The sequence below is a fragment of the Hyunsoonleella ulvae genome, assembly GCF_016827605.1.
Classification (GTDB): Bacteria; Bacteroidota; Bacteroidia; order Flavobacteriales; family Flavobacteriaceae; genus Jejuia; species Jejuia ulvae.
Window position 1 is genome coordinate 519042 of the sequence record NZ_JAEPJQ010000002.1, and the last position, 57671, is coordinate 576712.

General features: G+C 34.3%; 37 protein-coding genes (1 of these 37 only partly in view). 7 read left to right on the forward strand and 30 right to left on the reverse strand.

Annotated features, from left to right (window positions below; genetic code table 11):
- Positions 1–75 precede the first annotated feature (75 nt).
- The 12 genes from JS605_RS07825 to JS605_RS07880 form a co-directional block, all read right to left on the reverse strand.
- Positions 76–672: an RNA polymerase sigma factor gene (locus tag JS605_RS07825; RefSeq protein ID WP_203257139.1), complete on the reverse strand. Its 597-nt coding sequence runs from the start codon at positions 670–672 to the stop codon at positions 76–78.
- Between the two features lie 320 nt (positions 673–992).
- Positions 993–2927, reverse strand: a complete 1935-nt coding sequence (locus JS605_RS07830) for a M1 family metallopeptidase (RefSeq protein ID WP_203257140.1) — start codon at positions 2925–2927, stop codon at positions 993–995.
- Between the two features lie 35 nt (positions 2928–2962).
- Entirely contained in the window at positions 2963–3868 is a 906-nt protein-coding gene (locus JS605_RS07835; RefSeq protein WP_203257141.1) for a M43 family zinc metalloprotease, read from the reverse strand.
- A 97-nt stretch (positions 3869–3965) separates the two neighbouring features.
- Positions 3966–4709 carry a zinc metalloprotease gene (locus JS605_RS07840; RefSeq protein WP_203257142.1) on the reverse strand — a complete coding sequence of 248 codons (744 nt, stop codon included), beginning with the start codon at positions 4707–4709 and terminating at the stop codon, positions 3966–3968.
- Between the two features lie 30 nt (positions 4710–4739).
- Positions 4740–5564 (reverse strand): hypothetical protein, encoded by an 825-nt coding sequence (locus JS605_RS07845; protein WP_203257143.1) that lies wholly within the window; start codon positions 5562–5564, stop codon positions 4740–4742.
- 27 nt (positions 5565–5591) lie between these two features.
- Positions 5592–6386: a hypothetical protein gene (locus JS605_RS07850; protein ID WP_203257144.1), complete on the reverse strand. Its 795-nt coding sequence runs from the start codon at positions 6384–6386 to the stop codon at positions 5592–5594.
- Positions 6387–6421: 35 nt separating this feature from the next.
- On the reverse strand, positions 6422–8122 hold the full coding sequence (locus tag JS605_RS07855; protein ID WP_203257145.1) for a hypothetical protein: 1701 nt from the start codon (positions 8120–8122) through the stop codon (positions 6422–6424).
- Between the two features lie 37 nt (positions 8123–8159).
- On the reverse strand, positions 8160–9353 hold the full coding sequence (locus JS605_RS07860; RefSeq protein WP_203257146.1) for a hypothetical protein: 1194 nt from the start codon (positions 9351–9353) through the stop codon (positions 8160–8162).
- A 19-nt stretch (positions 9354–9372) separates the two neighbouring features.
- Positions 9373–10782 carry a RagB/SusD family nutrient uptake outer membrane protein gene (locus JS605_RS07865; RefSeq protein WP_203257147.1) on the reverse strand — a complete coding sequence of 470 codons (1410 nt, stop codon included), beginning with the start codon at positions 10780–10782 and terminating at the stop codon, positions 9373–9375.
- 15 nt (positions 10783–10797) lie between these two features.
- A complete protein-coding gene (locus JS605_RS07870; protein ID WP_203257148.1) occupies positions 10798–14076 on the reverse strand; it encodes a SusC/RagA family TonB-linked outer membrane protein in 3279 nt (1092 codons plus the stop codon).
- Between the two features lie 328 nt (positions 14077–14404).
- Complete coding sequence (locus JS605_RS07875) at positions 14405–14833, reverse strand: RidA family protein (protein WP_203257149.1); 429 nt, start codon at positions 14831–14833, stop codon at positions 14405–14407.
- Entirely contained in the window at positions 14830–16044 is a 1215-nt protein-coding gene (locus tag JS605_RS07880) for a pyridoxal phosphate-dependent aminotransferase (RefSeq protein ID WP_203257150.1), read from the reverse strand. Before JS605_RS07880 ends, JS605_RS07875 begins: the two co-directional genes overlap by 4 nt.
- A gap of 252 nt (positions 16045–16296) precedes the next feature.
- Between JS605_RS07880 and JS605_RS07885 the strand changes: the two genes are divergently transcribed.
- The gene (locus JS605_RS07885) at positions 16297–16713 is read left to right on the forward strand and encodes an Lrp/AsnC family transcriptional regulator (RefSeq protein WP_203257151.1); all 417 of its coding nucleotides are present in this window, start codon (positions 16297–16299) and stop codon (positions 16711–16713) included.
- Positions 16714–16850: 137 nt separating this feature from the next.
- On the opposite strand, the gene JS605_RS07890 is transcribed toward JS605_RS07885, so the two are convergent.
- The 3 genes from JS605_RS07890 to JS605_RS07900 all read right to left on the reverse strand — a co-directional run bounded on the left by JS605_RS07890 (position 16851) and on the right by JS605_RS07900 (position 20828).
- A complete protein-coding gene (locus JS605_RS07890) occupies positions 16851–18242 on the reverse strand; it encodes a cellulase family glycosylhydrolase (RefSeq protein ID WP_203257152.1) in 1392 nt (463 codons plus the stop codon).
- 44 nt (positions 18243–18286) lie between these two features.
- Complete coding sequence (locus JS605_RS07895) at positions 18287–19972, reverse strand: GH39 family glycosyl hydrolase (protein WP_239000299.1); 1686 nt, start codon at positions 19970–19972, stop codon at positions 18287–18289.
- A 91-nt stretch (positions 19973–20063) separates the two neighbouring features.
- Positions 20064–20828, reverse strand: coding sequence for a 3-keto-disaccharide hydrolase (locus JS605_RS07900; RefSeq protein ID WP_203257153.1), 765 nt, complete (start codon positions 20826–20828; stop codon positions 20064–20066).
- A gap of 405 nt (positions 20829–21233) precedes the next feature.
- Here JS605_RS07900 and JS605_RS07905 point away from each other — a divergent pair, with 405 nt between their 5' ends.
- The 4 genes from JS605_RS07905 to JS605_RS07920 all read left to right on the forward strand — a co-directional run bounded on the left by JS605_RS07905 (position 21234) and on the right by JS605_RS07920 (position 28196).
- Complete coding sequence (locus tag JS605_RS07905) at positions 21234–21803, forward strand: RNA polymerase sigma factor (RefSeq protein WP_203257154.1); 570 nt, start codon at positions 21234–21236, stop codon at positions 21801–21803.
- Between the two features lie 185 nt (positions 21804–21988).
- Entirely contained in the window at positions 21989–23125 is a 1137-nt protein-coding gene (locus JS605_RS07910; protein ID WP_203257155.1) for a FecR family protein, read from the forward strand.
- Between the two features lie 161 nt (positions 23126–23286).
- Complete coding sequence (locus tag JS605_RS07915; protein ID WP_203257156.1) at positions 23287–26664, forward strand: SusC/RagA family TonB-linked outer membrane protein; 3378 nt, start codon at positions 23287–23289, stop codon at positions 26662–26664.
- A gap of 11 nt (positions 26665–26675) precedes the next feature.
- Positions 26676–28196, forward strand: coding sequence for a RagB/SusD family nutrient uptake outer membrane protein (locus JS605_RS07920; protein WP_203257157.1), 1521 nt, complete (start codon positions 26676–26678; stop codon positions 28194–28196).
- A gap of 98 nt (positions 28197–28294) precedes the next feature.
- Here JS605_RS07920 and JS605_RS07925 read toward each other — a convergent pair whose 3' ends face one another.
- From JS605_RS07925 to JS605_RS07935, 3 genes are read right to left on the reverse strand one after another with little or no spacing between them, the layout of a single operon-like run.
- Entirely contained in the window at positions 28295–29887 is a 1593-nt protein-coding gene (locus tag JS605_RS07925) for a sulfatase (protein ID WP_203257158.1), read from the reverse strand.
- Positions 29888–29910: 23 nt separating this feature from the next.
- Positions 29911–31695, reverse strand: coding sequence for a glycoside hydrolase family 43 protein (locus tag JS605_RS07930; RefSeq protein WP_203257159.1), 1785 nt, complete (start codon positions 31693–31695; stop codon positions 29911–29913).
- A gap of 34 nt (positions 31696–31729) precedes the next feature.
- Positions 31730–34585: an alpha-L-rhamnosidase gene (locus tag JS605_RS07935; protein ID WP_203257160.1), complete on the reverse strand. Its 2856-nt coding sequence runs from the start codon at positions 34583–34585 to the stop codon at positions 31730–31732.
- A 360-nt stretch (positions 34586–34945) separates the two neighbouring features.
- Between JS605_RS07935 and JS605_RS07940 the strand changes: the two genes are divergently transcribed.
- Both JS605_RS07940 and JS605_RS07945 read left to right on the forward strand, forming a co-directional pair.
- On the forward strand, positions 34946–35830 hold the full coding sequence (locus JS605_RS07940) for a hypothetical protein (RefSeq protein ID WP_203257161.1): 885 nt from the start codon (positions 34946–34948) through the stop codon (positions 35828–35830).
- A gap of 347 nt (positions 35831–36177) precedes the next feature.
- The gene (locus JS605_RS07945; RefSeq protein WP_203257162.1) at positions 36178–37158 is read left to right on the forward strand and encodes a hypothetical protein; all 981 of its coding nucleotides are present in this window, start codon (positions 36178–36180) and stop codon (positions 37156–37158) included.
- Between the two features lie 129 nt (positions 37159–37287).
- Here JS605_RS07945 and JS605_RS07950 read toward each other — a convergent pair whose 3' ends face one another.
- The 12 genes from JS605_RS07950 to JS605_RS08005 form a co-directional block, all read right to left on the reverse strand.
- Positions 37288–38511: a mandelate racemase/muconate lactonizing enzyme family protein gene (locus JS605_RS07950; RefSeq protein ID WP_203257163.1), complete on the reverse strand. Its 1224-nt coding sequence runs from the start codon at positions 38509–38511 to the stop codon at positions 37288–37290.
- Positions 38512–38526: 15 nt separating this feature from the next.
- The gene (locus JS605_RS07955; protein ID WP_203257164.1) at positions 38527–39987 is read right to left on the reverse strand and encodes a sulfatase family protein; all 1461 of its coding nucleotides are present in this window, start codon (positions 39985–39987) and stop codon (positions 38527–38529) included.
- Positions 39988–40090: 103 nt separating this feature from the next.
- A complete protein-coding gene (gene rhaT, locus JS605_RS07960; protein WP_203257165.1) occupies positions 40091–41143 on the reverse strand; it encodes an L-rhamnose/proton symporter RhaT in 1053 nt (350 codons plus the stop codon).
- Positions 41144–41154: 11 nt separating this feature from the next.
- Complete coding sequence (locus JS605_RS07965) at positions 41155–42570, reverse strand: sulfatase (RefSeq protein WP_203257166.1); 1416 nt, start codon at positions 42568–42570, stop codon at positions 41155–41157.
- 19 nt (positions 42571–42589) lie between these two features.
- The gene (locus tag JS605_RS07970) at positions 42590–44038 is read right to left on the reverse strand and encodes an arylsulfatase (protein ID WP_203257167.1); all 1449 of its coding nucleotides are present in this window, start codon (positions 44036–44038) and stop codon (positions 42590–42592) included.
- A gap of 25 nt (positions 44039–44063) precedes the next feature.
- Entirely contained in the window at positions 44064–47297 is a 3234-nt protein-coding gene (locus tag JS605_RS07975; RefSeq protein ID WP_203257168.1) for a glycosyl hydrolase, read from the reverse strand.
- A gap of 15 nt (positions 47298–47312) precedes the next feature.
- A complete protein-coding gene (locus tag JS605_RS07980; RefSeq protein ID WP_203257169.1) occupies positions 47313–49685 on the reverse strand; it encodes an alpha-L-rhamnosidase-related protein in 2373 nt (790 codons plus the stop codon).
- A gap of 37 nt (positions 49686–49722) precedes the next feature.
- Positions 49723–50805, reverse strand: a complete 1083-nt coding sequence (locus JS605_RS07985) for a PKD domain-containing protein (protein ID WP_203257170.1) — start codon at positions 50803–50805, stop codon at positions 49723–49725.
- A gap of 142 nt (positions 50806–50947) precedes the next feature.
- Entirely contained in the window at positions 50948–52360 is a 1413-nt protein-coding gene (locus JS605_RS07990) for an L-fucose/L-arabinose isomerase family protein (RefSeq protein WP_203257171.1), read from the reverse strand.
- Between the two features lie 313 nt (positions 52361–52673).
- Complete coding sequence (locus tag JS605_RS07995) at positions 52674–53525, reverse strand: hypothetical protein (RefSeq protein WP_203257172.1); 852 nt, start codon at positions 53523–53525, stop codon at positions 52674–52676.
- Positions 53526–53544: 19 nt separating this feature from the next.
- Complete coding sequence (locus tag JS605_RS08000) at positions 53545–54813, reverse strand: hypothetical protein (protein WP_203257173.1); 1269 nt, start codon at positions 54811–54813, stop codon at positions 53545–53547.
- Between the two features lie 122 nt (positions 54814–54935).
- On the reverse strand, positions 54936–57671 hold the 3' portion of the coding sequence (locus JS605_RS08005; RefSeq protein WP_203257174.1) for a family 78 glycoside hydrolase catalytic domain. 504 nt of this gene lie beyond the right edge of the window; 2736 of the gene's 3240 nt are visible here — the last part of the coding sequence; the start codon falls outside the window, past its right edge; its stop codon occupies positions 54936–54938.

Consider the following 57671-nt stretch of genomic DNA (forward strand, 5'->3'; position numbering starts at 1 on the left):
CTTAGGCCTATTCCTAGGAATATTTAGTTACGGGAAATGATACATATTGAAGTAAAATAGAGGAACAGGTTATATTTATATCCAACCAGAAATCAATAGAAGTAATCCTAATGTGATATCTTTATCACTTAAAATAAAACTACGAAGGGTTTCCAAAGCACGACTCATTTGGTTTCTTACTGTATTTGGAGAGATACCGAGTTCTTGGCTAATGTCTTCATAGCTTTTGCCATCGTTTCTAGACATCTCGAAAATTAATCGTCTTTTAGGCGGTAATTGCCCTAAAGCGTTTTGTTTTAAAACTTCCAAATCGGCTTCTCTCATATACCTATCTGTGGAATTTAAGAACTTTTGCCCTCTGTAGAAGACCTCTTCCCTTAGTTTGAGGTTATTTGCCGCTTTTTTTAGAAACTTAATGTTTTTGTTTCTTGTTATGGTAAAAATATAAGCTTTAAAAGAAAGTTCAGGATTTAGTGTATAACGTTTTGTCCACACTTTTAAGAATACATCTTGAACAATATCTTTGGCATAAACTTCAGAACACACCATACTAAGACTATACTTGTACAAATCATCCCTATACGCATCAAAGAGCTTTCGGAACGCTTCTTCGTTACCTTGAACAAGCTCCTGTATAAGTACTTTTTCATTATGTTTTTCCTTTCCTGTCATTTTAATAACAGCTAACAAGCTAACTATCCGTATACATAAAACATAGGTAATTTCAGGTTTTTGGGGAAATTAGTGCTGAGCTTAGAATGTGTACAAAACCCATGTTATTCTTAAAGAATACTCTTAATACAACATACGCTATACAAACAAACTTAACCAAACAGATTTAAATGTCAAAATTATTAAGATGAGAGTAGATATTTTAGTGGCCAGCATTGCCGTCTCATATAACGCAGTACGCATTTTTGGCATCAATTTTTATATTTATCTTAAATACCTCCAAAGACAGTATACTGTATCCTGATAATACCTAGCTCTACTTATTTTTTCATAATTAACACGTTATTTTTAATATCAGTATCAGGAAAACTATCGGATACCAATTCTATAGAGATAAGTTCTTCAGTTTTCACATCTACAAGAGTTAAATTAGGGTTACTTTGCCATATTTCTGGAGTCTTTTCTATACCCAATGTTTTACCATTAGCATATACAAGTTTTAATGTAACAGGCACAGGCAAACCTCCAATATTTTGTATGGTAACACCTGACTTATCTACACGTTTTAGCTCTAAGTCTGCATAACCATATTCAAACACCCATTTTTTCCAAAACCAATTTAAGTTTTTTTCACTTATATCGTTAAACGTAAACATAAAATCATAAGGTGTAGGATGCTTTCCTTTCCACCTGTTTATATACTCTTTTAAACATGTTTTAAATTGTTGTTCTCCTAATAAACTTTCTAAAGCTAACAACATAAAGGCTGGCTTGCGATAAGATAGTTGAAAATGTCCTTTTCTAATTGTTAAATGATTTGTTGGCGCAATTAGAGGAGATTCCCATTGCTTTCCAGCATTTACTATATAGCTACCCATTGTTCTTGTTAGCTGTCTATTTTCATCAGCTGTGTCTTTATAAAGCTTTTGTATAAATTTAATCGTAAAAAAAGTAGCCCACCCCTCTTCCATCCATGAATACTTAATTTCATTAACGCCTACATAATGTGGCAAATATGTATGCGAAGCTTCATGAAATGTCATATAATCATTGCTCTTGGGGTTTTTACTTAAACCGTTATTTGCTAACATTGGAAATTCCATACCGTCAAATTCTGGGACACCCATATAAGTAGTAAAAGTGTCATAAGGAAAGGGTATCCCAGGGTAATCATTTACCAAAAAATTTAAGCTCTTATTTTGAACCTCTAGTATACCTTCTGCATATTTTTCGTCTTTAATATCATAAATCAGGTTTGATACTATCGAGTTATCATCAATTACTACGTTTTGTGCAACCCACTTAAAATTATTGCTTAAGCCAAAGGCAAAATCTCTAACATTAGTCGCTTTATATTTCCAGACAGTCTTTTGTTCTTGGCTACCCTCTTTATTTGATATATTACCTTTAATTATTGTAACTGGATTTGGAGTAGCTTTAACAATCTGGTAACTCTTAAATTCATCTGCAGTAAAAACCTCTTTAGGATTTAACAAATTACCTGTTGCAGAAACCTTATAATCTGAAGGCACTTTTATATTCACTTCATAATTAGAATAATCTAAATAATACTCTTGTGCACCAGTATATTCGCTACTATCCCAACCATCAATATCATCATAAACTGCTATTTGCGGATACCAATAGCCTACAAATGCACTTTTACCATCATAAGCACCCATTCTGTTAACATAAACCAAAGGCATACTTGTTTCCCAAGTCATGGTAAAAATAGCTTTTGAGTGAGGAGCTAACGGTTTTTTTAAATTCAGCCTAATATAAGATGAACGTTCGGTTACAGTAATTCCATTGATAGTTTTTGCAGTATCTATATTCTCAGGAGCGAGATTTGTAGATTTATGTTTCTGTTTTAATTGAACCTCGATACCATTTACCGTTAAACCACTTATTTGCATGCCATTAGTTAAATTCTCTACTGGAATTTCGTTTGCCCGTAATGCTCCTCTCTTATAATGATTAGGATGCATTTTTATATATACTTTATATAGACTATCTGGACTATTATTTTTGTAGGTTACTATTTGGCTACCGATAACATTCCATGTACCTGGGATTACTTCAACATCAATTGAGTATGTACATTGGTTTTGCCAGTAATTTTTTCCTGGAGTCCCATTGTATGCTCTGGTCTCATTATTATAAGCCTTTTGAAATTCCACAGGCATATAGAGTTCGTTTTGCCCTTGTAACTCAAAAAAGGCACATAATATAACAAGTATGAGTGGTGTTCTCATAATTTTACTGACAAAATGAAAATTGATTTGCACTATTATTTTCTAGTTATTAAATAAGAACGATCTCCTTCTAATACTGATACCATTTTATCTATCTGTCCTTGACTAAAACGTCTTCGACATAAACCATCAGCATCACTTCTGGTTCTCCCTGATGAAGTCATAATATTGAACGTATCAGGGTTATATTGCATCCCATTAGCATCTTTCTCTGTGCCAATATAAGCGCAGTTCCTCATATTTCCATCATTGAGAACTGGTGATGCTGGTGTATCGCAAATTTTATCTCCTGCTTGTTCACAATTAGACCCATCTACCAATTCGGTATTTCCATTCGGACCTCTAAAATCATCATCGGTGTGATACAATCCTAAATAATGCCCCAGTTCGTGAGAAGCTGTACCGGTATTTTCCATTGTTACAGATGAGCTTGTTAACTTGATGTTATTCCCTTCATCAGGAAATAAAGCTGTTGCGCCTATGTTACGAAGGTTACCGCCACTGTTACTCTGTAAAACCCTAAAATAAAATATATTTGCTGCCTTATCATCTTCAAAAGATTTTAACAATCTAAGATCTCTAAAATCGTCCTGTTTTAAGAAGGATGTGTTCCACCCTGTATTATCCAAAAACTTTATTTCTTTTGTATAAAATTGAATTTTGCCCGGTTTAAAGTTTTTGTTTATATCTCCCATTATTTTTTTTATTCTTGCTTCATCAACGGGAGCATTCGTTCCGTCATCTCGTCTAGATATATGATGTACCACTGGTATTCTTAACGTATCTCCTGATGTTGTTACATCTGGGGTGTCTGGTACTTCATTATCAATAGGATCTTCTTTTTCTTCGGAATTACTACTATTATTACAATTAAACAAAAACAAAGTGCTTACTATGCTTAGCATAGTTAACACTACTAAAAATCTATTTTTATTTTTCATGATTTTTCAAATTTTGCTATTATTCAGAATTCTTAAAAATGTTAATCCATAAATTATATTTTCCTGCAATAGGTAATACCTCATTACACTACTACCACTAATTATAAAATAAGCTTCTTATATTATTTGGGTTTAAGGTCTGGCGAAGCAGGTGTATCAAAAAAGCCCCACCTGCTTCAGCACAATTAGACCCATCGACTAACTCAAGTCTTCCTTGACTATCTCTAAAATCATCATCAGTGTGATACAATCCTAGATAATGTCCTATTTCATGAGTTGCTGTTGCCGTATTTTGAATCCTTACCGATGAAGCACTCAATTTCAAATTATTTCCCTCATCAGGAAATAAGGCAGTTGCCCCCAGTTCTCCTGTAATTTGACCACCTCTTCTATTAAGCAATGTGATGAAGTAAAATATATTTAATGCGTCTGGATCCTCAAAAGAGGAAAGTACCTTATTACTAATAAAATCATCTTGTTTTGTAAATTGTATATTCCATTGTGTATTATCTACAAATTTGATGTCCTTTGTTACAAATTGAATTTTGGCAGATTTAAAACTTGAATTAATATCTCCCATTATTTTAGCAATACGCCCTCCTGTAACTGCAGGATTTGTTGCATTGTCTCGCCTAGAAATATGATGTACTACTGGAACCCTTAGCGTATCTCCAGATATAATCCCATTTGGATTATCATCGGGAATTTCTTCTTCCATTAGGTCTTGACGTATAACAGGATCGTTGCCATTATTACAATTTAACACGAATAATATCAGAAGCGTATTTAACATAATAAAAACGATTTGTTTTTTATTTTTCTCTTTTTCATTTTTTTTCATAGAAGTAAGAGTAACAAATACATTTATATTTTAATCTTTAAAAAATGGTTCTAAAAACTCGTATCGATTAGGTATATTATTCCTTACCCAATCTTCAATACTTTGAGATAATCTACCTGGATATTTTACCATGGTATATACAAATATGGCAGTTTCAGGTATATCTTCTTTATCAGGTATACGCTGCGCATATTCTGTCATATAAACACCGTCTTTTTGTCTTGCATTTAACCATTCTGTACTCGCTCCGTATCTTTTTTCAAAATAAACATGAGCTGTTTCATGAAATACAGTGGCTTCTAATTGATTACCTGCAATTCTTTCATCAATCCGTTCAGAGAATATAAAGAAAAATTTACCATCAGGTTCTGCGCTAACCCCACCTGCACCATCAATCACAGCAACATGGTTTAAATCATCTCTCATAAAAACAGGTAACTTACCAAGTTTATCCGTCAATTTATTGGCATACTCCGTAGCCCGTTCTACGCTTCCAAAATTACTACGACACCAAATACCTATTTTTTTATCTCCAGTAAAAGTAGCTTCAAAAACATAAGCGTTTGGATCATTTAACTCAAATTGTCCTTTTGAGGGGATTTCTCTATTAAATTGTCCCAAGTATTCGATACTAATAAATGTATCCGGATCTGTAGCTTTTATAAAATCTATACCTGTACCATCAATCGAAAACTCAAATAAAGGTTCATTATCATTATTTGTATTTACATCATCATTATCATCTTCTTGATCTATAAGATCTTCTCTAATAACAACATCTTTATCTGTAGTACAATTAGTCAAAACCAATAGCATTGACAGATATAAAATATTAAACACACTCTTTAATTTCATAGCTTATTTTTTTAATTTATTTGCTCTCTAAAAGAACTTTTCTAAAAATTCATACCGCTTAGGAATGTTTATTTTTATCCATTGTTCTATTTCGGGCGACAGTCTGTTTGGGTATGTTTTCATGATATACACAAATAGTGCTGTTTCAGAAATATCTTCTTGGTGTGGTTTGCTTTCAGCATATTCTGTGATAAACGTTTTATCAGCAGCTTGAATTTCCTTCCAAACCTTGCTTTTAGCATATTTTAAATCAAAAGTTACATGTGCTGTTTCATGAAAAACAGTTTCCTCTAAATCATTATTACTAATTCTCGTGTCCATATTATCAGAATATAATACAAAAAACCTACCAGCATCTTCTGCAAAAGCCGTATGATCACCTGTATGAATTACAACATGATTTAATGTTTTCCGCATAAAAGATGGTAATTTACCTAACCTAGCGGTTAATTTATCTGCATACACTTTAGCTTTTGTCTTATTGCCAAAACTACTGTGCAACCAAATTTCAATAGTTTTATCATCTGAAAAATTAGCTTTAAATACGTAGGCACCATCATCCATTAACTCATTACTATTAAGTGATCCTGGCATTTCCTTGGTCTCATTTCCTATAAATTCAAGACTTATAAAAGCATCCTCATCGTTTTCTTTAATAAAATCTATTTCCGTGGAGGTTATAGAGGTTTTAAACAAAGGTTTTTTATTTTGGTAAACTTCTTTATTTAGAACTACTTCGCCATCAATGGCTATTTCTGCTTGTTTATTTTTGCAAGCGGAATTTAAAAAGATTATTACTAGAACAATAAGATATTTCATCATGTTTAAATATTTAAAACTAAATTTTAGATATCTAACTATAAAGGTTCAAAAAATATAGTTCCATTGGTTTGTATACCATCAGGATCAGTTAAAGTAAACTCACTTAATTCTATAAATCCTTCTGCGTTTGAATACCCTCCAAAGCCTCTGAATGTATACTCTGCTGAATCTCCAGATATTTCACAAGTGAAAGTTGCTTCACTTATAATCACTTCAGATCCTCCTTCTTCTTCTCCAAAGAAAACGCCAAGCTGAACTAGATCATTATTACATCCTAGTCCAAGAAAATCACCAGATAATATATATTCATTACAGTTATCTGGATTTTGACTAAATATGCCTATACCAAAACTCTCATTCCCATCAATATTTACTATACTATTATATTCGCCTTCAAAACTGCATCTATCTCGATCATCTCCGCCTCCAGTATCTCCAGATTGTTCAATAAACAAGTTTCCTGTTATCGTTTCTCCACCTCCAATGAGCTCATAACCAAAAAACTCCATAAATCCGTCATTACCACTAAAGAAACCTGAAGCATTAAATGTATAGTCTATTGTTTCTCCTCCTTCATTTGTACAACTAAATGTGGCGTTTTCTACAATAGCGTTACCTTCATTTCCACCCTCAACAAAAGGCTCTAGGAACATTAAGAACTCAATATCATTGTTGGTGCAACCTAAATTTAAAAAGTCGCCACTAATCGATATCTCATTACAACTTTCTAATAACGACGATATAATAATATTTTCGCCATTATTAGAATCTCTGGCTAAAAGTTCTCCTTCAAAATTTGAAAAATCGAAATCTAGGTTACAATCTCCACCATTATCGTCTCCAGGATCGTCTAAACGTCTAATGTTTAAAGTTCCTGTTTCGGTTCCATCAGGAGTAATCATGGTATAGTTTAATTCCGCCCTTGTAAGTTCTCCTTGGTATATACCTGTTCCTTCAACGGTAAATTCTCTTGTTTCACTACCATCCTCAGATAAACAAGAATATGTAGTAGAGGGTACTGTAATAGTCCCTTCAGAAGATTCAGGACTATTTGGTGTGAAAACAAATAGAATTTCAACATCGTCATTAAAACATCCCTGATTAAAAATACCTCCACCTGTAAAAATATATTCTCCACACTCAACACCTAATCTACCTATCGTTACGCCTTCGCCATTATTAGAATCTACTGTTCTTAGCTCTCTTACATAATTGGATAAATCGAAATTTAAGTTACATGCTTTATAAGGATCAGTTCCGTTAATAAACTCATCTATGTTTGCTATAAGATCTCCATCACAATCGGCGGTTCCCCAAATAGTATTATCAGAATTAAAACCAATATATCCTTCTTCTTGTGCAGGTACACAGGGGTTTTCTGGCTCTTCGTCTATAAAATCTGCAACACCATCTCCATCTGTATCAATTGTATTTTCATCTAAGTATGGATTTCTAGATTGATCTTCAAACTCGTCTGCATTTGATACTCCATCTCCATCACAATCTGCATTTTGCCAAGTTTCATTAAACACATCAAAACCTATGTAAGCCATTTGCTGTGCTGGTAAACACGGATCGTCTGGTGATTCATCTAAACTATTTATAATACCATCTCCGTCTGAATCAGTTGCAGCACTAACAAAAGCCTCAACATTTTCTTCACAAGATATTGTTATTAAAGACAACATTATAACTGCTATTACATGAAACCATTTTATATTTAATGTGTATTTCATAATCTTTGTTTTATAGTTTTTTAAAGCTTTTTATTATTTAAGACAATGGTCTTATAATTAGTGTTCCTGTTGTCACTCTTTCTTCATCTGGTATATCATCTCCCAGTTGCGTTATAGTATATGTAAATTCTACCGTACTTGATGCCCCTGCATAAGTACCAAAACCTTCTACTGTAAACTCTCTAGTTGAGGTTCTATCTTCTGATAAACAAGAATACTCTGTTAGCTCTACTACTATGCTACCGTTTGACGATGAGGAATCATTTGGGGTAAAAAAGAATGGTATACTTAAATCGTCATTAAAACATCCTTGATTAAACAAACTACCTCCTGTGAAGAAAAATGTACCGCATTCTTCTCCTAGAACTCCTATTGTTACACCTTCTCCGTTATTGGAATCTACAGTTCTTAATTCTCTTTCATAATTACCTAAATCAAAATTCAATATTTCATTACAGGGTAAATCTGGAAGTGGATATGGCGAATCTCCATTTGCTAATTCATCTGCATTTGTAATACCGTCGTCATCACAATCTCCCATAGCCCACACTTCATTATCAGGATTAAAATCCTGATAACCTGCAAATTGCTCAGGCAAACATGGATTGTTAGGTTCTGGATCAACATCATCACGCACACCATCTCCATCTGCATCTCCTATTGTAGACTCGTCTATATAAGGGTTTCTCCCATTGTTTACTTCGTCTGCATTAGACATGCCATCTTCATCACAGTCTGCAGCACCCCAAATACTATTAAATGGGTTGAAACCTGTATAGGTTAGGTCTTGTAATGGCAAACATGGATTATTAGGATCAGAATCTCTACTGTTTTCAATGCCATCTCCATCTGGATCATTTAAATTTCTCAGTATGGTTATGTTGGATATTTTAGAAACATCCTTTTTTCTTACTTGTACTTGCAAAGTGATTTCGTTTACATTGCCAGAATTAAAAATCTCTGGAGTGGCTGCTATAATTTCCCCAAAACGCACCCCTAAAACAACACTGTTTTCTGGGTTTTGAGATAGTAATGTAAATGTTACCTCTCCACTATTAGATGTGCCCCTTGAAAAGCCTAGAGTATCTAATTGCTGTACCACTACTGGTGCTGTAATTGTAAAATCTTCTGTATTAACGGTAACTCCAGAAACACTATCATCAGATTCGTTACATGACACATACATTACTATAACTAGTAAGCTTGCTAAATATTTATATACTATTTTCATAATCGATTCTATTTACTATTTACTGTCTTGGATTTTGTTCTATTTCAGGATTTGCAACAATGTAATTATTAGCAATTGGGAAAGCCCAGTTTAAACTATTAGGTTCGATAGATACAGTTTCTCCATCAAATGTGTGCGTTACTGTTATTTTTTGTTCATCAAAACGGTTATAGCGTTTAATATCAAAGGTTCTTAATACACTTGGTGCCTTCTCTCTTCGTATTTCATCTTTTACAAATGCTAAAAGGTCTGCTTCGTCAGTGATATTAACTGGATTATATGTTCCTGTTGCATATCTATTACTTCGTAAGAGGTTTAAATCACTATTAGCCATAGACACATTACCCAATCTGGCATTACACTCCATTCGTATCATATATAAATCTGCAGTGGTTATAGATACATTAGGGTTATTATTTGCCCTGTGAGCTACAAATACAGGATTATCAATAGGTGCAAAGAAATACGTATTGGCATCAGCAAACCATCGTTTTCTGAGATCATCATCGGCATACAACCCATAAAATTCTGGTGTTGATACTATAGTAAAACCTCCTGAATCTTTAAACCAAATTAATTGTGGATCTTCAAGAGCCAATGGAAAAGATATCACATTGGCATCTCTCGGATCGGTGGGATCGCTATTAATATTTCTAAGGGTGTTTTTTAGTCTTAAACCACTATTTGCAGCATCAAGTGCCTCTTGATATTTACCTTGAAATAACAACACACGTGCTAAAAACGCATAAGCTCCTGCTTTAGATGGTCTGAATGTTAAATTTGCTGGTTGTACATCTGGTAGTGCATTAATATTATCATTGATATCTGAAAGTATTAAATCGTAAATTTCTTGGACAGATGCTCGTGTAAAGTCTGCACCTTCTAGATCAATACCTTCTCTTATCGGCACACCTAAATCGGTACTAGCTGTTTCTGGATTATAATGTACACTATAAATATTTACTAAATTAAAATAAGCAAATGCACGTTGCAATGAGGCATCGGCTCTTAATTCTGCTATTTGTTCAGGAGTTCCATTTTCAGCAGTTTTTAAACCTTCTAAAACCACATTGGCCACATATATTTGGTTGTAATATAATATCCATGTGTTGTCATCCCCATTATCAGTTGAAATTTGATCTCTAAACAAATACATATTGATTTGTTCTGGACTTATCCCAAAATTTGCTCGTACTTGTTCTGATAGAAAATAATTATCACTGGCCAAAATCGTAAAGTCGTGATGTGAGCCAAAACCTTGTGTGAAATTAATATTTGGATCTGGTTCTACTTGATCTAACAACGCTCTAAACTCTTCTACCTTTGTTGGTATTACTTGTCCTTTAGGCTCAAAGTCTAAAAAATTATCTCTGGTGCAACCTGTTAAAAGGAATGCTGAAACTAAAATTATATATATTGAATATTTCATAAATTTCTATATGAATTAGAAGTTTGCTGTAACGTTTAAAGTAAATGTTGGTGGAATAGGAATTGTTCTACTTATAGGATCTACATCCCATTTATTAAAATTCCATACCTTAAGGTTATCGCCTTGGATACTCACGGATAAATTGCGCATTGCTAGCTTATTTGCCAAGTAATCTGGGAAGCGATAAGAAAGATTTACCTGTGCTAACCTAATTGTTGTAGCATCATCTGTATTTCTATCAGATTCATCTAAATATAAATACAATGGTGTACCCGTTTCATTGGGAGATGTTAATCTAGGCACATCTGTTAATAGCTCGTCCCCTGGTTGTTGCCATCTACTTGTCCAATCGCTCCACACATTAGTCCTAAAAAACCTTGGATCGTAATTTCTTTCAAATCTAAATCTATTACCTCCAGAGTAAGTGGTTAGTACGCGTAAGGATAAATTTTTATAACTAATAGTGTTTACTACTGACCCTGTTTTATTTGGCGATCTAGAGCCTTCACTTTTTAAGGCTTCAATAGCTCCAATATCTCCACCTACTTCAATAATTTCGTTGTTCTCATTAAAAAATGATGGATTACCATTACTATCTAAGCCTGCATATCTAAAACTAAAGAAAGCATCTACTGGTTCTCCTATAACAAAAGCATTGGCATCATATTGTGTCCATAAGAAAATCTCTCCAGGGTTACTTTCATCAATACTCGTTACCTTATTTTCATTAGCACTGAATAAAATACGCATGTCATAATTAAAATCTTTTGATTGAATAATGCGCAAACCTAAATCAATATCAAAACCTCTATTATAAAGTTCTGCTACATTTAAGAATGAAGAAGATAATCCATAAGTAGGGCTTAGATTTCTTCTTGCCAATAAATCTTCACTTCGTCTGTCATAAAACTCTATGCTTCCGTAAATTCTATTATTAGCCATAGAATAGTCTAAACCTAAATTTAAAATTTTGGTTTTTTCTAAACGTAATGTTGGGTTTGGTGGGTTAGAAATAGTTAAGTAATTATTTAAAAAGCTACCTGCATCCCTACCTTGTCTTGCTACAAGAAATGGAGATGTGTTCCTGTCTACATTTCCACCAGCTCCATAAGTTCCTCTTAAGTTAAGGTTATCAAAAAACTTTGATTTGAAAAAGGATTCGTTAGTAATATTCCATTTAAAACCAGCCGAGAAAAGTGGTGTGTTTCTAAACTCTTCTGAGGCACCAAAGAGATTGGTGTCATCTAAACGCACACTTGCAGAAATAGTATATCGGTTATCGTAGTTATACGCTGCATTGGCATAATAGGATAAAAATCTATTTTCATTGTAAACAACGATTTCCCCATCATTTATAAGGCGTTGCCCCCCAAAAATAGCATCTTCATATAATGTATTTAAATTAGGTTGTGTAAAGATTAGGGATTGATCATCATAACCATATTTTCTATCTCTATTAAATTCTGATATTTGTTTGCGCACTTCATATCCAGCAATAGCATCTATATTGTGTAGGCGATCTTTAAAATCTATAGAATAATTAATTTGTGCTCTAAACGTGTTATCTGTAGAGCTTCTGGTTGACGTGTTTAATATAGACCCTACTGGTACAGGCAAATCCACTACTTGTCCGTTTTCATCTAATTGAGCAAATCTGTTTACCGTATTTCTTGTAAAAAACCTGTTTTCGTTAAACAAATCCCTTCCAAAAAAAGCATTGTATAAATATTGATAACTTAAGTCTACCGTAAGCCCTTTAGTTATTTCATAGTTTATACCTGTTTGCAAACGTAAATCAGTAGATGTAGATGTGTCGTCAACGTTATCAGACTCTTGTTTTAAATTGAGGGTCCAAGGATACGGATATCCGTTTTGCTGTGCTAATTCTGAACTTTCAATGTTAACACCATTAAACATTGGGAGGTAATTACCATTATCATCTACAATTCTTTCAAATAATGGGTAGTTATTTAAATAACCTACAGCTCCCGTACCGAGACCATCTTCATTTTTTGTTTGCGTTATATTACTTATAAAGCGTAATTTTAATTTATCGGTTAAATTATAACTTGCATTAAGATTTAGAATAAATTGATCTGTACGATCGTTAACTATAGGTCCCTTATTCAAGTTATAGACTAGAGACGAATTAAAATTATATTTCTCTCCACCACTTGAAATCCCTAAATTATACTGATTCCATAGCTGTTGCCTTAAAAATAATCTTGAAAATTCTTCTCTTCCATCATTATTTCTAAGCGCATTAATTCTTGCATCTGCAGTTGCAATATCTATATCTCCTCTATTAAGACGTAATAGTGTTTCTCTAACAGAATTTGTTTGAAATAACGAAAACTCATTAAGAGAACCACTAAATAAATCTCTTTGCTGAGAGAATTGCTCAAATTTGAATAATTCAATTTGATAGTCTACTTGGGTACTGGGATCCGCAAAGGGAGAGTCAAAAATATCCTGTTTTAAGGTAACTGCAGTATTCACCGAAACACTTACATCTAACTTTTTATTTCTAGAACCACTCTTTGTAGTGATAACAATAACGCCATTGGCTGCTCTAATACCCCAAATTGATGAGGCTGCAGCATCCTTTAGAATAGATATCGTCTCTACATCATTAGGGTTTATCGTACTAAAGCCTCCTGGTATAGCAAAACCATCCACAACTACCAAAGGCTCTGTTGTGGCATTGATAGAACTTCTTCCTCTAATAACAAGACCAATACTATTTTTTTCTTGGATAAAAGGATCAAATTGTACCCCAGGCGCTTCCCCTGCTATTTTAGAGATTATATTTTGCTCTATTTTACGGTCTAAGACCTTACTATCTATAACTGCAAAAGATCCTGTTGCACGTTCTTTACTAATTTTTTGATATCCTGTAGACACAATTTCCACACCCTCCAATTGTTCTACAGAAGGTGTCATAGTGATGGTATAATTAGTTTCAGCGCCTAACAGAAGTTCTTTACTTGCAAACCCTAAATACGAGAACACTAATATATCTCCCTGTGAGGCATTTATTTTAAAATTACCATCAAAATCAGTAGATACGCCTTTCTGGGTACCTTTTATGATAATAGTTACTCCTATTAAAGGGTTTCCTTTATCGTCATAAACAGTTCCTTCGATTTGTTGTTGTGGGGAATCAGTTTTGTAACTTTCATTAATATGGTTTGATACCGCTAAGTCATCATAACCATAAATTTGTAATGATGTAAGACACAAACCAAACATGATTACAAATTTTAGTAAAACTTGATTGAGTTTATTTTTCATAAATGTTAGTTTTTTGATAAAAAATAGATGACAATAATATCACTATTGATAATAGTTTAAAGATTTTAGTTTTTTTGTAATTTTTTCTCACACATATCGATATAATAATTGTAATTATTTACTATAAAATTAGTTTTATTGAGAATATTCTAAAAGTTGATTTTTTGGTAAAACTCCTTTTTTTTAGTGGAAACAAGTTTTTTAATGTGTTTTAAAGAAGATTCGATGGTTGTGTTAAAACACAGTTAATTGAAGTAGTAAGCGATGTTGTAATGAGTTGAATTATAGGTTTTAACACATTATATTTTTTACCTCTTTACAAATACCATTAACCAACTTTACAAACTAAAGTAATTTCTACTGGTGCATTTGATGGTAAAGACGCTACTCCAATAGCAGCTCTTGTACCTATACTTTTTATCCCTAAAAAGTCAATGAGGATTTCTGATGCAAAGTCGGCAACTTTAGCATGTAGCGAAAAATTTTCTTCTGTATTTAAAAACACACTCATTTGCAATATCACAGAAATTTTTTCTCCAACTTCTAAACAATTTTGTGCTGCACCTAAGGCATTTAAGGCAGCTAATTCTACTGCATCTCTATGGGATTCTAATGCACTATCTGTTTTTATTTTTCCAGAATACAGCAGCTTACCAGATTTACGTGGTGTCATCCCCGAAGTATATATAATATTTTCATGCCTTACTGCTGCCAAATATTTTCCTTGAGGAATTGGCTTTTTATCTAAACCTTTCATTGTTTATATATATCAACCATTTTTACTATTCGTTTTGCAGCTGCAATAGCGTTATCATAATCTTGTGAAAAATTTAACCTGATACTACTATTTAATTGTGGTGCAAACTCTGATGCTGGAGTTACTATTACATTTGCTTGGTGTCTTAACAATTTTACAAACGTGTTTAAATCAACACTTAAAGCTGGTAGTTGCGGAAATAGATAACTACCTGCTTGAGGTGTAGCAACTTTAAAACCTGCAGTTCTAAAAATTTCCAATAATCCATCCCTAATCTTTTGATGTGCTTTTATTCGAGATTCCATCCACCCTTCTGGTTCGTTAAACCAAGTATTAAACACGTATTGATTGTAACCTGCTGCCCTTAGCGAAACAATAGCTTGTAGCCGTTCCATTCTATCTATTAAAGCTGGTGTACCAAAGGCAACCCCAAGCCTAAACCCACTTAAAGATTCGGTTTTTGATGGCCCCATTATTGTTATCATATGTTCTGGAGCATTATCACATGCTCTGGTATGTGTATACGTCTCACCTTCAAACAGCATTCTAGAATACAATTGATCTACAATCAAAGTAACTCCATATTTATTTGATAAAGCTGCTATTTTATCGATTGCTTTTTTTGAATATACCAGTCCAGTAGGGTTATTGGGTGTAGAAAAAACAAATACGTTAACACCATTTTTAAAGGCCTTTTCTAAAACCTCTATGTCTGGACCATTGCTGTTAGAATCCTGCAAGTAATGTAAAGGTATTGGTACTAACTCTCCATTAAAAAAGTTTACCAATTTTCTATTCGCAAAATAATCAGGTTCTACAACAGCAACCTTAGTACCTATACTCACAGTTGCGCCTAAGGCTAAAAATAATGCACCTTGGGTACCTGGAGTTAATATTAATTCGGTGTCAGGATGTATTGGCTTTCCAGTAAACTCTCCTAAGCGTTTGGCTAAACCTTTACGAATATCCAAATCGCCTCTATACTCTGTATAAGCTTGCTTACCTCCTTTTTCAAAACCTTGCATCCAAACCGTTTCGGATTCTGGAACTGGAGCAAAGGCATCTATATCGCCATGAGAAAAATCTACTAGTAATCCTTCTAAGGTTTTGCCTTTAATTAAATTTAGAAAGTTTTCTGCACTTTGCCTTACCTCTTGCCCCGGAGCATTATCTGCTTCAAGAGCTTTAAACTTTTCATCTAATGTTAGCATATATTAGTCCTTTTACTAAAGTCAAAATTTTGTTTTAACATGAATGGTAATTTATATATTGAAAACCCCATAGTTTTTACGAAAAATATAATTCACAACCTTTATCACATAACTTTGAATTATTTTCACAATAGAGGTTAAAGTTTTGAATAAAGTTAAGTTTAAAATAAATTCTACATAAATTGATTAATTGTTTTTTTACACATTTTTACCGTTATTTGCGCTTCAATTAACAAAAAAAATGCTGATTCAATGGTTGATGATACAGATTTAAAATTATTAAGTATTTTAAAAGAAAATTCAAGATTATCATTTGCAGATTTGGGTCGTCAAATAAACCTATCTCCTTCATCTGTTAGAGAACGTGTTCAAAAAATGGAAGAAGAAGGTGTTATCAAGAAGTATAGCATACAGATTGACAACAAAAAGATAGGCTATGATTTAGAAGCTTTTATTCTAGTAAAAGTATTTCCAGGAAAGCTTCAATATGTTATTAAAAAGGTAAAAGAATTCTCTGGGGTTATTACTGCCCATAGAATTACAGGAAACCAAAATATTCACTTAAAAGTTGTGATACAAAACCAAGAATCCCTTCAGAAATTGCTAGACAAACTAATGCAATTTGGAGATACTAATACCTTTTTAATCTTATCTGAAATAGAAAGTTAGAGTAGAAAACATCAAATTAAATTCTTGAATTCCCTTCTACTTGCTGTACTTATCAAAGTACTCATAGCATATGTATACATGCAGGGTTTTAGAACTAGTCGGCATTAAAATCTTTTAATCAAAAAAATTTGAGGTATTTAAAAATTTCGAATACCTGGAACTATTCTTAAATTAATGCTTTTTTGAGTTTCAGACCATTTCAAAACAATGAGTTTTTGTGTTTTCTCATCCCATATGTAGTTTGATATATCAAATCGATCTGGAGCTTTATAAACTTCAAGGCCTACACTTTTTATAGGGTTGTAATACAATACCGTTTCGTTTCCTATTAAAACAGAAAATCCATCTGGATAATGCCTGTTTGCTCCAATGAATATTTTTGAAGCACCCTGTTGATTATTTGGTTTAAAGTTGACATTTAAAGTTCTAGTAGCATGATTGAAAAAGAAGGACTGAATATCTCCTGCAATGGTTTGCGGAAATGGCCTTGAGATAACATCAGTTATATATTTACGCTCCACCGTTCCCGCATCTGTACTATCACTAAATATGGCCCAAGTTGAAGGACCTCCATGTAAAAAGTTCTGCATACTTCGGTTACCTAAAAACCATGCTTTTATTGAACCAACACCCATTCTATCAAAAACTTCGGCTGTTTTTATATAAAGTTCACGGTATTTTAGTTGCCCTAGCCCTCCACTGATTAAGGTATCTGTTCTAGCAAAGGTAGGAAAACCCCATTCACCGATGAGTATTGGAGCGTTTAACAAATCTGATTCTCTATCAAAACGATCCATGACAGGTTTTACAAGATCCATGTTGTCCTGATAAATGTGCGGTGCAAATACCACATTTTTTCGTTTTATTGGAACTATAATTTCAGCATATTGATTGTTATCAATAGCTTCCCCCTTATTCATAAATATAGATTGAATCAGAATCTTTTTATCGGCATTGATTTTTTGACTTTCATCAATTATTCTTTGATATAAAGGAATTAAATACTTTTTAGTTAATTCATTGTATGTAATATCCATGTAGAGTTTCCTTGGTTCATTAACCACATCATATCCCACAACAGCATTATTATTGGCATAACGCTCCCAAATTACTTTCCAAGCATCAATATAAGTTTTGTATTCGTTGTTTTGATTTAACCAGAAGTCTTCCCACTTAAACCTATCTACACCATATACCGTCATTTTAAAAACAGTTTTAATATAATGGTTTTTACCTAGCATGACAAGGGTGTCCAGCTTTTTTAAATATTGAGGCTCTAATTGTCCACCAGGAAAATTACTCAGTTTTCCTAGTTCTAAACGAATTACTTGAAAATTAGCCCCCATGCGCACCATACGTGCATAATCGTCGCTATCAAAAAACACTTCGCCTTTGTGGTCGTTGGTATTCATTACAAATCCTCTGGGAATCACATGCCTACCTAAATCATCACGAAGTCCGTGTTTAATTTGAGAAAATAGACTTAACGTAAATACACAAAAAACAAGGAGTAGTTTAAACTTTTTCAACTGAATTATTATTTTGAAATTTCTAATCTAACACTATAAGATATTTACTCTGGAACAAGTTCATAGAGTTTAACACTATGCGGTTCTAGATCAACTTTAAGGATAAGGCTTTCATCTCCTCTAATCACTAAAGAATCTGATACCGTTTTTGGAAGTTCAGCCAAACCTTGATACTTAGTTAAGTTTGCATTTAGTACATCTCTCCATCCATCGCCAAATCTATCTGAAGGTCTATTTCCATAAATACGCCCGTTTGTATCTTCAGAAACACCTGCTGCTCTTAAATCTTTGTATAGCTCGTGCATCATAATACCATTATTTTTATCAACAGTCCATTCGTTCATTTTCCATTTATTTCCGCTAGAAATAAGACCTCCTTCAAGCTTAGGGTAAATGGTTCGACTTGAAGTACTTGTTCTTGATGGATTATGGTTGTAAACTAATAAATATATAACATCTCCTTTAACTACAGGAATTACACCAGCATAACCGCTAAAATTATCTATGGCTTCTAACCTATTGCCATCTTCCATCTTTTGGAACATGCGCATCACATTTTTTCGTCCTTGAGGCAAATCACTACCTTCTATTTCTTGTCCCCAGTCATAAATCTCATTAATTCCATATTCATGAACCATATCGCCAACTGTGGCATACCAACTCGCGCCAAGTTCTGTAGCATCTGTTAAACTTAACCCGCGTTTACGGTTTTCATCTCGAAGTATTCCAAATTCTTGAATATCTAAAGGGACATTACTAAACTGAGCATAACTATTTAACTTGTTTCTGTAACGCTCAATTTTTTCAGGTAAGGCGACTGTATTTTGATCTATTTTTTCATAATATGAAATACTAAAGAAATCCATTTTAGTGCCTGTTGCTCCCGTTGCATAATTAGTTCCATTAGCGCAATGATCAATCAACTCTGTTGTATATGTGGCAACACTATTTTCAGTTAACATATTTCCTGGACCAATAATGGCATCAGGAATAACTTTAAGTACTTCATCTACAGTTATATCGTAATGCTTGAAATACTCTTCCATAGTCCCATTCCAATGGTTAGGCGTATAATTAGGCTCTGTACTTACTCTAAATCGCCAAGTTTTAACCTGCTGCATACCAAATTCATTAACAAGTGTGGTTAAAAATGCATTTACATATTGCCTCCAATGGTTATAATTATCTGGTGGACTTGTGTTTCCGTAGGTATTAACCACCTTATCAGCAACCATTTCCCAAGGTACTTTACTTAAAACTAGTCTTGGTTTAAAACCAGTACTTAAAAAGTTTCGCATGGTAGAAACTAAATCACTAAAATCAGTGATTATATTACCTGAAGCATCAACACCTTTATAATACATATTAAGGTTATCCGTTCTACCTCCCATTGATCTTACCAAGTTATAACTTTTAACATAGTCTTTTATGGGCTGTAACGAGTTTCTAAAACCACTACCATTAAATCTGCTTTGATTTACCATTGGACGTGTGGACCAAAAGTTATAAAATTGCCCTATCACTGCACCAGTATTTATAGTAACTATTTTATTAGCATCTATATCCGCTTCGTTTATGGGCTGAGGTTCTTCGGTCTCCTCGGGTTCTTCAGGTTCTGGAATTTCTATAACTTCCTCTATTTCTTCAACTTTAGAACATGTGTAAAATAATGTAAGTGATATTATGGGGATCATTAACACAAACAATCTTAGGGTTTTTATTTTTTTCATGATCTCTTTTTATTTAGCAATTACAACAAAAATAACGCCTTATTAACTAAAAACAGACCTGTAGTGTCATGACAAAAAATGAATCTAATTGCTATAAATGCTTGATAAATATATTTTTATACTCTATTTTCATTGGGGGGCCAACATGCACTTGTACACCAATGTAACCTTTCATGGTTCTGTTTATTGTATCTAAATCGGTAACTTCACTCATCAAAACACCATTTACATAATGTTGCATTGTATTTCCGTTTACTTTTATGTAAACTTTATTCCAGGCATTTGCCTTAATGTTTGATTTTAATTGAGATTTAGAACCTAAAGTATCCACCACTGTTCTTGTTTGCCAACAATTCTTTTTTACATGTTTACGGAGATTATTTTTTGGAATGCTATCTGGCATTTTGGCAATGTTTACTTTTTCTCCCATGTATGCCAATGTGGTACGCTTTTTTTCTTCGTAGTTCTGCCCCGTATATCTGTTTCTACCATCTATATCGCACTGATAGCCTCTTAGTGCAAATGGTATGCCTTCTATCATTTCACTTCTATAATTAACACCGCTGTTCCCTAACTCTGAAACTCTATATTCTAGTTTTAATTCAAAATTGTCGGGTTGTTCTTTGTTATAGATTATGAATGAATTGCGTTTTAAAATTGTTTCTGGTGTAACCTCGCCGATTAGTATACCATTTTCAACACGCCAATACTTAGGATCTCCTTCCCAACCGTCTAAGTTCTCACCATTAAATATAGACTTAAAAACATTAACCTTGTTGCTTGTTGCTTCTTTGCATGAAAAAACACAAATGGAAAACAAAACTAATAGGACATAACAAACTCTGTTTCTTACCATATTACATTTTTATTTAGAATTTTAGTTTAACCAAATATGAAATTTAAACTATTCAAAAAATATATTCATCCTGAACAGTACTGGAAACATAAAATTAAGAGGATAAATGTTTAAGAAAATAAACCTATTATCAATACTTAGTTTAGCCTAAAATATCCTATACGCAGTAAAATCTAAGGTTTTCTATACATAATTGTACAGGATAGTATTACTCTTTTTTGAGTCTATATTTAGAGATATCAACTAAACAAATACAGCTAAAATCAAAAAAACAAACCAAATTATCACTTAGATTCATAGTATTAAGCATTACCTAAAAGCTTAACCAGAATCCTACTCCAAATCTTACCTTAATTAAAATGTATTGTGTACAAATAAGTTTTTTGATTTAAGCCAATTAAAAAAATGAACCAAAAAAGAATTCTTTTTGAAATACAGAATAAAAATCATTCGGCTTTTAAAGAAATTTTCAATGAATACTATTTTGATTTAGTTGTGTTTGCAAACCAATATCTATTCGATAAAGGTTTAAGTGAAGATGTAGTACAAAACGTATACATTTACCTTTGGGAAAAAGCTGATACAATTGAAATAAAATCAAGCTTAAAAGCATACTTGTATGCTATGGTAAGAAACCGCTGTTTAAACAAATTAAAAGCACTCAAAATTACTTACACTGATGATAAATTTATTTTAGACTACGCTAATAAAAATGCCCAAACACCTTATGTCTTAGAAGATAACAGCAAACAAATTCTTCACCAGAAAATAATGGAATCTATTGAAGACTTGCCTAACAAAATGAAATTGATTGTAAAGCTTCGGTTTATAAATAACTATAAATACAAAGAAATTGCAAACGAGTTAAATATTTCCGTAAACACGGTTAAGACTCAATTAAAAAGAGCTAAGGTAAAATTAACTCAGTTTATTCTTTTTTCTATAACATTCATTTTAACCATAGTACTCCTCTAGTTTTTTACTCTTTTATTACATCCTGAACTTTAGCAACTTCTAAACTATTTAACAAGTAAGCAAATAAAACTACTTTATTTTGTGAAATACTCTAAATTTCTAGTATAAATTAAATATTTTCTAAATTTTGTAACCCTTTTTAAGAATTCAGTTGTCTTCTAATTAGTCATGATTGATTTTAAGCTATGAATTTTGAATTAATTATAAAAAAGATAAAACAAACTCTTTCTGAAGAAGAGAACAAAATTTTTGAGACTTGGTACAATGAATCACCAAAACATCGTGATTATTTTAAAAGAGTCCAAAGAAATTACAATAAGGGTATTGATTCTGTTAACTTAAAAAAAGGATGGAGCAAAATATCCAAGAGCACTAGTCTGCCTAAAAGAACTTTTAATTTTAAATACGCTGCAGCTGCTATCATATTCATTTCTTTGGGGAGTTTTTGGTATTTCAATTCTTCAAAGAATACATCTCAAATTCATCATGAATACGAGGTGGCAAAAGAAAATCCTATAAAAGTTGGTACAGATAAAGCCACTTTAACATTAGATAACGGATCAATAGTAGCTCTAGAAAAAGGCACAAAATATAACAATCAAGAAGCCTCCAGTGATGGAGAGAGGCTTATTTATAAATCAGGTAAATCAACATCAAATAATCTAGTTAAACAAAATACACTTACCGTCCCCAGGGGAGGTCAATTTTTTTTAGTACTCGCAGATGGCACTAAGGTATGGTTGAATTCTGAAACCCAACTAAAATACCCAGTAGCATTTACCCCTAACAAAATTAGAGAAGTTGAATTATCTTATGGCGAAGCCTATTTTGAAGTATCTCCAAGTACGAAACATAACAACGTAGGCTTTGTTGTACATTCGGAAAATCAGGATGTTCAAGTACTTGGTACCCAGTTTAATATTAAAGCCTATAAAGATGAAAAAACAACCTTCACCACATTAGTTGAAGGTAAGGTACTCGTGGATAATCTTAATAATATAAATAAAAACCTAATACCAGGTGAGCAGTCTATTTTAAGCCTTAATTCCAAAAAAATAAGCGTTACTAGGGTAAACGTTTACAATCAAATTTCTTGGAAAGATGGGTTGTTTAGTTTTAAAAACACCTCGCTTAAAGAAATCACAAAAGTATTGTCTAGATGGTATGATGTCTCAATAGTTTTTGAGGATGAAACAAAGGAACTTATAGAGTTTAATGGCGTCTTCAGGAAAAATTTAAACCTTAAACAAATATTAGATATTATTCAAAGCACGAATGAAGTGAAATACAGTATAACCAATAAAACTATAACTATGATGTAATAACAAAAAAATGGGTGGTGTCTAGACCTGGAAAATTTAAACAACCACCCAAGAGATTCATTAAAAACCGATTAACTAATTATTAACGAACATTCAAATTTATGAAAACCAAACTAAAATGGTGCTATTTTTCACGCCTAAAAGCACCCCTTCTCTTTACTATGAAAGTTCTTATCTTTTTCTTTTCATTTTTAGTTTTTTCCTTAAACCCTGAAAATGGATTTTCTCAAGATGAAAAGATTACCTTTCCTGAAAACACTTCAATGTCAATTGAAGAAGTTCTTGATATAGTAAAAAAACAAACGGAATATAATTTTATGTATCGCTCTGGAAGTTTTGATAATACGCCTCTTATTAAAATTAAAAAAGGAGAGATTAAAATAACGGAATTATTTAAAAAGATTTCTAAACTAAGCAACTACAATTTTAAATTTACCAAAGATGGCACTATTTATCTGGAAGCATCTATCAAAGAAGTTAAAAGCGTAAAGGCTATTCAAAAAACTGTAACTGGTACAATTGTAGATTCCGATAACACGCCTTTAGCTGGGGCAAATATTATTGAAAAAGGAACAAGTAATGGAGTTACTTCCGATTTTAACGGAAACTTTTCAATAAATGTTTCATCAGATAGTGCCATACTTGTTATTTCCTATATCGGTTATACAACCAAAGAGATTACTGCAAATACCGATACACCAATTACAGTTAGGCTTTTAGAGAATGCTGCAGGTTTAGATGAAATTGTAATCGTTGGATACGGTTCTCAAAGCAGAAAGAAAATCACATCAGCGATTTCTGAAGTGGATTTAAAAGGAGCACAAGATATGCCCAACACTACTGCAGGTCAAGCTATGCAAGGTAGAGTCTCTGGTGTTATTATTAATGAAAATTCTGGAACACCTGGAGAAGCTCCTTCCATACGCGTTAGAGGTATTAGCTCTATAAATGCAGGAACTCAGCCATTGGTAGTGATTGATGGTTTTCCTATAGGAAATGGTATTCCTCAAAGCCTTAACCCGAGGGATATAGAAAAAATTACTGTCCTAAAAGATGCTGCCTCTACATCTATATATGGCGCTAGAGGTTCTAATGGTGTAATTTTAATCCAAACAATAAAAGCAATAGAAGCTCAAACTCAGTTTACTTATTCAGGTTCTACTGGTATACAAAGTGTTCCAAATAGCTGGAGACCAAAAGTTTTAAATGCACGTCAATATGCCCAGTATAATATAGAAAGGGTAGCTGAACTTAATGCCCGAAATAACAGAAATAACGCAGTTCCTCAAATTTATCTGGATGCTATAAATAACCCTAATCTAGAAACTGTTGATTGGCAAGATCTTATTTTTAGAGAGGCGTTATTCCAAGACCACAATATCTCTTTCAGAGGTGGCAACAGCAAATTTAGAGGTGCAGTATCAGGAGGTTACTTAAGTCAGGAAGGAGTACTTATTAATAGTGATTTTAAACGATATTCTTTACGAACAAATTTAGATGCTAATGTAAACGATTGGTTAAAAGTTGGTTCTAACTTAGCCGTTGCTTTTTCCGAGAACAATTCCTTGCCAGAAGATGGCGCTAGAGGTATTATAATGAAAGTAATAACCTCAAGCCCTTTAAAATCTCCTTATGATGAAAACGGAGATCTCATCCCATTTATAGCAGCAGATTCACCAGGATACTTTGCGCGAACTAACCCCGTATTTGAGGCTTTAGAGCGTAAAAACAATACCATTCAAAGAGATATAAATGCTAGTGTAAACCTAGACATTACCATATTACCAGGACTACACTATAAACCTCAATTATATGGTCGTGTTTTAACCATAGAACAGAATTCCTTGAGACCTACCACTATATCGCCTTTGTTTTTAATTGGTAATGCCGCTAATCTATCTCCTGGGGCCCCTCCCTTTGTAAATTCTGCGACTAATTTTAAAAATGATATAACAAACTGGGGCATTGATAACCTCTTGAGTTATGATAACAAATTTGGAGACCACTCAGTTAGCGGGTTATTAGGGTATACCGCACAAAAGCAGTCTGGTGTAAACACTAGTGTTATAGGCACAGGTTTTCCAAGTGATAATGTCTTAAATTATCTTGAAGCTGCAGAAGTAACTGCCTCCGTAAGAGATGGTAGTAACTGGTCGTTAGTTGCATTTTTTGCACGTATAGGTTATGATTATAAATCTAAATATCTACTGGAGGTAAACTTTAGAAGAGAGGGGTCTTCTAGATTTGGAACTAACAATAAGTACGGTAATTTCCCTTCAGCTTCTGTTGGTTGGCGCGTATCAGAAGAAGATTTTTTTCCTAAAGATGGTATTATAAATGAACTAAAGTTTAGAGGTAGTTATGGTATTACAGGAAATTCGGCAATTGGAGATTTTGATCGTTTTGGCAATATTATCTCAATTCCTAATGCAGGTAATTTGAGTAATAACTTTAATTATGTTTTTAACGATAATGTTGCTGTAGGCAAATCTTTAACCTCTTTACCTTCCAGTACATTACAATGGGAAACAAGCACACAACTTGATATTGGAATGGAAATGGCGCTATTTGATAATGCGGTAAGTTTAAATGTAAGTTATTTCAAGAAAACCACAGAAGATATGCTTTTTAATTTGTCTATTCCTAATGTTTCTGGTTTCGGCACAGTTAGAACAAATGTTGGCGAAATGGAAAACTCAGGTTTAGATATAGAACTAGGAGCAAATCTATACAGTGGTGATGGTAATTTTTCATGGAACGGTAATTTAAACTTATCATTCCTAAAAAATGAGGTTACAGCACTACCTGATGAAATTTCAGAAATCAACTCGAGATTTAATGTTACCCGAGTGGGTTTACCCGTTGGTACGTTAAGAGGCTGGGTAGTTGATGGTATATTTACTACACAAGAACAATTGGATGACCCCTCATTAGGAGCTGCTCCAGGCTCAAGAGACTTTGGGGCATATATTTTTAGAGATGTAAATGGTGACGGTACTGTAGATGGTTTAGATAGGACAGATATAGGCAACCCCCACCCCAAAGTAATATTAGGGTTTAATAACGTCTTTAACTATAAGAATTTTTCTTTATCCATTCTAGCAACAGGGATGTTTGGCTATGATATTTTACCACAAGCAAATGAAGTATTATATAATGCCAAAGGGAGATGGAATGTAAGCTCTAAATTCTTAAACAGATTTATTTCTCCAGATGAACCTGGAGATGGTTTAATTCCTGGAATTCATTTTCGTAACACACATCAGGCTGGTACGCACTGGCTAGAAAAAGGTGATCACTTATGGATAAGAAATATAACCTTTAGCTATAAATTACCTCAATCACTTTTAGATAAAGTTAAATTTTTATCTGAAATGAGACTGTCCCTTAGCGTCCAAAACGCAGCTAAATTCACTAACTATAGTGGCTGGAATCCGCAAGTAAGCCGTTTTGGTAATAATGTACAACGACTAGGTATTGATGAATTTGGATACCCAACCAATAGGACGTTTACATTTGGTGCAAACATTAAATTTTAAAAAAAGACACAATGAAAATATATAATTCAATATCAAAATTAAGAAGCCTCTTATTTCTTACTGTAGTATTCTTAATTACTGGATGCGATGAAGAGTTTTTGAATATTCCTCCCGAAACTTTTCAAACAAATGGTAATTTTTATAAAACTGAAGCTGATTTTGAACAAGCAACTACAGCAGTATACTCTGCCCTTCAAAAGTATGTAGCAAGCGCTTATATACTAGAAGAAACTCGATCTGACAACACTATGCCCGATCAATTACTTGATGGAGGCCAATTGGCTGGTGGGCCTCAGCTAAATTTCATAGATCGATTTACAATGGATTCTGGAGCAAGCCCTGTTAATAATGCTTGGGTTATAATATATGATGCCATTAAGGACATAAACTTTACTTTATCTTTTTTAGGGAATGCTGACATTGATGAAGATTTCGCCAGACGTACCGAAGCGGAACTTAAATTTTTTAGAGCCTATTTCCATTTTGTTGCTGTGCGTTATTGGGGTGACACTCCTCTGGTTTTAGAACCTATAACATCTCCCGAACAGGCCTTTGCTATTACCAGAACTCCTGCTAACACTGTTTACGAGTCAATCATTTCCGATACGAACTTTGCATTGTCTGTATTACCTACATCTTACACAGGAAGCGATATAGGAAGAGTTACTCAAGGAGCTGCTATAATGTTACTAGCCAAAGTATATTTAACTAGGCAAGATTATCCTAAAGCACAGATTGAGCTAAACAAAATTATTGGATCTAATCAATATAGTTTGCTTAATGACTACGCAGCCGTTTTTAACCCTGCTAATAAAAATCATGCTGAATCTATTTTCGAGGCACAATTTAAAGAAGGTCCTGAAGGTGAGGCGAGTAGATTTGTTTATACGTTTGCTCCATTAAATTCTAGAGGGGTTGTTGTTTTAGGTCCAGAAAGTGGAGGCGGAAGAAATATTCCAACGAATAGTATCGTTGATGCTTATGAGCCTAATGATTTAAGAAAGGATATTTCCATAGCATTTTTTGACAGAAACCCAAGCCCAGTTTGGTATATTAAAAAATATGATAATGATACCGACCCAGAGTTTGCAAGAACACCAGATAATTGGCCGATTTATAGATATGCAGATGCATTACTTATGCAAGCAGAAGCTATCAATGAACAAGGTTATCAAACCGGTACTCCATTTAGTTTACTCAACATGGTAAGAACACGTGCTGGTTTACCTGCATTAACCCCTACAGATTTACCAGATCAAGCTGCTTTTAGAGATGCAATTGCACAAGAACGTAGGGTTGAACTTGCTTTCGAAAACCACCGTTGGTTTGATTTAGTTAGAACAGGTAAAGCTATTGAAGTTATGACTGCCCATGGCATAGAAGAGCTTGCTAATCCAACAATGCCATCTTCAGATATTGTAGACATTGAACCTGAGTCTTATATTATAACCATAGAAGAACTACTTTACCCAATCCCTATAAGAGAGTTGGAAGTTAGTCCAAACTTACAGCCACAGAATCCAGGATATTAAATAACAATATTTTGTAGTTAATTTTTGTTTTAGTTTTTTTGAAAAGGAGATGATAAATATTTCATCTCCTTTTCATTATTTGCGAATATAAAGACATATTAATCTCTATAATATTGGCTACCCCACCAATCCTTATTGGGTTTAAAATCTGGAGATAACACTTCCAGTCTTTGCTTTTCTAGATTTGGTAATTTTTTATCTACCAAATTTTGTAAACGCTTTTTGCGCTTATCTTGATTGAATTCTGTATCTGTAATTGGATACTTCGCGTTTACTTGATTTAACCAAGTTAGGAGTTCATCACTTAAATTTTTGGCAACCTCTGAATGCTGAGCAATTACATTCTCATTATTGTTTTCAATTGAAGGCAATTTAAATAATTCCTCCCGTCCATCTTCCCAATAATGAATAAGTTTCCAACCCTCTTTCTGAATAATAGATGAGGGTTCTCCTCCTTGATTCCCATAATGCGGATAATGCCAAAATAATGGTCTGGTAATATCTGCTTGTTCTCCTTCTAGTATTGGTTTTAAACTTACGCCATCTAAATGCTGTTCGGTTTTCAGAGGCAGATTTGCTAAATCTAGAAGTGTAGGGTATAAATCAGTACTTACCACAGGAACTTTAGAAGTTTTAACACCTTCTAACCACGGCACTTTTATAAAAAACGGTTCTTTTATACCACCTTCCCACTGGTAACCTTTTCCTCCTCTTAATGGCAAGTTACTAGTTGCATAGTTGTCGCCAGAAGCTACACCACCGTTATCTGATGTAAATACCACAATAGTATTATCATCTATTCCATTATCTTTTAGAGCTTTTAAAACTATACCTACGGCATCGTCCATGGTTTCTACCAAACCACCGTAAATAGGGTTGTCTTGAATTCTTCGTATAGGCAAAACACGCTCCATCTCATAGCCCGATTTGGCAATACCCATACTATCGGCTTTTTTTCTATACTTACTCCATTTTTCTTGTGTAGTTTGTATAGGTGCATGTACGGCATAAAAGGATAAAAACGCAAAAAACGTAGAATCTTTATGTTTGGCAATAAAATCAGCTGTTTCGTTTGCCAAACGCATGGTAAGATTTTCCCCTTTTTGCCTATTTTCTAGTTTGGGGTTATTAAATGGCGCAAAAAAACCACCTGATGGGCCGCCACGATGGAAACCACCTTTATTAATATCAAAACCATGGTCTTCTGGATACGACCCTTTATCGCCTAAATGCCATTTTCCTGCAAAAAAGGTTTTATATCCGTTATTTTTAAAGGCTTCTGCAATGGTTACATCTTCTTGTGGTAACTCCATCACATAATTTGCAGGTAGTAATTTATCATGCCGATTTCTTGTACGCCATGCTTCTCCTGCTTTTGCACCTATCCAATCAGTAATTCCATGACGTGCAGTAAACTTACCTGTCATGATACTGGCTCGAGACGGACTACACACTCTACTAGCCGCATAGCCATTGGTAAAGATAACACCCTCGGTGGCTAGTTTATCTACATTTGGGGTTTCATAAAAAGAACTACCCGTTACACCTAAATCGTGATACCCTAAATCATCAACTAGGATAAATAAAATGTTAGGCTTTTTAGCATCCTTAGCAACAACTTTTTGTTTTTCTTTACATCCAAAAAGAGAAAGAACAACTATAAGGCTCAGTAATTTAAAATATACGTTCATTATTATATTCTATATTAAATAAACTATTTTGCTGCCTTAGGTCCATCATAATCATAGGTAAACCAATCCACATCAATATACCCTGCATCTTCTTTTTCGTTCCATGAAAAGAAACCCAAGCGATCTCCCGTCCATTTTCCGAAAGCAATGGTAAATGTTGGCCCAAAACGTGTGTAATTTTCGCCATCTAGACTGTACTCATAGGTGGCTTGGTTACTGTTATTTGATGTTTTTACGTATAGATTGTTTTCTGTTATTTCTGGTCCTTTAGTTTTTTGTGCCATGCCGTCCATGTAAAACAAGTGCTTTTTTCCGTTTTCGTCCACCTCTACGCCTAGCAAATTGAACACGCCTCCATAACGTACAAAACCTGCTAATTGATGTGGTTGCATGCCTGAAATATCGAATTTTGCCTCAGCAGTTCCTGTGGTAACCCCCATAATACGTTGGCTTAAAGTATTGCAAGCACGCCAAAAATTAGAATCGGAGCCATCATTGTTAGTCCACTCGTTTATATTTGGTCCGTAGCCCTTTTCATTGGGTAATATCTTGCTTGCTTTTAGTCGCAACCAACCTGGACGTTCTGTTATCGACCAATGCGTATTTCTTGGATTGTGGTTCCATTCCCATTGAAATCCTAATTTAGCCGATGAAAAATCATCATCAGAACTTGGTGATGAGATAGGATAACCATCTATTGGTTTTTTATGTTGTTTTACAGGCTCTCCAATGCCATCATTATCTTCGTCTATACCAATAATTGGCCATCCATCAACCCAATTAACAGGCTCTAAACATTGTGGACGTCCTTGGAATGGAATAGTATCGTTTTGAATTAATTGATGCATGTACCACCATGATTTATCGGGTGCTTGCATTAATGCGCCTTGACTGGCACTTCTATTGTTAAATACGGTTCCTTTTTCTAAAACTGTTTTTACTTCGTAAGGTCCGTAAATGCTTTCTTTGGAGCGTAATACGATTTGTTTTCTGTCGTTTTTTGGATTTTTAACTCCTGGTTTGGTGGACTTGTCTCCCATAGTCCATTGGGCTAAAAAGATATACCAGGTACCATCAATTTTATAAATTTTGGCCGCTTCGGCACCCATACCCGTGTACACCAATTTACCTTCATCGAGAATTTTAGTACCATCCCAACTCATTTCATAAATTCGGTTTTCATTACCCTCAATTTTATTATCTGGACTTTTTTGCTTGCCTGCGGTATTTACTATCACATATGCTTTGTGAGTGTCTTTATCCCAATACACCGCTGGGTCGTCCAACACTTTTGCTTTTGGCAACATAAATATTGGTTTACTCCAAGGCCCTTTAATATCTTTAGCTGTAGCTACCATTAACCCGTGCTGGTAATCTATTTGATAGCAATACCAAGTGCCTTCATGGTAAGCCAAATCTCCTGCCCATGTACCGAAGGAATAGCCATTCATTCTATCCCAATTGTATTCTGGTGCCCAAGATAAACTTTCAAAAACATGCCCAACGTTAGTCCAATTTACCATGTCTTTAGATTCTAAAATTGGCATTCCTGGAGACATGTGCTGCTTGGAAGTTATCATATAATAAGTATCCCCTACTTGCTCAATATCTGAGTCTGGATAATCAGCGTTTAGAATTGGGTTGATGTACGTACCATCGCCTTGATCGCCGAAGCTTCCTGTTTGCGCTTTTACTATTGCCGTTTCAGTAGTTCCGCTTTTGTTTTTAGAATTTGAATTACAACTTGTACATGATATTAGCAACGTAACAATTAATAATTTAAAAATGGTATTGTAAGGGAATTTCATTTTTTACAATAAGATATTATAGTTTTTATAAAATTTAGTGTTTTGAATATTTGATGTTATATTCTCCAGAACTCAAAATTACGGCGTCATTAGTAATTTCAACGGTGTTGTTTTCTTTAAATTCTGAAATAGGAGTTCCATTAATTTCAAGGCTTTCTAATTCTGATGTGGTTACCACAACTTTAGCTTTTGTATTAAATGGCACTGTAAGATTCATGTTTAGCATTTTATTATCTGTATGCCATTTATTAATAATAGTACCATAAGGTGTTGGGACAGATACTGCTGTTTTTGTAATGGCTCTTGGAAACTCAGGGTTTACAATAAACATTTTATACCCAGGGTCAGATTCAGAAGATTTTATTCCTCCCAGAGATTCATAAAAATAAGCTGCAAAACCACTATGCATAGGGTGGTTTAACGAGTTGGTTGGTCCCGTCATTTTCTCCCATTCAAACTGACGCTCTGGCCATGTTGTAAAACCTTTACTCATTACGTACGCTTGACTTGGAAATTCTGGTGTTGTTAAAATTTGATGTGCTAAATCTGCTTTACCATATTTGGTTAATACTGTGTATATGTAGCGGTTACCATGAATTCCTGTAGAGTGATGTCCGCCTTTAACGGTAACAATATCATGTACCAACCCGTTTACTACACTTTCAATTTCGTTATCTGGCACCATACCAAACTGTAAGGCTTGTACTGTTGCGGTTTGACTTTGATACCATTTGTGATTTGTTTCTGGAATGTCAACCAAAAATTCTTTGTTGAATGCTGTTTTTAATGCTTCTTTTTCTTGCTTCATTTTCAACTCATAATCTGTATCATTATTCATTCTTGCAAATCGCTGCATAATACCCAACACATCATAAAAATAGGCATTTGCTGAAATTATAGGATCGCACTCCATGGCACTTGGGTTTTTACGTCTATCCCAACGTGGTGGACACCAATCGCCCATACCATCGTGCATGATACCGTTTTCGCCTTTAAAGTTTAAATAGAAATCTGTTAAGCCTTTCATAGCATCATAATATTCTAATACAATGGCATCATCGCCATAAAACTTGTAATTATACCATGGTAAATACATGGTAGCTATTCCCCAATCTATTTTTGCATAGGTAGATGTGCGTTTTCCTGGAGCAATCATTGTAGGCACTTTAAACTTAAACTCTGGATTGTTATGCCCTTTCGTTGGTCGCATTTGCGTACGTATATCCTCCATGTATTTCTTGTAGAAATCGTACATATCGTAGTTGTACAAAGCATACTCACAAAATGCATGTGCATCTCCTAACCAACCACATTTTTCGCGATGTGGACAATCTTCTGGAATACCATGTACATTGTCTACGATAGTCCATTTACTAATGCTATGCATTTTGTTAAGTAAATCATCTGAGGATGTAAAACTTCCTGTTTCTTGAATATCGGTTGCTACCAAAACCGCCTTAATCATTTTGTTATCTGGTTTTGTAGAAACACCTTTTACTTTGGCGTATCTAAATCCATGATAACTAAATTTGGGCTCCCAAGATTCTACCTCATCTCCTTTACATATATACTCATAAATTTGTGACATACCGTTGGCACCGCCACCAGTAGAACCCAGAAAAATATCACTACCGTCTGTTAGTAATGCCTCGGTAGTTATAACTTCAATAAGTTGCCCTTCTTTTTCTTTCACATTTAATTTTACCCAACCTGCAATATTTTGACCAAAATCTACAATCCATTCGCCATCGGCTCCTTTAAAAACACGTTGTGGCTCAAACTCTTTCAATTTTTTTATTGCGGGAATTTGTTGTGCACTTATTTTTCTTGTCTTTGGACTTGCCTCTTTGGCTAAACCCCATTGCTCATCGTTGTAGCCTACGGTTGCCCAATCTCCTAATTCATATCTAGCATCATAGGTATCGCCACCATAAATGTTATTAAACACTATAGATCCTGTAGCTTCTTTCCAACTTTTGTCTGTATAAAAATCTTCCTTAGAACCATCGGTATATGTTAGTTTTACTAAACAGCGTACTGTTGGTGGTCCAAAAGCCAAATCTCTATCAGACTCGGGGTCGTTTTTCCAAGAAATATTTTGTCCGTAAAACCCATTTCCTAAGTTAATACCGAAGGCATTTTTACCAGATTTTAAATCTTCAGTAATATCATAATTCACATAATAGGCTTGCTTATCATAGTTTGAAGGTGCAGGGTCCAACACATGGTCACCCACCTTTTCTCCATTTAAAAATAGTTCGTAAAGGCCCAAACCGCAAATGTAAACTTGAGCATTATCAATGTGCTTTTCAATATTAAACTCTTTCCTAAAATAACTTGCAGGGAAACCAGCTACAGGCATTGGCTTATCCATTCGCCCTGTTTTATAATCTCTAAAACGATATTCTGAAGTTCTGGTATCGTTGTTTAGTGTAATCCATTTTGAATTGCCCCAATTTTCTAGGGTCATTAATCCCATTTTAAACTCTTGAGGATCTGACCAATTTGAACTATCCCCATTTTCATCCCAAATCTTAACTTTCCAAAAATAGGTTTGCAGCGCCTTTAAAGCTTCGCCTTGATATTTTATAAAAGCTGATGTTTCACTATTAACTTTTCCAGAATCCCATATATCTGAATCATCTTCGTTTAATTTATCTTTAGAAGATGCTACTAAAAGATGATATGCGGATTGCGATTTGTGCTCTCCTTTGGTGGTTAATACCCATGAAAACAAAGGGTTTTCGTTTTCAATAGTTGATGGATTTTCTTTTGAATTTACTAATAAGTTTTCAAAAGACATTGGTGTTCTTGAAGTGGAAACCTGCTTACATGACACACAGAAAATAGCTATTAGTGCTAAGGATAGTAATGATTGTTTGTTTTTCATTAAAAGAATATTGTCTTAATGTTGATTAGATATTTTTATTAAAAATGAAAAATATCAATATCATTAACACTTTTCATCCTGTACTCTCATGCTATCTTACAACTTGTAAATATTCTTAATATCCATAGCGCTATTTTGGCATATTCAAATTTCGATCAAACGAAAAAATAGCTGAGGCAAACCACATATTCATTTCGGGAAAACCACAATATAATCATTATTTTATAGAAAAAAACACACAAAATTGTTAAAGACAGGATAGAACAGGATAGAAAGCTTTGTTTATTGCATAATTTTAACAGTTGTAAGATTTTTAAATCAAATCTTAAAGCCCCAATATAAACTTAAAACTACTTTAAAATGAACAAAAACAATTTAAGAATTCTAAAAAAAACAAGCTTAATTTTATTATTAAGCATTTCAATTTCATGCTCGAAAAATGATGAAATTGACTCGTCAATTAATGAATCTACTTTAGAAGAATTACCAGATGTAATAGAATTATCTGCAACAGTAAGTTCAAATTCAACTCCTTTAATTTGTGACACATCATTCCCTAGCCTTGGCCCTAATACTACTCAAACCTGTTATGATGTATTTAACCCTAATAACATAGGAACCCTAGACTGCAGAACTGATAATAGTTATGGAGGCTATGAAAATGTTTCTGGAGGTTGGGGTAAATACAAAATTAAAGGAGGTACTATAAGGTACGACAACACAAAAACTAGAGTAGAACGATTTTTCGACAACCTTAGCCGAAGCGCCAATAAAAAAACAGTACTTACAGGCAAGTTTAAAATACACGATTTAAGCGATGGCAAGACATGTATTATTCAATCTCATGCAGGTGGTGTAATTCAAAAAGGCGTTGAAGCTGGCAACAAGAATAGTAGTGCGCAATTTTTACTATATGCCAAAAAAGTTAGAGTAGATGGTGTTGATAAAATTAAATTAGAAACTCATGTAACCACAAATCCTTACACACCAGATCTAGGAAGTAGAACCGTAACTTACTTCAAAACCATTAATTTCGGGCAAGAATACACTTTTAGATATGAAACAGGATATAACATATATAACACCGCATTTTCAAAAATAAAAGTTGGAGGTACAGAAAAAACCATTACGCATAACCATACCACTCAAAGAGTTTATACAAGATATGGGGCTTATGGTACAAGCGATACTGGAGATAGAACTGCGCATATTCAGTTTAAAGACATTAAGCACTGTAGAGACTAGATTTCTTCTTAACAGAAAAAGGAGGCTGTTCTTAACGCAGTCTCCTTTTTTTTAAGTCTTAATTACATAAAAGAAAGCATTGTGCCTTTCATACAAAGAATATAGTTATACTAGAAATAGGGGTTACTAATTATTTAATAAATATATTTTTAGAAAACTTTAATAGAACTATCTATTTTATATTAGTTAACAATTTTACTGAACCTACGATTCCGGTTGGCACTTTATCCCTATATCATTTTTTCCTAGTTATTTATTAAAGGATTGTACAGGATAGTATAAAACTTATATATAAATAAATTGAGAAACTAAACTATATAATTCAATTAACTAAAATTAAATTTAAAATGAAAAACTATTCTTTTAGAGCAATCTACCTATGCCTAGGTTTATTATTAGTTGCTAATTTTTCCTGTTCAAATGATGAAGAACTCCTGGAAACCGAGCAAGAGGTATCTGAACAAGAGCCATTAATAAAAAATGATGAAACACTAAGTGCACGAACCAAAGGAAATAAAATATCTGGTTGCGACAACCCAAAGGGGTATCGCATATATACAGTAGGAGAACTTAGTGGTTTAAGTGATAGTGATGACTATGTATCTAAAACAGCTATCAACGGCACAGGAGTAGACGTGATGAGAGACCTAGACGATAGAACTTGTGCGTTTAATTATGAACAAGAAAAAAGAGGTGCGTATGAATACGGAAAGTACAAATTAAAAGCAGGCTCTAACGAATACGATAATTTACAACCAAGAATAGAACGCACCACTAAAAAAGTAGACAGAAAAAATGGAAATTTTGTAAGCGTTGAAGGTTATGTAAGAATTAGAAGAGTAGGAAATAAACCATCTGGTAATAACTTTTCGAAAATTGATATGCGTGATAAACAAGGCACCTACATAATGCAAGCAAAGGGAACACATTACAATAAAACGATTGGATCTGATGACCCAGCAATAGCACTACTTGTTGCAAAAGCTGGGGCTAATGGCAGTTTTGATATTTACAGAGAACAAATTACAAAACGTGGTGGCTCAGGTGTTGATGGTAGAAAATTAGTGTTTTTAAAAAATGTACCTGGAGACAGGAGAGTTAAGGTAAAAATGGTTAATGGTTGGAACACTAGTACTAGACAATATGTAGAGGTTACTATTAGTGGTTCTAAATTTTCTTGGAATGTTCCAAATACACTAGTAGAAATTAATGGAACAAACAAATATCAAACAGGTAGAGATGCCAAAATAAGATTTGGTGCATATAGATGTCATGCAGGTGAAGCAGATATTTGGTGGTCTGACGTTAAACACAACTTTAAAGGCTAATGAAAACCAGTTCAAAGTAAGAAGATTTACCAAAACCAAATTCAATAAAAAACTGCCATATTTGGCAGTTTTTTTTCTTTACAAGCTATAACAATAAATGTCTACTTTGAATTAATTAACTTTTGTAGTTTAAACATTTATAAAACTACTACAAACAGTTTTTAATTTTTTTTCGTTCAATTCTAATCCAAAACCAGGTTTTGGATCGAGGGTAAAATAGCCATCACTTCGTTTAGTGGTGGCAGATTTTAATATACATTCTAAATATTCTTTAGAGTCTTCTTCTTTCTCAATAGCCTCTACCCAAGTAGCTCCGGCTCCAATAGCTATTTGTTGCCACGCAGAGCATGCAGGGCCTACCAAACTATCGTCGCCAATCATAACCTTTGCATCAATATCTTGTACCTTTTTTGCCAATAAGGCTGTATGATGAAAACTTCCCATGGTAGAAGGATGCAAGTTTATAATACGTCCCATGCCTTTTTGGAGTTTATTTACACCATTCCAAGCTGGTCGCATGGGTGCATCTGGAATTAAATCTAAACCTCCTGTCATGTTTTGGAGTGTAATCCATTGTTTGACTGTTAGCGGTGCAGGGTCTTCTATGGCATTAAGCCCATGCTTTTTAAAAGTATTCAAAATCTCAGCCAATTCTCCTAGCGATTTCCATTTTTTATACCCTTTGTTTACATCAGAAATCACAACAGCATCTTTTCCTAAAACTTCACGAATAATTCGTAGTAACTTTAAATCAACCTCAGCATCTCCATACATTTTAAACTTCATATGGTGCCCAAGGTTTTGCTTTAGACTTTTTTCAGCTTCTTCACGGACTTTGTTTTCATCTTTATGTAAAATACAATACAAGCCAGGAACGGCTTCTTTTTGGTGTAAACCTAATAATTCAATTGAAGGTTTATTTTGTAAACGACCGGCCAAATCGAGTAAGCCCATGTCCATTAATTCTAAATATTTAAAAGACGTTTTTGAGCCTTTTACTTGTTGTAATTGCAATACCTTTTGTGCTTCTAAAACACTTAAACCTTTGAATTGTTTCACATAATGTACCCACGGACTCAAATCGACATCTGGATTATTTCTGGAAGCAGGAATTTCAGACCATCCATAATAATCCCCTGCACTAATTTTCATAAATATATGCTGACGATTCAACCACGTACCAAAAGAAAAATAGCGTGGAATATTGATGTTGTATTGGTAAAATTCAATTTTTGTGATTTTTGTTGTCAATACGTCTTTATCGCTGATACAAGATGATAGCAAAGGATAGGATAAACTGAACAACCCAACACTGGAGATACCTTTTATAAAACTTCTACGATTTGTTTTCATTTGTAATATTTTCGTTTACCAAGGATCATTCATAGAAGTTAGCAATTCGGCTAATTCTGTTTCCATTTTTTGGTCTAGCTCAGCATTTTTACCCCAAATATTGGTCATTTGATAGGGGTCTTCAGCATCATGATATAGATAATGAAACTTATTGCCATTTTCATGTTTTACAACAGCATAGGTATACTCTTTAGTCCTGAAACCTCTAGCATCGCCTTTTGATGCAAAACTTTTACCAGCAAAGTATAACTGTTTTTCTGGACGGATGACTTCTTTATCGAAGAAAACATCAGAATAATCTACACCTTCAACTTTTTTTGGAATTTCAGTCTTTAAATTCATTAACCCTAACAATGTTGGCATATTATCTGGAACAGAAATCAACAAATCTTCAGTTTTAGGTTTTATTTTTTTAGGATAATGAACTATTAAAGGAATCCTATAAGCCTCTTTAAACCATACATTTTTATGCATTAAGCCTTGGCTTCCTAACATTTCTCCATGGTCTGCTGAAAACACAATAATAGTATTTTCATATAAGCCTTTCTCTTTTAATTTTTTGATAACACGACCTATTTGGTCATCAACCCCATTTACAGATGCGAAATAATCTTTGGCTTCATTTAAACGTTTTTCTACGCCATGGTCGCCTCTTTTTAACTCGTAATTATCTTTAAACTGAACATTAGGTCTGTTTAACACTTCTTTATAATCTAAGCCTTCATAACGTTTTTGGTAACGTTCTGGCACTTGTTTAAATGGTGTATGTGGTGGATTGATAGACCAAAATAAAGCAAATGGCTCTTTACTTTTACGTTGATTCTCAGTATTGTCTAAATAATCGATAATAACATCAGCCTCATGTTCAGCAGACCATTTTTTAGGATACACCTTATCTTCTTCCCCGCCATCAGTGGTCCAATAATACGGGTCGTTATGCCTGTTATGTGTTCCATACGCATACCAAAAAGAAAACCCATGCCTTCTATCTGGAGGACACCAAGTATCCCAAACGCGTTTTACATCTGGTGGTGTAGGTTCTGGACCATCTAAATGCCATTTCCCTACATAACCTGCACTATAGCCATTATCAACTAAAACATCTGAAATACAAACTTCACTCTTCTTCAAATAGTTACCCAATGCGGTTCTTTGGGAATTACAGTTTTCTACAACACCTGTTGAAAGCGAATAACGCCCTGTCATTAACATGGCTCTATAAGGACTACACAATGGATTGTTTGCCACAGCTTCACTAAAAAACACGCCTTCTTTGGCGAGTTGGTCTATATTTGGTGTGTACACAGGGTCTTCTTTTAAAAACCCTAAAGAAGCTTGCCTATATTGATCTGCAAAAATGAAAAGAAGATTAGGTTTTTGTTCTATAGCCTTTTCTTTGGAAGTGTTGTGTTTACATGAAAAAACCATTAAAACTACGACAAGTAATAGATGTATTTTTGCCTTTAAAAAAGTCATTTTTGAAATATCAATTTTTAAATGTTCTTATTTCATCTAAATTATAGAAAAGTAATTATTTGAATATCCTGTAGTAGAGGGTTTGAATTGCAGTAACAACTTGCTATAGTGAATTTCCAATACCGACCAACACCACAGAAAGTAAAATTACAACAATACCAAGTGTTATGGTTGTTTTGGTTTTTTTTGCTACACCATGCCATTCCTTTCGGTAAATACCCCAAAAGTTTGCTGTTAAAATGATAGTAGACATGTGTAAAATCCACGAGCTAGCACCATTACCCAACTTACTTTCGCCCATACCATAAAAGAAAAACTGTAAAAACCAGATGGTTCCTGCCAATGCAGAAAACAGTAAGTTTTTAGAAATAGGTGTTTCTTTATTTGTAAAATCTTTATAGGCTTTATTTTTTAAACTCAAATAGGTAGTCCACACAAAATTAGTGGCTAAACCTCCCCATAGAATTACCACAAACGTCACATTATTTGCAAACAAATGGTCATAGCCTGCAGCTACAGCAGCATCAGCCAATGGTTTTCCGGCTTCTATTCCAAAACTAAAAAAGGAACTTAATATACCTGAAAGCACAGCTACAATTAACCCTTTTACGAGATTGAATTCTGCAACACTTTTCTTTTTTTCTTCTTCTGAGAGTTCGCCCTCTTTTAGCATTCCTGCTTTTCCGCAAATTGCTATTCCAATCAAACATACTAAAACCCCAAATAAAACGACTTGCCCTCCAGTTGAGCTTATCATTTCTGTAAACGATGTTTTACCTTCCTCTGGATTAAAGTTATAATAAATAGAAGGCACTATAGCCCCAAATGCCGCACAAAACCCTAAGACCACTGAGTTTCCTAGAGACATGCCTAAGTATCGCACACCCAAACCGTAAGACAAACCACCAACTCCCCAAAGTAAGCCCATTAAAAAGGTAAATCCCAAGATGGTACTTGAGCTAGCCGAAATTATATCGATAAAACCAGGCACTGTTAAATATGCTGCTATGGGAGGAACAATTAACCAAGACATGACGCCTCCTACCATCCAGTACGTTTCCCAAGACCAACCTTTAACTTTATTGTAAGGCATATAAAAACTACCTGCTGCTACACCTCCTAATGAATGAAATATTACACCTAATATTGCTTGCATATTTTTAAATTTTAATTCTTATAAGTTTCCTTTGTTATATATTCGGGGTTTATCGTAGTTGGAATAGGTGCTTTTGTTACGTCCCACCATTTCTTAAGTTCTCCTAACAATTCTTCTTTTTTACTTGGATTTGCTGATGCCAAATTATTTAATTCTCCAATATCTTCAGATAAGTTGTACAATTCTATACCATCGTCTTCAAAATAATAATGCAATTTCCAAGCGCCTTTGCGAATCACAGAACCTGGCCGTGTTCTAAATAAAGGGTCTCTATTTTCATTATCGTTTCTATAATAAGCCTGAAGATAGATAGGGAAATGCCAAAACAAAGGTCGTTCTAGTATTTCTGTTTTACCTTCTAAAACTGACGAAAGGTTATTTCCATCTAATTCAAGTTGCGCATTTTCAATCCCTGCATACTCCAAAATTGTTGGAAATATATCCAGATTGGTTATCGGCACCTCACTTTTTATATTGGGTTTAATTTTGTCGTTATAAACGAAGAAAAAAGGTTCACGAATACCGCCTTCATAGTAGCTTCCCTTTCCTGCTCTCAAGGGTTTTTGTTTAGTAATACCATACAAACCACCATTATCTGAGGTAAACACAATCATGGTATTATCAAAAAGATTTTTGTCTTTTAGAGTTTTGATGAGCAACCCAATATTTCTATCTAAATTATCTACCATAGAGGCATAATCCGGATTACCTTGACCATTCCAAGGCGCCTTGTTTTTGTATTTAGGTAATAAACTATCTACTGGCATTATGGGGGTATGTACAGCATAAGGCGAATAATACAAAAAAAAGGGAGATGAAATTGTATCTACAAATTCCAACGTGTTTTCCATGATTAAATCAGTTAAATACTCGCTTTTTCCTTTTTTAATTTTAACATTTTTGTACGGTGGATAATAACTTCTTGGAAGGCCATTATGACCACCTCCTATATTCACATCAAAGCCATATTCTAAGGGATCGTGACTCAAGTGCCATTTCCCTGCATGACAGGTTTTATAACCATTCTTTTTTAAAACCTTAGGAATGATTGCATGAGTTGGTGCTAATATGGTTGTATTTGGTGTTGGAATAAGTTTTCTGTCTTTTGATTGTCCTCTTTCAGAAGAATTTACCGTGTAAATTCCATGACGTGGTGTCCATAACCCCGTCATTAAACAAGCTCTACTTGGTGCACAATTTGCTGATGCTGCATAACCATTGGTAAACACCATACCTTGAGCACAAAGCGCATCAATATTTGGCGTTTCGTAATATTCGCTACCCATGAAACCAACATCTCGCCAACCCATATCATCTACATTAATGATAACGATATTGGGTTTGGTATTTTGCTTTCGATTTGATTTGCTATTACAAGAGCTAATCAAGGTAATCAAAAGAGTGAACAGTATTAGATGTATTCTCATATTTAGGAGATGTCAATGATTATTTTTTAAGCGTCTTTTTTATAAGAGGAAACTCCGGATGTTCTGTTCTAGAATTATTGATTAAATATAATAACTCCTTGACCCTTTCAGGATAATGTTCTGCAATATTATTTTGCTCGCCTATATCATTACTTAAATCATATAACTCAACAGGTTTTTTATCGAACTTTACAGCTTTCCAATTGTTTTGTCTCACTGCTTGAATTGGGCCTTGTCTTTCGTTGAACTCCCAATACAAATAGTTGTGTTTTTGTTGTTGATTTTCATTTCCTAAAAGCGTTGGCGCATAAGAAATGCCATCAATTTTATCAGTTGGTGTTATACCTGCCAATTCGCATGCCGTTGGTAAAAAATCCCAAAAGGCAGAAATATGATTGGTTTTAGAACCTGCTTTAATTTTATTTGGCCAATAGGCTACAAATGGTGTATGAATGCCTCCTTCGTACAAATCACGTTTATGCCCTTTAAAATGGCCATTACTGTTGAAAAATTCATTTTTTAAATCGTCGTATTCGTGCCCATTATCACTGGTAAACACAATTAAGGTATTATCAGCTACACCTAACTTTTCTAGTTGTCTAACAAGATTTCCAATATCTCTATCCATTGTAGATACCATGGCTGCATACGTGATATGTCCATGTTCATCATGTCGATAATGCCCTGGTGTCATCTTTCGTTTTGGCCAACCTAAATTCTTGTATTGTTCTTTTTCTTTTTCTAGAATGGTTAATTCAAAATGCGGAATAGTATAGGATAAATACAAAAAGAACGGTTCTTTATGGTTTTTATCAATAAATTCTGTTGCTTTTTCGGTTATTAAATAGTGAATGTGTTGCCCTTCTTTTGTTTGAGGATTATTACCATCTAAAGCAATTCTCTTCTCATTTTCGAAGATACTTTTAGGGTAATAATGATGCGCAGGCGAGTGTTGGTTAAATCCATAGAAATAATCAAATCCCTGTTTGTTTGGTATACCATCGTTTAAATTTTCAGCCAATCCCCATTTCCCAACAACTCCTGTCGTATAACCTGCTCGTTTTAATTCTTCTGCAACAGTAACATCTTCTGCATTAATATCTACTGGAGTTCCACTTGCTGTCCACCTTGGATTTCCTCTTACAGTGCTATGCCCTGTATGTTTACCCGTCATTAACACTGCACGTGAAGGACCACAAACCGAAGAACCTGTGTAATGGTTGGTAAAAACCATACCGTTTGTCGCAAGTTTATCAATGTTTGGGGTTTTGATTTTATCTTGCCCATTAAAGCCCACATCCCCATAGCCTAAATCATCTGCTAGAATAAAAATGATGTTTGGTTTTGTGGCTACTTCTAGATTTTCAATAGCCTCTTTATTTTCTACCACTTGTTTTTTCTTGCAACTTACAATGATAGATATTAAAGTAATCAAAAGGATATTAAAAATTTCTATTTTGGGTTTCATGAATAGCTTCTAATTTATTTTCAAATCAATACTGAATAGACTCAATAACCACAGGCCCTAGCAATCCTGATTTTTGCAATGGGGATTTTTGGGTAATATCATCTGTAACCAACCAAGTATATTTTTCATCTTCTTTACGCGATTTATCTTTAATCAATTGATTTCGCCATAGATTTACCACTTCAATTTCTAATTGATTTTTTCCTTTTTTCAATGCTTCTGTAATATTTAAACGATAGGGTGCTATCCAAAGTCCTCCCAAATCTTTTCCATTTAGTTTTACCTTAGCCATGACAGATAGTTTACCTAAATTTAAATACAATTCCTCATTTTCAGGAAGTGCATCTATAGTAAAAGTAGTGGTATACGTTGCTAAACCTGAATAATATTTTATTTGTTCATTTTCTAAGGCAGACCAATCTTTTAAATCATTAAAAACTACTGGATCTTTTGGTCCAATGTCTTTATTTAAAAAGTCTACTGTAAACGGTTCTTCTATTTCTTTTACTTTTTCAAAAGCAGGGAAGTTTGCGCTATTAGTTGGTTTTGTTAATGATTTATTTTCTTCAGTGAATACCACAAACCAACTCTGAGCACCCTCCATTTTTAAAAGTATTTTTATTCCATTTTCAGTAACTTCAAAATCAGGTAAAACTCTAATTTCTCCTGAAACTGCATCCCAAAGTTGTGGTTTCCAATTTTTATCTACTCTAAATGTTGGTGCTATTTCTATTTGTTTATTACTTTGGTTGGTAATAAAGTAAAGCTCCATTTCTGGAGTTCTTCTATGTGTCCATAAAACTGGCGCATCATCTAAAACTTCAACATCTTTTGATAGGTTTACTATCTTAAAAACTTCTGACAAATCGTATCCATCAAATACTTTTCCATCTCCATAGCTGTTAGCCATTTTGCTACCTTCATAATCCCCACCCCACATCTTATTAGCAATACTTTTTACGATGTTATCACTTGTGGGATAATTTTCTAAACTTGGGGACTTTTCAGGTTGCTGCCCTAAAATGATTCCTCCTTGTTGTACCAAATTTTCTATCTTTTGCAATAATTCTGGACGCATGGTTTTAAAAGGAGGCAATACCATTACTTTATAAGACATGCCATCTGGTAATACAAAACGTCCGTCTTTTACAGACAGTCTGTTTAAAATTACTTCTGCATTGATGTAATCGTAAGAATAGCCTTTTGGAATTTCTGGTATTCTACCTCCAGTCATGATAGGAGCATCTTCGCCAATAAAATAACAGACATCTGCCACGTATTTACCCTGTTGTAACAAATATTGACAACGACGCAAATAATCGAAATACGAATCGGCTTGATTGAACCACGTATTATGACGATTGAATTCTGTACCAAACCAAGCATTCATTCCCGGTTTTCTGTTGTCATCTGGTTGTTGAATATACAAATGCAATACAAAATGATTGATTCCTTCTGTTAATGACCAATCGCCCCGTTTTTTAAGCATTGCTGGATGCCTCAAATAGGTTTTTCTAGCAGATGTAAAAGCTTCTGCAGAAGTTATTGGTTTTCCGTAAGTATGTGCGGTTGAGGACGAAGCTTTGCATTCGATATTCCCTAAGGTTCCTTCGTTCCAAAATTCTCCAGCTATTAAATCAGATTGACCTCCATACATCATAAATTCACTTGGAAAACCCCAATGTCCATAATTTTCCAGCCATGTTTTCAGGTTGCGTTTGTTACTTGCTTTTTTTAATGCGCCCACGTATTCGTAGGCTACATCATCAGCAATTGTTCGTCTTAAATCCCAAAGAAAACGTTCAGATTCTTCTACACTTCCTACAATTCTACCTGATAAGACTGGTAAATATTTTACAGGATTGTATCCATATTTTTCTTGGAATTTCACTTCATAATTGTCTGTCCAGTTTTGTGAACCCATTTCGTAACTATCTGCTATCACATATTTAAAAGCAGATTTGCTTTCTTCTGGAATTCGCTTTAACAATTCGCCCACAAAATTATCAAAATGGTATTGTACCAATTCGCCATTCATTTTGTCAATTTCATACCCTACACCTTGTGGTGCAGCAGGTGCATTTTTAGTTCCTGTTGGTGTCATTCCAAGTCGCAAAACTGTCCAGTTTCCTTTGGGAGCATTCCATTTTAAGTTTCCGTTTTCATCAATTTTATCTGTAATATCAATTACATCATCAAGATTTACACTTAACTTTTTAGACGGAAGTTCTTCTTGTTTGTTGAATGCATACGTATCCCAACTTGGAGTTGGAGTTGGATGCATTTTCCCCAATTGTTTTTCGATATATTTATCTAATACTGGTGCTTCTGAAATTGTAATTTCAGCAAAACCGAATGTTTTTTTACGAGAACTAAACTGACTACATTTTAATTTAAATTGCTGTGCTTTAACATCTGGTAACGTTGTTGCATAAGCCCCTTTTAAAATTGGCCCCACATTTGATGTCATTTTAGAACGGTCGAAAGTTATTTTTTTTATGAATTGCTCTTTGCCTTTAACAATTGCAGATATTTCTATTTGGCATTTAAATTCTTGACTTGGTACTATTGAAATGGAACGCGCTGATATAGGTTCCTCTAAATTGAATGTAATTTCTAAATCTTGTTTCGGTTGAAGTTTAAAACGTGTATCAGTATCGACATTTCCATCAATCAAACCTTTTGTATCTACATCATCCCAATTTGCAGTAACTTTTGTTGGAATAAATTGTGTGCTTCTTTGCTCTGTCTCAGACGCTTTAAAAGCTAAGGTATGTGTGTCTTGAAACTTTTCGTTTGGCTGTTTTAGTTTAACATTCACTAACTTACCTCCTTCCACTTTGGTTTCGCTAAACGTTAAATAACGCATCGCTTTTTTAGAATCTACCCAAGGCCCTCCACTTTGGCTCCAGCCTGGACAATTAAAAACACCTATGTCTACGCCTATTCGTTTTCCTTCAACAACCGCATGTACCATGTGAGACCACCAATCTTCACTTAACATGGGTACTTTTCCATCTTTACGAGCTGGATTAATATTACCGATTAAAGCGCCTCCAATTCCCGCTTTTTTCATCGCCTCTAAATCTTTGGTAATACCGTCTTTAGAAATATCATCGTTAATCCAATACCAATAACACCAAAGGTTATTGCCTTCTGTTGGGTTTATAAAATTGGTTTTGATAATCTCATACCTTTGAGAGTTACTGCATCCAGTTAAAAACAGAAATAAACAAATAAGTGCTATTAATTTCTTCATAATTATGTTGTAAAATTATTTATAAGAAGCTGTTAACTGCCATGTACCGGGTTTAATCTGAAAAACTAAAAATTCATCATCTTCACTCTTAAAATCAAATCCTTCTAATTGTTTTTTCAACTTATTTTTTCTCCAAACATTTTTACCATTTACTAAAATCTTTACAATTTCTTTGTCTTCTTTAGGAATGTAAACAGTAGCTGTAGTTTTTTCAGGGGAGATTAAATCTAGTTGATAGTTGCTTTCTGTCTTATTTACTTCTAAAGTAATATCTCCTTTAACAGATGGTACAATCTGTTTTACAGAAGTCATATGTGCTAAATTTGGTTTTACTTCATACGAAGACCAAGCGATAGCTGTAGCTTTTATACCTGCAATGTATCTTGAAAGCACATAATTTGGTGCATTCCAAGCATGGTTGTAGGTACCTCGTAATTTTGGTAAAAACTTTTCATACAAAGTACTTAGCCATTCCTTATTTACTTGTTCTTGATAACGGTCTTTCATACGCTGTAAACCTTTATCGTATTGACCTGTAATCATGATTGCTTCTTCTGCTATCCATTCCATGTGTGGACTTGACTTTTTTACAGGAACCAAAACACTATCTACTAAAGTATTGTAATGTTCTTTTTTAGCTAATCCACTAATAATAGCTAAGGCACTTACGCGTTCTTCTATGACTTTATTTTGAGAACCATAACGATTCCCTTGCCAATATTCTTTTTCAAAATTAGACTTGATGCTTGCAATGCGTTCATCATACCAAGTAATATCTTTAGTTTCTCCTAATGCTATTGCCATTTTTTTAGCGGATTGTAACGCCATAAAATACAATACTACATTCGTTGCTACTGGGTCGGTATCTATACCCCAATCTACCCAATTGGCATAACCTTTTCTATGTTTTGGCAAACCATTAGCTTGCATACTCCACAATTTTAAATAGTTAAAAACGGCTAGATACGCATTTTCAAGTGTGGCTTTGTCTCCAGTATTATAGTAATATTGCCAAATACCTTGATCTATGTATTGTAAACTTTGTCCTGTTAGTTCACTACTTTTTCCACGATATGCTCCAAAGCCAGGTGCTAACCCTTGAATGGTATCTCCCGCTCTATAAGCTATGGTATTATCAATTCCTTTTTTCAATAATAAACGCCCTGGTTCATCCAATGTATAAAAAACAGCACCTGTTTGGTCAGCAACATCACCAATCCATAAACCACGCTCCCTATCTGGGCAGTCCATATAATTATTTCTAGCACAGACATATAAAGTGTTTCTAGCCATCCACCATAAGCGTGTAAAATAAGAATCACTCGTTTCAAATGTTCCTGTCATCTCTCCTACACCTGTCCATCTGTATTTTAGTTCTAATACTTCTACTCCTGCAGGAATTGTATATTCCACAAAGTGACCATTTATCCATGAATAACCTTCAAATTCCTGTACACCATCTTTTGTTATGTAAATCCCCTTTAACATATTAAATGGATTATCCATATCTGCTACAATGGTTTTACCTGCTTTACTTTTTACTTTTAAATAGGGAGTTATTTGCTGATTAAAAGGCAATTTGGCACGAATTACAAGCGAAGAATCTTTTGTATTCTTAAAAGGTAGATGAATCTTCTCTTTATTAGATTTTAATGTAAGAGATTCATAGTTTACCAAACCTCTATCATTCCATTGAGGAATGGCTCTTTTAACTAAAGTTCCCCAAGGTTTACCATTGGCATCACCTTTTACAATTGGTTTGTCCCAATTTTTATCATCGTAATTACTAGTGTACCAAGCATTATCTGACCAATCACCTAAACTTTTTTGGGCGTTAAATTTCACATTGTATGCATTGACACGGTTGGCACTACCTCCACCACCACCGCTTTTTGGGTCGTAAGCAGGGTGCACTTTCATTTTCCAAGTTGTATCAGAAATAAGCTGCTGTTTTCCTAAATTGGCATGAAATAAGAGCCCTCCTTTTCCACTGTCATCATGCACTTTTCGGGTTCTACCCCAATACCAAACTAAAATAGCAATAGTATTTTGTCCTTCTTTTAAATACGACTTTAAATTGACTTCGTCATAATAGTTTGTGTTTGGTGCTGCTCCTCTAGCTAATCCACCTTCAAACAAAACCATTTTACCATTAACCCAAAGCCAGTATTTGGTATCTACAGCAATATTTGCCAAAGCTTTCTCTGGAATTTCATTAAGATTGAATGATTTTCGAAACGCCACCCAAGTATTTGCTGGTCCAGCTTCTTCTTGCCAAATCCATTGTGCATCTTGCCAATTAGACTTACTAGCAAATACTGAAACTGAAGACACGATAGCCATTAATAATGGAAATATAACTTTGTAGTATTTAAATTTTATTCTCATTCTTGTTTTATATTCTTTATTATGGTACTACTTCAACCTATTTTGTAACCACATCCCAAACTTTAGAACGTATAGATTTACCATCTTTGTTTTCAATGGTTAGTACCACAGTCCAATGGTCTGCAGAATTATATTGATGCACTGGATTTTGTTCATTAGAAGTAATTCCATCTCCAAAATCCCAAGTCCACTTCTGAATATTACCCACAGATTCATCTTTAAAAGCGAAAACACGCTTATCTCTATCAACCTCGACAAAAGACCAATTTGCTTGTAATTCTGGTTTCAACTCTTTGATTAAAGGCATTAATCTAAAATGATTCATAAAATCGCCATCATGAATCATTTTAATATTATGTGCTAGGTTTATAAAATCCTTTCTTTCCTTGTTATCGTCGTCATAGTCGAGAACGCTCCAAGACATAGCAATAATTTCATTCTCTTTCAAGGTTGAAACCGCAGAACGATCAAAACCCTCAATAGCCGCATAATCAAATGGTGTTATCCAAAACTCCAGCTTAAGTGTACCTGATTTACCTTGTTCTAAATTATGCTCGTAAGCTGCGTTAGCATAAGGAAAGTCTTTAATCCAAGGGGTATTTCCCCAAACCATCGCCCAGTCTTTATTTTTTGCAGGGATGAAAACATGGTAGTTTTGTGCATGCGCGCCATGACCTCTAAAATGTAATTCTTCAATAGGAATATGTTTTTTATTGGCGTTCCATTTTTTTATAAAATTACCTCCAGAAACATCAGCATCTACCACCAATTCAAAAATATCTTGTTTAATATCAAGTTGTTCAAATTCCCAGAAATCATCAAAAACCTCAACATAAAAATACAATCGGTTTAGGTCTTTGACCCAACCTACTTTTACCGAGATATCCAAATCGGTAGCATCTAGATTAAAACCTATACCATTAATAGATTCTTTCATTTGGTCTAAGCCTATAGCGAAGTTTTCTGAAACTAGATTCCAATCTGAAAAGTCCCCATCTATTCTTGGGATTTTGTTCTGTGGAAACTGAAAAATAGGGTAAATAGTATCACGACTAGATTGCAAATAAGAGTTACGCAAACCAAATCCAAGAACCAATACAAAACAAAAAAGTAACCGCATATTAGTCTATTTGATATTCAATTTAAGCCTTGTCGTTATTAAAAATATTGGGTTGAAACTACTTTGTTATTCATTGGAGTTATTAAATTTAACTCTAGTCCGCCTTTTAATTATCCTGTAATGTCATGGCGAAAATAAAATTCTAGCAAATTCTAACCACTCTGAGATTTAGTAAATTTCCTAACTTCTCAATCTTATTCGCTATGCGCCCTACACCTATGGCACAATGATGAGAAGGCCCTTGTTTAGACCATTCGTTCATAAATGCTCTAGCACCAATAGAAAAACGATAACGGCTGTTGGTATTACCTATATGAAGTACAGGCCCTTCAACAGATTCTCCTTCTGCAACTAACAAAAACACATCGTCTTTACCTTCTACCACAGATAACAAGGTCACTGGACCATGTTGCACCGTCATTTGAATAGATAAGCCTTTTCCTGGTTTACCATGATAAACAGGAAGCGGAACTAATTGCACTTTTCCTTCAGCAATGGCAAAATGTGCTGGACCATCATGCCCTAACATGACGATATCATCATTAAAATCCATAGCATAGAACTCTGAGAACGAACCGCCAACCCCAAAGGCATCCATAATTTTCATAGCTTGAGCATTCTTCACTTCATACTCTCCTGCTACGGGCACATTTTTCCCTGTTAGAAGTGTATTTCCTGCGATAACAGAGGTAACAATATTTTCATATTCGTTGGCTGTTTCGCCTTCATAATAATAGGCCATAGAGCCCAAATTATGGTTTTCAACCAATTTATCTAAAGCTATTGAAGTTTTTGCGGCACGTACCAATTCTGATTGTTCACAGGCATCAATTACTTCAAAAGTGTTTCTAAATTCAGTAATTTTTTCTTCAACTTCAGCTTCGGTTACTGCATCTCTGTATTTTTTCACTTCACACATTTCAACAATTTCAATGTGTGTACCAAAGGCTGCTGATTGTTTAGTTAAATCTGCGTAAACATCTAACATACCACAGTAATAATGCCCCAAAACACCTAAGCGATTATTCGCCATAACTTTAGCCACTTTGGCGGCATCAATCCAATCTTGTATTTCTTCCCAAACTACTGACTCGTCTAAATACCCAGTTACAAATTCATAGCTGATGCCTGAACGATTAAAAACATTTGCCAATTCTGGTACAGAACAGGCTTGACAATGTGCCAACCATTCGCCTGTCATTTTCCCTCTATCGCCCAGCTGATTAAAACTATCATAATCAATAGCAGCTACAGGTTGTATGTTTAAAATAATGGTTGGGCATTTCAATTTCTGTACTACGGGCAATACTGTAGAGGATAATGCGTAGGTAGATACATATAAAAATAAGAGGTCTACATCTTCTGTTTTTAAAATTTGTGCTTTTTCCCTTGCTACTTCTGGAGCATCTACAAGTCCTACATTTACCACCTGGGCTCCAAAACCTTCCATCTTATTGGCTATTTGTTGTTGGTAGCCCTCTAGGCGTTCTAATAATCCTTCAAATTGGGGCCAATAGGTATCTAATCCAATACCAAATAATCCTACTTTTACCATTATTACATTGATTTATTTTTAAACTTAAATTAAAGAACAACAAGGCTTATAATTTACCTCAGAAAAGATTTTGAGGTGCCTTAAGCATGTTCATTATCTTATTTCCTAAACAACTTAGGAATAACACATAAATGCCTATTTAAAACAAATAGGAATGTAAAATACGTGGATACTCTTTAAAAACACAATTCATGTTTTGATATATTTATTGCACAAAATGATATCAAAATATACTAAACACGGGACTATTACACCTAGTATATTTAACAAACAACCATATATTATGCATGTAAATAATGCCTATTTTGATTAACTATTGAGGGGTTTTCTCTATATAGTTTAATAACATATCTTTTACCTGATATACGGCTGGTTGTATTTCTCCGTCATTTACATTGGCACCTGTTATCCAATAATATATCATTCCTGCATCAGAACAATCCCATTTGCCTTTTTGGAATTTTACAACATTATCAACCTCGGCAATCTTACCCATTAACCAAATCCAGTTTAAGCGACTATCTTTATGATTTTTGGCCCAATCCCATTGTGCTTCATCAACTTTAAGTAAGATGTTTTGGTCAGGAATGCGAACTTCTTCCACTCCAAATTCTAAAATTTCTTCCCATGCATAGAATTTTCCTGTTTGGTCGTTTGCTGGATGGTGGGTAATTACTTTTACGTATTTATGCTTAGACTTTAGAGATACATCTAAAGCCATTCCTATTAAATCTGGTTCTCCTGCTTCTACTATCCATAGGGGATTTTCTTTTGTAGATGCATTAATGGCTTTAGCTAAATCTTTTACAGCCTTATCTAAATTCCATTTTACATCAATAAACGTTAAATGCTCAAAGCCTCCCCAACGTCTGGCAGTGCCATCGCACGTAGTTTGCATTAATGCGTGACGTTCATGCTCTGCTTCTTTTGAGATTCTCTTGGTTGGAACTATATCACAACTATGCGAATAATGTACCAACCTATCTTCCAGACCTGCTGCACGAATTATAGCAAGTGAAACCGCTGTACCACCAAGGTCATCGGGGTCTGGCGAATTACCATCTGCTACTACAGCTATGCGACCAGCTGGAGGGTTTACTTGCTGGGAAAAACCATTACTAGTGATTGCAAAACAAGTTAGTATCGTAAAAAATATTTTAGCCATTTTAATTCTGTTTTAAATTTTAGTTTTGAGAATAGGTTGATGGTGCATCTAGTATTTTTTTTCCCTTACCTGATGGGGTAAAGATGATACCTGCCCATCTCCCTCTCGTAAATTCTTTTCCATCTGTACCTACTTTAGCTTTCACAGTGATTTTATCGCCTTTATTCAATTTTACTTTTTTCCATATTTTGGTGGAATTTTTACCTTCTTCAAACATATACCCTGATATTTGTGGTTGATAGGTCCCTAATAACTTCCCGTTGATTGACAACTGAAATGTAGAACTACCATCGCTCTCTGCTACACCAACAAATACTATATCATAAACTCCACTCTTAAATTGAAATGCCGTACTTGATATGGCTTTTTTATGGGTTTTGGGATTTATTGCCATCCAATTATTGCCATTTTTATAAAAATCTGTTCCTAACGCAGGAAATTCTTGAGATGCTATCCACTTATTATCTGGTAATGCCGTAGCTATTGTTTTAAAGTAATTCTTTTTAATAACTGGTGCTGCTACGGTTGGATAAGGTTTCGGTAAAGTTTTATTAGCTTTTACCGTAGTCCCTTTACCCTTCGGGATATAGAATTTATCTGTTGTTAAAATAAATTTATCAAATTCAAAACCGTCTTCACGCATACTAAACTGAATATCGTGTACTCCAGCTTTTTTAATATCTAAATAAATATCGTGAGGAATACCACAATGTATTTCCTTGGTACGTTGTTTACTTGCCCATGTCCATTTATTTTTACCTTCACACCATTGCATGCGTTGTCCACTTTCTGGCCATTCATCATTTAACCCAACATGTATCCCATTATCTTCACTTCCTGTGCTAAATACTCGTGCCCAAACATAATAGCGTCCTGGACTATTAAATTTAACTTTATAATGTACTGTAGCTACAGCCCCTGGCACATCACTAAAATTATTACCTTTTACCAATGCATCATCATGTGTAATTCTGGTATCAGGCAAAACCTCTATGTAGGCATTATTGCTAGCCCCATAAACATGTAAAGTATCTGCATCCCTTCCTGCATTGGCTTCTTCAAACTTAGAGGCTCGGTACCATTGTCGTACATCTGTTTTTGACTGTTTATAGAAAAACTCAGCTTCTACTGCTACTATGCCTGACTTTTCTTCAAATATTACACTTTCACTAACAATTGGTTCGATCAATTTTTTAGATTGCGCTTTTAATATATAGCTCACACCAATAAGCATCAAGAATAGTATTTGTTTCTTTTTTATTGATCTGATTTGTTTTAATTTGTTCATGCTTAATTGTAAATTATTATTGAAGGCTTGGTGGAATACGCCTAGTTAAATATCTACCATTCCTTAAGAACAATAATAATGGTTTTCAATACTTTTTGTATCATGTACTCTCATGTCTTTGTTTACTTATAAAAAATTTTCAATTCTTTGATAGAAGGTGCTTTTTTAGCATCTAATATGAGTAGTCTACATTTTACAGTTGTCACACTATCAAAATCATGTGTTTTATTTGCTCCACAAGTGGTTCCTTCTGCTATATCTTTCCACTCGTTATTTTTCCAATATTGTAGTTTGTATGATGTGATATTATTTTCAAACTCATCAATAATTATCTGATTGAACGTTTGTGGTTGTATCCACTCAAATTCTAAATATTGATTTTTTGTTTCAGTAGCCAACCAGCGAGTTTCATCATTGTCATCATTCACTCTAAACGCCTCAAAAACAGGTAATTTTTCTGTTTGAATAAACATAGATGATGCGTTTAACCTTGCTAGTTTAGATAGGTTTTTAATTCTTCCAAGTGGTCTAGGGAATTGTGTGTCTGGTAACTTACCTACCTTAAAATCATAAACGCCAGAAGCCACATTGTGTATTACATAATTACCAACAGCTTCACTATTTTCGCTACCTATATATACTATACCTTCTGAACTTTCAGCTAATTGTCCGCCCTCGTTTATTTCATCTTTGTTATTTGCAGGTAGATATACTTTTGCAGTAGTGTTCACAGGAATTTCTATGTGAAATACTGCGCCACCATCTTCTTTTTTCCAATTTACAACTACATTACCGTACATAGATTGGTAAGATGTATTGGCATACTCTAAATCTTTTACTGGTGTTGGTTTAATAAGCATGTTTTGCATGCCCAATTGTTCTGGATTAGGGCGAATACCCGCAAAACCTTTTACAAAATAACCACCAATACCAGTATAACAGGTATGTATTTGGCTATTTCCTATGGCAGACCAACGTTCTGGCCACACCGTTTTACCTTGCTCTAAAAAGTACCCATAGCTTGGGTGGTGTTTGTCTTTTAGTAATTCATGAATTAAATCCATACGCTCTCCATATTCGGTAAAATATCGCGTGTAGAGTGCTTGTCCAGAGCTTCCTGTATCGTAATATGGAAATTTATATAATACGTTATCTGCTAAATGCGCTTCTACTTTTTTCTTTTCTGATTCTGGTGTAACACCTGCTAACAGAGCAAAGGCTTGGTCTACCTGTTGCCCATTACCATAAGTACCTGCTTCTGGGTTATAAAACAGTTTATGTGTAGCCTCTCGTTGTACTTTTAAACGCTGTGCATATTGTGTTGCATCTTCTGTTTTACCTAGTGTTGTTGCAATATTTTGTGCGTTTTCTAACATAAAGGCATATAAGCAATTGTTAAAATGAAGTGCTTCAGGCGAGTTACTGCTCGTCCAAAAATTACCTCGTGGTGTACACCAATCGCCTAGTCCTGGAAATTGTCTTGCACCTTGCTCTCCCGCTTTTAGCGCCCCTCCTGTTTCGTAGTTGGAATTCTTATACAGCCATGTCATCCACCTTGTCATAGACTCATAATTGTCCTCTAATATTTTTTTATCGCCCAACATTCTGTAGGTTTCCCAAATGGTTAACGGGCTATTGGCTTTCCACATTAAAAATGGTCGGTCTTCTTCATTGATAACCGCACGTATTTTCCCATCGTCAAATTGCGCATCTCTGGTATATTGTAAATATTGGTCCATATAGGCACCACTTTCGTAATTAGGTAAAGCGTCGCCGTACATGGCCGCAACGGTTACTTCTCCCCAACCACGTCTTTCTCGGTGTGGGCAATCTACCAAAATTCCATCCATAGTATTGGCTAAATACGTATCTAAGTTTACCTTGTAAATCTTATTAAGTAAGGCATCAGAAGATTTAAATTGGCTTATTTGCTTTCTATCGTTGGTTACCACGTAGCCTTTTGCATCATAAACTCTAGGCTCATTCTTTAAACCATACACGGTTATCCATCTTCCTCCTGCAACATTAAAACGGTTGGTAAACTTACCTTTTCCAGATTTTCCAAAAATGTACTTGCTTTTTTGGTTCCAATTCATGACCACTTCTTTTCTGTCGCTTATCTCAAAAAGCACCGAATCGCCCTCAACACCATTGTAAAGATTCATCTCAAAAAAGCCAGTGTAATTTCTTCCCATATCAATAAGGTAAGTTCCATCTTTATTAGCTCTAACCGCAATAGGCTTTATTTCTTCAAACTTTACTTGAGGCTCTACTATTTGCGCACTTAATTTGGCTTTTATCGGGGTATATTCTGCCCGTACTTCTCTATTTTTATTGCTGTTTAGCGCAAAACTTATATTATTCCCCTCTGGTACTTTTTTATTCAATTCGTTATGATTGTATACGGTTGCGTTTATCCAATTAGAATCGTCATAATCTGCCGTATTCCAATCATCCTCTCGTTTTCTATCATCTATAGTTTCGCCTCCAAAACGCAAAATATCCCAATCGCCATAATATTCTGAATAACTCTTTTTAGTTTTCCAAGAGGTGTCTGTTTTTAATGTAATATGCTCGCCTCCTGCTACAATTTCAGCTTGAGCTTTAAATACAAATGGAATTTGGCGATACTCGCGAATACGCCTCCATCTAGACCATCCTGCTGCATGCCATATAGCAATTACGTTATCGCCTTCTTTTAATTTATCCGTGACATCGTAGGTTAAATACGGGATACGTTTTTTCATATATGAAGACACAGGATTCAAGACATTATCTGTGATTTTTTCACCATTTACATACAATTCATGGTAACCAAAAGATCCTACGAATACAAATGCTGATTCTGCGTTTTCCTT

Excerpts from the sequence above, each read along its gene's own strand:
- JS605_RS07945 (WP_203257162.1), top strand. The coding sequence starts at position 36,178 with ATGAAAAACTATTCTTTTAGAGCAATCTACCTATGCCTAGGTTTATTA.
- JS605_RS07985 (WP_203257170.1), bottom strand. The coding sequence starts at position 50,805 with ATGCGGTTACTTTTTTGTTTTGTATTGGTTCTTGGATTTGGTTTGCGT.
- JS605_RS07860 (WP_203257146.1), bottom strand. The coding sequence starts at position 9,353 with ATGAAAATAGTATATAAATATTTAGCAAGCTTACTAGTTATAGTAATG.
- JS605_RS07955 (WP_203257164.1), bottom strand. The coding sequence starts at position 39,987 with ATGACTTTTTTAAAGGCAAAAATACATCTATTACTTGTCGTAGTTTTA.
- JS605_RS07900 (WP_203257153.1), bottom strand. The coding sequence starts at position 20,828 with ATGGTAAGAAACAGAGTTTGTTATGTCCTATTAGTTTTGTTTTCCATT.
- JS605_RS07915 (WP_203257156.1), top strand. The coding sequence starts at position 23,287 with ATGAAAGTTCTTATCTTTTTCTTTTCATTTTTAGTTTTTTCCTTAAAC.
- JS605_RS07885 (WP_203257151.1), top strand. The coding sequence starts at position 16,297 with ATGGTTGATGATACAGATTTAAAATTATTAAGTATTTTAAAAGAAAAT.
- JS605_RS07925 (WP_203257158.1), bottom strand. The coding sequence starts at position 29,887 with ATGAACGTATATTTTAAATTACTGAGCCTTATAGTTGTTCTTTCTCTT.
- JS605_RS07870 (WP_203257148.1), bottom strand. The coding sequence starts at position 14,076 with ATGAAAAATAAACTCAATCAAGTTTTACTAAAATTTGTAATCATGTTT.
- JS605_RS07910 (WP_203257155.1), top strand. The coding sequence starts at position 21,989 with ATGAATTTTGAATTAATTATAAAAAAGATAAAACAAACTCTTTCTGAA.
- JS605_RS07935 (WP_203257160.1), bottom strand. The coding sequence starts at position 34,585 with ATGAAAAACAAACAATCATTACTATCCTTAGCACTAATAGCTATTTTC.
- JS605_RS07865 (WP_203257147.1), bottom strand. The coding sequence starts at position 10,782 with ATGAAATATTCAATATATATAATTTTAGTTTCAGCATTCCTTTTAACA.
- JS605_RS07855 (WP_203257145.1), bottom strand. The coding sequence starts at position 8,122 with ATGAAATACACATTAAATATAAAATGGTTTCATGTAATAGCAGTTATA.
- JS605_RS07975 (WP_203257168.1), bottom strand. The coding sequence starts at position 47,297 with ATGAAGAAATTAATAGCACTTATTTGTTTATTTCTGTTTTTAACTGGA.
- JS605_RS07995 (WP_203257172.1), bottom strand. The coding sequence starts at position 53,525 with ATGGCTAAAATATTTTTTACGATACTAACTTGTTTTGCAATCACTAGT.
- JS605_RS07835 (WP_203257141.1), bottom strand. The coding sequence starts at position 3,868 with ATGAAAAATAAAAATAGATTTTTAGTAGTGTTAACTATGCTAAGCATA.
- JS605_RS07980 (WP_203257169.1), bottom strand. The coding sequence starts at position 49,685 with ATGAGAATAAAATTTAAATACTACAAAGTTATATTTCCATTATTAATG.
- JS605_RS07965 (WP_203257166.1), bottom strand. The coding sequence starts at position 42,570 with ATGAGAATACATCTAATACTGTTCACTCTTTTGATTACCTTGATTAGC.
- JS605_RS07840 (WP_203257142.1), bottom strand. The coding sequence starts at position 4,709 with ATGAAAAAAAATGAAAAAGAGAAAAATAAAAAACAAATCGTTTTTATT.
- JS605_RS08000 (WP_203257173.1), bottom strand. The coding sequence starts at position 54,813 with ATGAACAAATTAAAACAAATCAGATCAATAAAAAAGAAACAAATACTA.
- JS605_RS07825 (WP_203257139.1), bottom strand. The coding sequence starts at position 672 with ATGACAGGAAAGGAAAAACATAATGAAAAAGTACTTATACAGGAGCTT.
- JS605_RS07930 (WP_203257159.1), bottom strand. The coding sequence starts at position 31,695 with ATGAAATTCCCTTACAATACCATTTTTAAATTATTAATTGTTACGTTG.
- JS605_RS07880 (WP_203257150.1), bottom strand. The coding sequence starts at position 16,044 with ATGCTAACATTAGATGAAAAGTTTAAAGCTCTTGAAGCAGATAATGCT.
- JS605_RS07990 (WP_203257171.1), bottom strand. The coding sequence starts at position 52,360 with ATGGTAAAAGTAGGATTATTTGGTATTGGATTAGATACCTATTGGCCC.
- JS605_RS07875 (WP_203257149.1), bottom strand. The coding sequence starts at position 14,833 with ATGAAAGGTTTAGATAAAAAGCCAATTCCTCAAGGAAAATATTTGGCA.
- rhaT (WP_203257165.1), bottom strand. The coding sequence starts at position 41,143 with ATGCAAGCAATATTAGGTGTAATATTTCATTCATTAGGAGGTGTAGCA.
- JS605_RS07895 (WP_239000299.1), bottom strand. The coding sequence starts at position 19,972 with ATGAAAAAAATAAAAACCCTAAGATTGTTTGTGTTAATGATCCCCATA.
- JS605_RS07830 (WP_203257140.1), bottom strand. The coding sequence starts at position 2,927 with ATGAGAACACCACTCATACTTGTTATATTATGTGCCTTTTTTGAGTTA.
- JS605_RS07920 (WP_203257157.1), top strand. The coding sequence starts at position 26,676 with ATGAAAATATATAATTCAATATCAAAATTAAGAAGCCTCTTATTTCTT.
- JS605_RS07970 (WP_203257167.1), bottom strand. The coding sequence starts at position 44,038 with ATGAAACCCAAAATAGAAATTTTTAATATCCTTTTGATTACTTTAATA.
- JS605_RS07940 (WP_203257161.1), top strand. The coding sequence starts at position 34,946 with ATGAACAAAAACAATTTAAGAATTCTAAAAAAAACAAGCTTAATTTTA.
- JS605_RS07850 (WP_203257144.1), bottom strand. The coding sequence starts at position 6,386 with ATGATGAAATATCTTATTGTTCTAGTAATAATCTTTTTAAATTCCGCT.
- JS605_RS07905 (WP_203257154.1), top strand. The coding sequence starts at position 21,234 with ATGAACCAAAAAAGAATTCTTTTTGAAATACAGAATAAAAATCATTCG.
- JS605_RS07950 (WP_203257163.1), bottom strand. The coding sequence starts at position 38,511 with ATGAAAACAAATCGTAGAAGTTTTATAAAAGGTATCTCCAGTGTTGGG.
- JS605_RS07845 (WP_203257143.1), bottom strand. The coding sequence starts at position 5,564 with ATGAAATTAAAGAGTGTGTTTAATATTTTATATCTGTCAATGCTATTG.